The organism is Mesorhizobium sp. B2-8-1 (assembly GCF_006440955.1).
Taxonomy (GTDB): Bacteria; Pseudomonadota; Alphaproteobacteria; order Rhizobiales; family Rhizobiaceae; genus Mesorhizobium.
Window position 1 is genome coordinate 1 of the sequence record NZ_VFTX01000009.1, and the last position, 57,671, is coordinate 57,671.

At 59.7% G+C, this 57,671-nt stretch carries 53 protein-coding genes and 1 pseudogene; 32 read left to right on the forward strand and 22 right to left on the reverse strand.

Features of this window, described 5'->3' with window-relative positions; genetic code table 11:
* The 3 genes from FJ428_RS30965 to FJ428_RS21555 form a co-directional block, all read left to right on the forward strand.
* Positions 1-362, forward strand: a 362-nt coding sequence (locus tag FJ428_RS30965; protein WP_140880080.1) for an ArsR family transcriptional regulator, incomplete at its 5' end; no start/stop codon positions are given.
* Positions 363-431: 69 nt separating this feature from the next.
* The gene (locus FJ428_RS21550) at positions 432-878 is read left to right on the forward strand and encodes a hypothetical protein (protein ID WP_140880081.1); all 447 of its coding nucleotides are present in this window, start codon (positions 432-434) and stop codon (positions 876-878) included.
* Between the two features lie 44 nt (positions 879-922).
* Positions 923-1,456, forward strand: coding sequence for a cupin (locus FJ428_RS21555; RefSeq protein ID WP_140880082.1), 534 nt, complete (start codon positions 923-925; stop codon positions 1,454-1,456).
* 871 nt (positions 1,457-2,327) lie between these two features.
* Here FJ428_RS21555 and FJ428_RS21560 read toward each other — a convergent pair.
* The 6 genes from FJ428_RS21560 to ehuB form a co-directional block, all read right to left on the reverse strand.
* On the reverse strand, positions 2,328-3,494 hold the full coding sequence (locus tag FJ428_RS21560) for a pyridoxal-phosphate dependent enzyme (protein ID WP_140880083.1): 1,167 nt from the start codon (positions 3,492-3,494) through the stop codon (positions 2,328-2,330).
* Positions 3,487-4,440: a succinylglutamate desuccinylase/aspartoacylase family protein gene (locus FJ428_RS21565; RefSeq protein WP_246675788.1), complete on the reverse strand. Its 954-nt coding sequence runs from the start codon at positions 4,438-4,440 to the stop codon at positions 3,487-3,489. Before FJ428_RS21565 ends, FJ428_RS21560 begins: the two co-directional genes overlap by 8 nt.
* Before the next feature lie 88 nt (positions 4,441-4,528).
* Entirely contained in the window at positions 4,529-5,344 is an 816-nt protein-coding gene (locus tag FJ428_RS21570) for an amino acid ABC transporter ATP-binding protein (protein WP_224519004.1), read from the reverse strand.
* Positions 5,341-6,000, reverse strand: coding sequence for an ABC transporter permease subunit (locus FJ428_RS21575; RefSeq protein ID WP_140880085.1), 660 nt, complete (start codon positions 5,998-6,000; stop codon positions 5,341-5,343). Before FJ428_RS21575 ends, FJ428_RS21570 begins: the two co-directional genes overlap by 4 nt.
* On the reverse strand, positions 5,990-6,649 hold the full coding sequence (locus FJ428_RS21580) for an amino acid ABC transporter permease (protein WP_140880086.1): 660 nt from the start codon (positions 6,647-6,649) through the stop codon (positions 5,990-5,992). The genes FJ428_RS21575 and FJ428_RS21580 overlap by 11 nt, the downstream gene beginning before the upstream one ends.
* A gap of 171 nt (positions 6,650-6,820) precedes the next feature.
* On the reverse strand, positions 6,821-7,702 hold the full coding sequence (ehuB, locus tag FJ428_RS21585) for an ectoine/hydroxyectoine ABC transporter substrate-binding protein EhuB (RefSeq protein ID WP_140880087.1): 882 nt from the start codon (positions 7,700-7,702) through the stop codon (positions 6,821-6,823).
* 198 nt (positions 7,703-7,900) lie between these two features.
* Between ehuB and FJ428_RS21590 the strand changes: the two genes are divergently transcribed.
* The 3 genes from FJ428_RS21590 to FJ428_RS21600 all read left to right on the forward strand — a co-directional run bounded on the left by FJ428_RS21590 (position 7,901) and on the right by FJ428_RS21600 (position 10,791).
* Entirely contained in the window at positions 7,901-8,644 is a 744-nt protein-coding gene (locus FJ428_RS21590; RefSeq protein ID WP_140880088.1) for a GntR family transcriptional regulator, read from the forward strand.
* A gap of 73 nt (positions 8,645-8,717) precedes the next feature.
* The gene (locus FJ428_RS21595) at positions 8,718-9,881 is read left to right on the forward strand and encodes an aminopeptidase P family protein (protein ID WP_140880089.1); all 1,164 of its coding nucleotides are present in this window, start codon (positions 8,718-8,720) and stop codon (positions 9,879-9,881) included.
* Between the two features lie 208 nt (positions 9,882-10,089).
* Positions 10,090-10,791 carry a response regulator transcription factor gene (locus FJ428_RS21600; RefSeq protein WP_140880090.1) on the forward strand — a complete coding sequence of 234 codons (702 nt, stop codon included), beginning with the start codon at positions 10,090-10,092 and terminating at the stop codon, positions 10,789-10,791.
* A 208-nt stretch (positions 10,792-10,999) separates the two neighbouring features.
* On the opposite strand, the gene FJ428_RS21605 is transcribed toward FJ428_RS21600, so the two are convergent.
* Entirely contained in the window at positions 11,000-11,227 is a 228-nt protein-coding gene (locus tag FJ428_RS21605) for a hypothetical protein (protein ID WP_140880091.1), read from the reverse strand.
* A gap of 414 nt (positions 11,228-11,641) precedes the next feature.
* On the opposite strand from FJ428_RS21605, the gene FJ428_RS21610 reads away from it, so the two are divergent.
* The 3 genes from FJ428_RS21610 (at position 11,642) to FJ428_RS21620 (ending at position 16,948) form a co-directional block, all read left to right on the forward strand.
* A complete protein-coding gene (locus FJ428_RS21610; RefSeq protein ID WP_140880092.1) occupies positions 11,642-11,941 on the forward strand; it encodes a DUF1236 domain-containing protein in 300 nt (99 codons plus the stop codon).
* Between the two features lie 700 nt (positions 11,942-12,641).
* Positions 12,642-12,863 carry a hypothetical protein gene (locus tag FJ428_RS21615; protein WP_140880093.1) on the forward strand — a complete coding sequence of 74 codons (222 nt, stop codon included), beginning with the start codon at positions 12,642-12,644 and terminating at the stop codon, positions 12,861-12,863.
* Positions 12,864-14,791: 1,928 nt separating this feature from the next.
* A complete protein-coding gene (locus FJ428_RS21620) occupies positions 14,792-16,948 on the forward strand; it encodes a glycogen debranching N-terminal domain-containing protein (protein ID WP_140880094.1) in 2,157 nt (718 codons plus the stop codon).
* 94 nt (positions 16,949-17,042) lie between these two features.
* Here the strand turns inward: FJ428_RS21620 and FJ428_RS21625 are convergent, their stop codons facing one another.
* Genes FJ428_RS21625 through FJ428_RS21635 form a run of 3 tightly spaced genes read right to left on the reverse strand, consistent with a single transcriptional unit; the run spans position 17,043 to position 22,912 of the window.
* Positions 17,043-20,030 carry an FAD-binding and (Fe-S)-binding domain-containing protein gene (locus tag FJ428_RS21625; RefSeq protein WP_140880095.1) on the reverse strand — a complete coding sequence of 996 codons (2,988 nt, stop codon included), beginning with the start codon at positions 20,028-20,030 and terminating at the stop codon, positions 17,043-17,045.
* A complete protein-coding gene (locus FJ428_RS21630) occupies positions 20,027-21,145 on the reverse strand; it encodes an enolase C-terminal domain-like protein (RefSeq protein ID WP_140880096.1) in 1,119 nt (372 codons plus the stop codon). The genes FJ428_RS21625 and FJ428_RS21630 overlap by 4 nt, the downstream gene beginning before the upstream one ends.
* 9 nt (positions 21,146-21,154) lie before the next feature.
* On the reverse strand, positions 21,155-22,912 hold the full coding sequence (locus tag FJ428_RS21635; RefSeq protein WP_140825389.1) for a thiamine pyrophosphate-dependent enzyme: 1,758 nt from the start codon (positions 22,910-22,912) through the stop codon (positions 21,155-21,157).
* Between the two features lie 536 nt (positions 22,913-23,448).
* On the opposite strand from FJ428_RS21635, the gene FJ428_RS21640 reads away from it, so the two are divergent.
* Entirely contained in the window at positions 23,449-24,486 is a 1,038-nt protein-coding gene (locus tag FJ428_RS21640; protein WP_140880097.1) for an SDR family oxidoreductase, read from the forward strand.
* 339 nt (positions 24,487-24,825) lie between these two features.
* Here the strand turns inward: FJ428_RS21640 and FJ428_RS21645 are convergent, their stop codons facing one another.
* Genes FJ428_RS21645 through FJ428_RS21665 form a run of 5 tightly spaced genes read right to left on the reverse strand, consistent with a single transcriptional unit; the run spans position 24,826 to position 29,334 of the window.
* Positions 24,826-25,551 (reverse strand): ABC transporter ATP-binding protein, encoded by a 726-nt coding sequence (locus tag FJ428_RS21645; protein ID WP_181167369.1) that lies wholly within the window; start codon positions 25,549-25,551, stop codon positions 24,826-24,828.
* A gap of 2 nt (positions 25,552-25,553) precedes the next feature.
* Positions 25,554-26,285, reverse strand: coding sequence for an ABC transporter ATP-binding protein (locus FJ428_RS21650; protein WP_140880098.1), 732 nt, complete (start codon positions 26,283-26,285; stop codon positions 25,554-25,556).
* The gene (locus FJ428_RS21655) at positions 26,282-27,229 is read right to left on the reverse strand and encodes a branched-chain amino acid ABC transporter permease (RefSeq protein ID WP_140880099.1); all 948 of its coding nucleotides are present in this window, start codon (positions 27,227-27,229) and stop codon (positions 26,282-26,284) included. Before FJ428_RS21655 ends, FJ428_RS21650 begins: the two co-directional genes overlap by 4 nt.
* A complete protein-coding gene (locus tag FJ428_RS21660; RefSeq protein WP_140880100.1) occupies positions 27,226-28,089 on the reverse strand; it encodes a branched-chain amino acid ABC transporter permease in 864 nt (287 codons plus the stop codon). The genes FJ428_RS21655 and FJ428_RS21660 overlap by 4 nt, the downstream gene beginning before the upstream one ends.
* Before the next feature lie 33 nt (positions 28,090-28,122).
* The gene (locus tag FJ428_RS21665) at positions 28,123-29,334 is read right to left on the reverse strand and encodes an amino acid ABC transporter substrate-binding protein (RefSeq protein WP_181167370.1); all 1,212 of its coding nucleotides are present in this window, start codon (positions 29,332-29,334) and stop codon (positions 28,123-28,125) included.
* Between the two features lie 1,272 nt (positions 29,335-30,606).
* On the opposite strand from FJ428_RS21665, the gene repA reads away from it, so the two are divergent.
* The 7 genes from repA (at position 30,607) to FJ428_RS21705 (ending at position 36,550) form a co-directional block, all read left to right on the forward strand.
* On the forward strand, positions 30,607-31,809 hold the full coding sequence (repA, locus tag FJ428_RS21670) for a plasmid partitioning protein RepA (protein ID WP_140825382.1): 1,203 nt from the start codon (positions 30,607-30,609) through the stop codon (positions 31,807-31,809).
* A 77-nt stretch (positions 31,810-31,886) separates the two neighbouring features.
* The gene (repB, locus tag FJ428_RS21675) at positions 31,887-32,852 is read left to right on the forward strand and encodes a plasmid partitioning protein RepB (protein ID WP_140880101.1); all 966 of its coding nucleotides are present in this window, start codon (positions 31,887-31,889) and stop codon (positions 32,850-32,852) included.
* 155 nt (positions 32,853-33,007) lie between these two features.
* Positions 33,008-34,213 carry a plasmid replication protein RepC gene (repC, locus tag FJ428_RS21680; protein ID WP_140880102.1) on the forward strand — a complete coding sequence of 402 codons (1,206 nt, stop codon included), beginning with the start codon at positions 33,008-33,010 and terminating at the stop codon, positions 34,211-34,213.
* Between the two features lie 138 nt (positions 34,214-34,351).
* A complete protein-coding gene (locus tag FJ428_RS21685; RefSeq protein ID WP_140880103.1) occupies positions 34,352-34,783 on the forward strand; it encodes a DUF2384 domain-containing protein in 432 nt (143 codons plus the stop codon).
* Positions 34,780-35,262, forward strand: a complete 483-nt coding sequence (locus FJ428_RS21690) for an RES family NAD+ phosphorylase (protein ID WP_140880104.1) — start codon at positions 34,780-34,782, stop codon at positions 35,260-35,262. Before FJ428_RS21685 ends, FJ428_RS21690 begins: the two co-directional genes overlap by 4 nt.
* 383 nt (positions 35,263-35,645) lie before the next feature.
* Positions 35,646-36,035 (forward strand): antitoxin Xre/MbcA/ParS toxin-binding domain-containing protein, encoded by a 390-nt coding sequence (locus FJ428_RS21700; RefSeq protein WP_140880105.1) that lies wholly within the window; start codon positions 35,646-35,648, stop codon positions 36,033-36,035.
* Entirely contained in the window at positions 36,032-36,550 is a 519-nt protein-coding gene (locus FJ428_RS21705) for an RES family NAD+ phosphorylase (RefSeq protein ID WP_140880106.1), read from the forward strand. The genes FJ428_RS21700 and FJ428_RS21705 overlap by 4 nt, the downstream gene beginning before the upstream one ends.
* 45 nt (positions 36,551-36,595) lie before the next feature.
* On the opposite strand, the gene FJ428_RS21710 is transcribed toward FJ428_RS21705, so the two are convergent.
* Positions 36,596-37,723, reverse strand: a complete 1,128-nt coding sequence (locus tag FJ428_RS21710; RefSeq protein ID WP_140880107.1) for a site-specific integrase — start codon at positions 37,721-37,723, stop codon at positions 36,596-36,598.
* Positions 37,724-37,939: 216 nt separating this feature from the next.
* Between FJ428_RS21710 and FJ428_RS21715 the strand changes: the two genes are divergently transcribed.
* From FJ428_RS21715 to FJ428_RS21780, 13 genes are all read left to right on the forward strand, one after another.
* The gene (locus tag FJ428_RS21715) at positions 37,940-38,236 is read left to right on the forward strand and encodes a hypothetical protein (RefSeq protein WP_140880108.1); all 297 of its coding nucleotides are present in this window, start codon (positions 37,940-37,942) and stop codon (positions 38,234-38,236) included.
* Positions 38,226-38,819, forward strand: a complete 594-nt coding sequence (locus FJ428_RS21720) for a type II toxin-antitoxin system VapC family toxin (RefSeq protein WP_140880109.1) — start codon at positions 38,226-38,228, stop codon at positions 38,817-38,819. The genes FJ428_RS21715 and FJ428_RS21720 overlap by 11 nt, the downstream gene beginning before the upstream one ends.
* A gap of 247 nt (positions 38,820-39,066) precedes the next feature.
* Entirely contained in the window at positions 39,067-40,023 is a 957-nt protein-coding gene (locus FJ428_RS21725) for a DUF1403 family protein (protein ID WP_140880110.1), read from the forward strand.
* Between the two features lie 2 nt (positions 40,024-40,025).
* Complete coding sequence (locus FJ428_RS21730) at positions 40,026-40,724, forward strand: SMC-Scp complex subunit ScpB (protein WP_140880111.1); 699 nt, start codon at positions 40,026-40,028, stop codon at positions 40,722-40,724.
* Positions 40,725-40,890: 166 nt separating this feature from the next.
* Positions 40,891-41,613, forward strand: a complete 723-nt coding sequence (locus FJ428_RS21735) for a LuxR family transcriptional regulator (RefSeq protein WP_140880112.1) — start codon at positions 40,891-40,893, stop codon at positions 41,611-41,613.
* 84 nt (positions 41,614-41,697) lie between these two features.
* Positions 41,698-42,378, forward strand: a complete 681-nt coding sequence (locus FJ428_RS21740; RefSeq protein WP_224519002.1) for an acyl-homoserine-lactone synthase — start codon at positions 41,698-41,700, stop codon at positions 42,376-42,378.
* Positions 42,379-42,429: 51 nt separating this feature from the next.
* Positions 42,430-43,110, forward strand: coding sequence for a hypothetical protein (locus tag FJ428_RS21745; protein WP_140880113.1), 681 nt, complete (start codon positions 42,430-42,432; stop codon positions 43,108-43,110).
* A complete protein-coding gene (locus tag FJ428_RS21750) occupies positions 43,107-43,898 on the forward strand; it encodes a CHAP domain-containing protein (protein ID WP_140880114.1) in 792 nt (263 codons plus the stop codon). The genes FJ428_RS21745 and FJ428_RS21750 overlap by 4 nt, the downstream gene beginning before the upstream one ends.
* A gap of 2 nt (positions 43,899-43,900) precedes the next feature.
* The gene (locus FJ428_RS21755) at positions 43,901-45,634 is read left to right on the forward strand and encodes a caspase family protein (RefSeq protein WP_140880115.1); all 1,734 of its coding nucleotides are present in this window, start codon (positions 43,901-43,903) and stop codon (positions 45,632-45,634) included.
* A gap of 252 nt (positions 45,635-45,886) precedes the next feature.
* A complete protein-coding gene (locus tag FJ428_RS21760) occupies positions 45,887-46,960 on the forward strand; it encodes an alkaline phosphatase family protein (protein WP_224519001.1) in 1,074 nt (357 codons plus the stop codon).
* A gap of 556 nt (positions 46,961-47,516) precedes the next feature.
* A complete protein-coding gene (locus FJ428_RS21770; protein ID WP_140880116.1) occupies positions 47,517-48,629 on the forward strand; it encodes a GH25 family lysozyme in 1,113 nt (370 codons plus the stop codon).
* Positions 48,630-48,719: 90 nt separating this feature from the next.
* Positions 48,720-49,715, forward strand: a complete 996-nt coding sequence (locus FJ428_RS21775) for a serine protease (RefSeq protein ID WP_140880117.1) — start codon at positions 48,720-48,722, stop codon at positions 49,713-49,715.
* Between the two features lie 316 nt (positions 49,716-50,031).
* Positions 50,032-50,265 (forward strand): hypothetical protein, encoded by a 234-nt coding sequence (locus FJ428_RS21780; RefSeq protein ID WP_140880118.1) that lies wholly within the window; start codon positions 50,032-50,034, stop codon positions 50,263-50,265.
* Here the strand turns inward: FJ428_RS21780 and FJ428_RS21785 are convergent.
* A pseudogene (locus tag FJ428_RS21785) lies at positions 50,222-51,040 on the reverse strand (Tn3 family transposase); the annotation flags it as partial. The gene FJ428_RS21780 and the pseudogene FJ428_RS21785 sit on opposite strands and share 44 nt — an antisense overlap.
* Before the next feature lie 189 nt (positions 51,041-51,229).
* Between FJ428_RS21785 and phnE the strand changes: the two are divergent.
* Together phnE and FJ428_RS21795 are read left to right on the forward strand one after the other, a co-directional pair.
* Positions 51,230-51,949 carry a phosphonate ABC transporter, permease protein PhnE gene (gene phnE, locus FJ428_RS21790; protein ID WP_263486907.1) on the forward strand — a complete coding sequence of 240 codons (720 nt, stop codon included), beginning with the start codon at positions 51,230-51,232 and terminating at the stop codon, positions 51,947-51,949.
* Between the two features lie 10 nt (positions 51,950-51,959).
* A complete protein-coding gene (locus FJ428_RS21795) occupies positions 51,960-52,796 on the forward strand; it encodes an ABC transporter permease subunit (RefSeq protein WP_140880120.1) in 837 nt (278 codons plus the stop codon).
* A 1,027-nt stretch (positions 52,797-53,823) separates the two neighbouring features.
* On the opposite strand, the gene FJ428_RS21800 is transcribed toward FJ428_RS21795, so the two are convergent.
* The 5 genes from FJ428_RS21800 to FJ428_RS21825 form a co-directional block, all read right to left on the reverse strand.
* Positions 53,824-54,045, reverse strand: coding sequence for a hypothetical protein (locus FJ428_RS21800; RefSeq protein ID WP_140880121.1), 222 nt, complete (start codon positions 54,043-54,045; stop codon positions 53,824-53,826).
* A gap of 76 nt (positions 54,046-54,121) precedes the next feature.
* Complete coding sequence (locus FJ428_RS21805; RefSeq protein ID WP_140880122.1) at positions 54,122-55,099, reverse strand: DNA methyltransferase; 978 nt, start codon at positions 55,097-55,099, stop codon at positions 54,122-54,124.
* Between the two features lie 409 nt (positions 55,100-55,508).
* On the reverse strand, positions 55,509-55,733 hold the full coding sequence (locus tag FJ428_RS21815) for a hypothetical protein (RefSeq protein WP_140880123.1): 225 nt from the start codon (positions 55,731-55,733) through the stop codon (positions 55,509-55,511).
* A 217-nt stretch (positions 55,734-55,950) separates the two neighbouring features.
* On the reverse strand, positions 55,951-57,126 hold the full coding sequence (locus FJ428_RS21820; protein WP_140880124.1) for a helicase-related protein: 1,176 nt from the start codon (positions 57,124-57,126) through the stop codon (positions 55,951-55,953).
* Between the two features lie 126 nt (positions 57,127-57,252).
* Positions 57,253-57,507, reverse strand: coding sequence for a DUF1344 domain-containing protein (locus FJ428_RS21825; protein WP_140880125.1), 255 nt, complete (start codon positions 57,505-57,507; stop codon positions 57,253-57,255).
* Between the last annotated feature and the right edge of the window lie 164 nt (positions 57,508-57,671).

A 57,671-nucleotide genomic window follows, 5' to 3' on the forward strand; every position in this document is an offset into this window, starting at 1 on the left:
GCTTCGACATGTCGAAGCCGTCGATCTCGCAGCATTTACAATTGCTCGAGCATGCCGGCCTGGTGTTGAGCGAAAAGCGCGGCAAGTTCGTCTATTACCGCCAGGCGCCTAACACGCTGGCCTCGACGTTGACCGGCTTTGTGCAGGAGATCTGCCCAGTAGGCCGTCCGATCCGCCGCGAGAGCAAGGCACTGGCCAGGAAGGCAAGGGCGCAAGGCGCCGAGGATCAGCAAGTCACCAAGGTCTCGGTCGCAAAGGCTTCAGCTGCGACGACCAAGGTTGCAAAGGCCAAGGCGGCCGCCACCGCGCCGCCGAAACGCACAACGGCCAGAACCACAAAGGTCAGGGAAAGGACGGCTTGATTGTCGCTGCCGGTCAAGGGCAAGGCCGGCGCGGCTGCGAATGGGCGAGCGGTAGAAAGGAGACAAACCATGCTTATGACCAGATCGGCCATGCTGAAGAACCAATCCCGGCCGCACAACCATCGCCGTGCCGGGGCTAGGCGTTCGCTCGCGGTTCCTGTCGCACTGGCGGCGTTGTTGCCGACAGCCGTGCAAGCCAAGATGCCGAATGATTTCCTCGGCAAATGGTCGACCGATCCGGTGCGCTGCGAGCAGGAGAACGGGGAGGTCGATGTGCTGGAGGTCCTGCCGTCGGGACTGACCGTCTATGAGGTCGGCTGCGAATTCGACGAACCGAACGCGACCGGAAAAAATCTGCGCATTGCCGCCCAATGCTACAAGGGCGGCAGCCCGATGAGCGCAGGCACGATCGAACTCTCCCGGTCCGAGCCGGACAGGCTAAGCCTGTCCCTGCACGGCTTCTCCTGGTCGTCCGATGATCCGGAAACTTTCCAGCGCTGCCGCGCGGGGGAGTAAATCTGGACTCGCGCGTTTAACAGTCGCTGATCCGAAGGGGCGCAATGGTGAAAATACGCGCAAGACAAATAGAGCCACTCACCTTCCGCTTCGACGCTGACGACTTGGTGCCCAATCACCCGCGCTGGCCGATGCTTGTCTATCCCGGCGCGGTGACGCTGCCTGACGACATCGATCCGGCCAGCGTCTTCGAAGACATCTTCCGCGCGAACGGCTGGGGCGCCTGCTGGCGCAACGGCATCTTTGACCACGTCCACTACCACTCACGTATTCATGAGGTGCTGGGCATTGCGAGCGGCTCTGCTAAGGTCCGCTTCGGAGGCGACAGAGGCGAAGTGCTCAACGTGAAGGCGGGGGACGTGGCAATCTTGCCCGCCGGGACTGGCCACCAGCGGCTTTCCTCGTCCGCCGCTCTCTTGGTCGTTGGCGCCTATCCGCCCTTCGGGACCTACGATCTGTGCACGACTGCCGGCCAACTCAAAACGGCGCAGCGGATAATCCCGAAAGTAGGTCGCCCTGAAACGGACCCGGTTTATGGCGCCGGCGGTCCGCTGCTTGAGGCGTGGCAAGAAAGCTGAACTGCAAGCATCGTCCAGTTATTTGACACGGCGTTTGCCAGGCCGCTCAAGGCGACGCTGCCGACGAGCAGGAAAGTTTCTATACCTGCTCCGATTGCGGGCAGCAGGCAGTCATGCACGACCTTCGCGAGCTCATTTGGAACAAACGGCCGAAGCACAAGCCGCTTCTGCTGTTGGTCGACTGGGTGGCGCCCAGGGTCCGTCAACCAACCTGTTCGGGTGTACCAGGAAGCAGCCATCCGACTATATCTGAGCGGGCGGACTCTCCATGGCCTTGAGAGCGGCCGCGTCTCGATGCGGAACAGAGATACTCCTGGCGAGTTGTGTGACATTAGGAGTAACGAACATGAGATTCGTCGTGGTTCAGGAACCGACCACGTGGGGCGTCATTCGCACGGCTGTCATCCGTTTGACAGGGGACGGCGCCGATTGGTTCGCAGCCAGAGCCAATCAAGAAGTTTCGCGGAAAGGCAGAAACCCACTTCAAAAGATCAATACTGACCCGATGCCGTGGGTTGCGGACCGGCGTGACCTCAACCCCTATGAGGGGGTATGATATGGACCGAAGAGGCTATGGCTGCTGTTTTTGGTGGCCAGGAATGAGGATACCCAAATCCTTGGTGTATTCGATATCGCCAACAAAACAGATGCCGTGATAGATACTCGCCGGCTAGGGCAAGCCATCCATTTTGCCCGCCAATGCGTCGATGTTGGGCTACGATGTTCGTGCCGCTATGGTCGTACGCGGCGAAGGGGCGCCAAACCTGAGGACCAGAGACTGCGTGCAGCTTTGGGCCAGATATGGAGAAGTCCTGCTCTTGCAGGAAAGTACCTGCGTGCGACCCCACAGGTAGGAAGTCGTCACGAGTTCCTAGACGATTTGCGGCAATGGGGACGAGAAGGTCTGGAATTCGGAAAAGCCGCTAGACGTGCCGACAAGCACGACCGCCGCGTCCGAGGCGATTCTACCTTGGGAGGCAAGTTTTCGCAGGCCGGCCAGAGCCGCCGCGCTCGAGAGCTCGAGATAGAACCCGCAGCGCGCCAGCCGTTTCTGGTCGTCGCGCGCGGCCATATCGTCAACGGCCACTGCCGATCCCTTGCAAGAGGCGATCGCATCCAATGCTTGGTAGGTCACGGTCGAACCACCGATTGAAGTCAAGGCCGAGCTGCCTGCAAAGTTGCCGCGGTAATCCTCCCCGGCAAGCACTCTCGAAATCCGGCCGAACGGCTCAACGGCATGGATTCGGGGCCGTTCTTCAACAAGCCCGGCGGCCTGCAGGTCGCAATAGCCGCGTGCAATACCCCACAGCAGATCCGCTCTCGATGTCGGGACGAGGATATCGCTGCATGCGCTGGCGCCCAGCTCCAGAAAAACCTCGAAGGCAAGGGATCTGTAGCCATCCACTCCGAAAGGATTGCTGCCGACGGGCGGAACAGCGAAATTGGTGGCCGGGTACCACTCCCCGGCCCTGACCTGATCAGCGAGCACCTGCCAGCGCCCCTGCGCGGTTTCGCTGGCGAGCAACGTCGCCCCGTGCATCTCGATCGCGTGGCGCCAGTTCGGGCTGATGTCGGGCGTCGTCACGATCACGCAATCAAGCCCGACATGAGCCGCGTAAGCAGCAAGCGAGACACCGGCATTGCCGCTTGAGGCCGCGGCTACCGTCGACGCACCGATCTCCAGCGCACGTTGGACGACGAACCTGCTCATGCGGTCCTTGTGTGATCCAGTCGGGTTGGCGCCCTCATTCTTGAGGAAAAGCGCGCGAACGCCGATCTCTTTCGCGAGTCGCTCCAGTGGTACAAGCGGTGTGTTGCCCTCCCCCAGGGTTGGGTAGTTGCTGTAGACCTGCCAGTCATCGATGCGCTTCAGGGATTTGGGCACACCCTGATATTCGATCGCCAAACTCGACGGCATATTTTGGCTCAGACAGGTCGGGCAGCCTTCGAAATGGTCCGCGATCGGAAAGACAATCCGACAACGAATGCAGCGCAGGCCAATCACCCGAGGATTGAGGCTCGGAATTGGGCTAAGCATGCAGGGCGCCGCTGTCGATATCGGCCATGACCTTGAACAGGCAGTCACCGCGGTTCGTGAGCGATGGCACCCTGCGGCACGCCACGAGACCGGACGATTCAAAGAACAGCGTTTCAGGTTCGCGGGTCGGCAAATCCGGAAAGTGGATGCGACCGGCGATCTGGCCCGTCACAACCTCATCGCCTATGTTCGCGGCCGGCTCAAAAACGCCTCGATCGCGCGCGTAAACAAATGCGCTGTGACCGCTGACCGTCATGAGGCGCGTGGGGGAAGCGGGTTCGACGGCGACATCGCGCACTATCCCCTGGTCTTTCAACACGCGCCTTAGTCCCGCCTCGGCAAGCGACAGCCCCCACCTGGACAAGGTTGCGCCGCCGCCAAGTTCGGTGGTCAGCGCCAGCGCGCCACGTTCCTGCGCGGCCGCTGCAAGTGTTGTAAGGCCGCCGCCGCCGGTTCCATCGCTAACGAAGCTGATTGGAGCTCCAAATAGCCGCATCAGCCTCAGCAGTGATGCATGCTCGTCGGAGGTCCGTCCTGGACGCACCAGGGCGCTCGCCACATAGCTGAGCGAACGGCCGCCGGAGTGGAGATCGACGACGACATCGGCCATCGGGATCAAGACCTTGCAGACATAGTGGGCGATCATCTCGGTCGGGGTTCCGTTCGCATCGCCTGGAAACAGACGATTGAGATTGCCTTGGTCAAGTGGCGATACACGACTGCCTGCCGCGACCGCGGGAAAGTTGAGAGCCGGAAGGATGAGGAGGCGGCCGGAAACCTGGTCGACGTCGATCTCTCGAGCCAGATTGGAAAGGGCGATCTGGCCCTCGTACTCGTCGCCATGGTTTCCGGCGACCAACAACGCCGTCGGCCCGGACCCATTCTTGATGCACACCAGCGGGATCGGTATCCAGCCATAGGCCGACAGGTCGGACGAATGGGGCAATCTCAGACAGTCCGACTGCTTTCTCTCGGCCTCATAGTCGATCGGCGTCCAGATGCGTGTTTCGCCAGTCATGGTCCATCCTCAGTGTTCAACAAAGCACTTTGTCCAGGAAGAGCCGCGTCCGCTCCTGGCTCGGTGCGGCGAAAAAGTTGGCAGGCGACGCCATCTCGACGATGGTTCCCTGATCCATGAACACCACCTGGTCGGCGATCTTGCGGGCGAAGCCCATTTCATGGGTGACGCAAAGCATTGTCATGCCGTCCGCGGCGAGGTCGACCATGACATCGAGCACTTCCTTGACCATCTCCGGATCAAGCGACGATGTCGGCTCGTCGAAGAGCATGATCTTCGGATTCATGCAGAGCGCGCGCGCTATCGCTACGCGCTGCTGCTGACCACCGGAAAGCTCGCCCGGATATTTGTGCGCCTGCTCCGGTATCCTGACCCGCTCGAGATAGTGAAGCGCGATGGCGGCAGCCTCGGCCCCGGACTTGCCGAGGGCACGTCTTAAGGCAATCGTGCAGTTGGACATAACCGTCAGATGTGGAAACAGATTGAACTGCTGGAAAACCATCCCGACTTCGCGGCGAATTTTCTGCAGCTGTTTCTGGTTCCAGGTGAGATCGGCACCGCCAATACGAATGGCGCCACTGCGGAAGCTCTCCAGCCCGTTTACACATCTGATCAGGGTCGATTTTCCCGATCCTGACGGACCGCAAATCACGAACCGGGCGCCCTGCGGCACGGCAAGATCGATGTTCTTCAAAGCATGGAAGCTGCCAAACCACTTGTTGAGTGCGATGATTTCCACGGCCGGTTGACCAGGCCAGCCCGGGTTACTGTCTTGCCCTATTCCAGCCGGCCCAAGGATCGGCTGTTGCATTGCATGAACAGCGTCGTTCATCGGCTTCCCGGCCCCAGCAACTTGCGTTCGAGAAACTTGACCATCTGCGCGATCGTCAAGGCCAGAACGAGAAATACAATGCCGACCACAGTTAGCGGCTCGGCATAGCGATAGGAGTCGGAGGCAATGTCGAGCGCCCTGCCCAGCATCTCCGGCACGGCGATGACGGCCAGGTAAGGGGTCGCTTTCAGGATCGAGACAAAGTGGTTCCCGACAGGCGCCGCGACGTTGCGGAGCATCTGGGGAGCCAGGATGAAGAACACGGTATCGATCCGGTTCAATCCCACTGCCTTGGCGGCTTCGGCTTGGCCATTAGGAATGGCGTCGATGCCAGCCTTGAATACCTCCGCCAGATATCCGCTGAAATAGATGCTCAGGCCCAATATGCCGACCACGATCGCCGGCAGCGTGAAACCCCAATGAGGAAGGACGAAATAAAGGAAATAGAGCCAGGCCAGCACGGGTGTCGAGCGGATGAAGTCGATTGCGAAACGCATCAGATAGCCGGACACGGATCCTGCTCGCCGAGTGATCTCAAAGCTGAAGCCGAGGATCGAGGCGCCAGCGCAACTCAGCAGCGCAACGCCGATGGTGGTCCCGATGACGCTAAGGATCGTCGGAACGGTCGAGGCGGCAAAGGGAAGATCAAAGTTCACTTGTCAGGCCCCTCCCCGCGCCAATACGCTGCTCCACCCATCGGCCAAACACCGTGACGGGATAACAGATCACGAAATAGGCAAGCAGAAGCGACGTATAGACGCCGACAGGGTTGTATTGGAGTTCGGCGATTTCCTTTGCCCGGAACGTCATGTCGGTTAGAGTTACAAGAGAGACCAAAGCGGTGCCTTTGATCAACTGGATGAACTGGTTGATAAAGGTCGGCGCCATCCTGGTCAGTGCTTGCGGTAGTTCGACCAGGGCAAGCGTATGCCGACGCGGCAGCCCGAGCGCGGAAGCGGCTTCGATCTGACCCCGATCAAGCGACTGGAGACCGGCCCGGACGGCCTGGCTTCCATATCCCCCGGCGTTCAACCCCAGCACCATAGCGCTCACGGCGATCGCTGGCAGTTGGACGCCGACCACCGGCAAGACGTAGTAGAAGACAAAGAGCAGGATGATCACCGCGGAGCTGCGCCAGAACTCTATGACGGCAGTGACGGCAAAGCGGGCGACGCCCCTGGTCAGATATTGCGCTACGCCAAATATCAAGGCGAAGGGCACTGCAAACAGCACCCCCAACGCGGTAACCACGGCCGTTATGCGAAACCCTTGGAAAATACCGGCGAAAATCTCGATAATGGTCACGCTTGAACGTCCCTGGATCCTTAACGCCTCGATGAAGCTGGGCGTTCGCTCGTCGTATGTTGAGGCTTCACGGGCCAAGATGCGGTGGGGCTAGGCCCTGGGAATGCAGGCTGTCCAACAACGCTTCATGTCGCCTGACGCCACGATCTTCTCCCGCCGTCTTGGAGTCGGTCAGCCCTGCCCCTTGCAGACCTGATCGCTGGTCAGATCCGGCGCCTTCTCCTGATCGGTAAATCCGTTCTTGGTCATGATGCGCTCGACCGTGCCATCGAGCTTGAGCGCCTTGAGCCGGGAATTGTACAGGTCCCGGAGGTCACCATCCTCCTTGCGAAACGCAATCGCCGAATAGCCGAACCGCTCCTTTCCACCTTCCTGCACCCCCAGGAAGGGCAAGGCGCGTTCGATCCCATGGATGTTCTCGTCGGCGAGAATGCGGGCCACTGTCGGCGCCGAAAATGCCGCAACGTCGATCCGGCCGGTGAGCAGCGCGGAAACGTTTGATTGGATATCGGGGAAAAGCAGCATGCGTTCCTCCACCAGACCTGCGGCTGCCGCATTCTTCGCAGTCGTGCTGCCGCGCCCCACACCAAACTTCATCTCGGGGTTCGCCGCGATTTGGGCGTAGCTGTGAATCTTCTTCGGATTGCCCTTGGCGACCAGGGCAGCATCCGCAAGCTTGAGATCGGGGTCGCTGAAGGCGACGAGCGCGCAACGCTCCGGCGTGATGTAGAGACCGGCGGCGATCGCATCAAAACGCCGCGCTGTCAGTGCGGGGATCAACGCGCCGAATTCGGTGACGACGATTTCCACCTTACCCACCCCAAGACCCTCAAAGGCGGCCTTGATCAGATCGGGATGAAAGCCGGCAGGGTCGCCATTCTTGTCGCGAAATCCCCAAGGAGCGCCATTGGAGATGCCAATGACGATCTTGCCCTCACGCAAGACCCTTTCGCGCGTCGTCTCGGCTCTCGAAGCGCCAGCCGTTCCAAAGAGAAAAGCGCAGGCTACCGCTGCGGCAGTGATCGTGCTGAAGAGCCGGTACTTGCTTGCCATGCGGCTTACTCCCTGAGCATCTAATGTTCTTCAAGGTAGACCAGGTATAACAGGTATGTCAAATTTTTATGAAGACGACATTTGAGTTTTGTAAAATCCTGCTGCGCGAAGGATCCAGCGATGCGATCATATGAGGGGGATGGACATCGCCGACCACATGCGGTAGGTATCCCTAGTATACCAAGGTCGGGGGCTGAAATGAACGGACAGGCCGGGACGGTCCTTCACGAGAACGTGCGCCATGAAATCATGCGCCGGGTACGTGCTGGAGAATATGCGGTCGGCGAATCGCTGCCTTCAACAGCGGCTTTGGCAGAGGAGTTCGCGGTAAGCCCAATCACCATCAAACGGGCATTGCGCGATCTCCAGCCTGCCGGGATATTGCGTTCAGTGCCTGGGCTGGGCACCTTCGTGAGGGAGCAACGAAGGTTCGTGCGGGACCTCGATTTCTCGCTTACCTCTCATGACGACGCTTTGCGGCTTGGCTTGACGCCCACGATTCGCCTCCTTTCGCTGACGCAAGAAAAGATACAGGATCCGGCCTTTGATGCGCTTGAGCCGCCTGATGGGCTCATGTTGTGTGTTCGCAAGGTGATTTCCACCGACGGCACGCCGATTATGTATGACACCTCATACCTGCCCCGTTCCTTGAGCGACGAGGTGATTGATGAGTTCGGGGAAAAGTTCATCAGCGATGCGTTGCGCGCTCACGGAACACAATTCACCAAAACCAAGTTGCTGATCGATGCCGCACCGGCTTCCGAGCAAGCCCAACAGACGTTTACGATCAAGAACGGATATCCAACGCTTCGTCGCCTCTATCGGTTGAGCACGACCGATCAGTCCCTCTCGGTTTTCGGCGTAACGGAATCGCCCTTCGACCGCCTGGCCTGCGTGGTGGAACTGGATGCGAGGGGCAAAGGCTCGAAGTCGAAAAGATAGGGGCGACGTAACAGCTCGGCGAGCCGAGCTGCGCAAGCGACGATAGTCAGAGACAGTCCAGGAGCAGGCGACCATGCTTCCAGCACCACCATCACCCGATGTGTCCCTTGACGAGCTGGCCATGCGGCTCGCCGCCGTCCGCAGCGAAATGGCCCAAGACGCGGTCGACTTCCTGGTTCTCACCAATCAGAAAAACATCGAGTATTTCACCGACTACCGAACATTGTCGTGGGGCTATCATTCGCGGCCGCTGTTCGTGGTGATCGACCACCGAGACATACTCGTCATAGCCAACCGGATTGAGTCCAGAAACCTTGAATCGAGGCCGAGGGCTTTTTCGATCGTCTACTATGCTGGCTATCTTGCGGAAGGCGCGCGCGCCATCCTCCAGGAGATTTCCGCTCGCCATCCGGCTGCTACGACAAAGGCCGCGATCGACTATGGCCAGGACATGCTTGGTCGCGGTTCTCTGGAGATCGTGGATGGCTTGAGAGCGCGCGGCGGCCTGCTGGAGAGCGCCACGGACCTTTTGTGGCGAACCCGCGTCATCAAATCGCCGTTCGAGGCTGGCCTCAAGCGCATCTCCTTCGAGATCGTCAATGCTGCCTTCGATGATGCCGTTTCGCAGGCAAGTCTAGGCATCACCGAAGTCGAGCTTTGTCGGCAGATCCAGTCACGTATCATCATGAATGGAGCGGAATGCGCCGATCCGATTGCAATGACCTTCTGCAGGGGTGAGTTCAATTACAGCCGCCCACCCCAGATGCAGCCCCTTGCGGTCGGCCAGTACGCCTGGACCGATTTCCGGTCCACTTATGGTGGCTATCCCGCTGATAGAAATCGCATAGCCCGCGGCGGTCCACCCGAACGATGGGAGATCGATGCATACGAACGAACGCGCGGGCTCACGGTCGCGCTCGCAAAGGGTGTCAGGGCGGGGATGACGTCCGGAGACGTTTTTGCGGCCTTTGAGCAGCTTTGGCGCGATGCAGGCTTGCCCCCCGCTTATGGTCTGGTTTCCCGGATCGGCCACGGCGGAGGGCTCGACGTCACCGAGCCGCCATCCATTTCTAAAGATAGTCCCGAAATCATAAGGCCGGGCATGATCCTTCACCTTGAGCCCAAGCTGGAAATCGATGGCGCTGTCTTTCAGTTCGAGGAAGTCATCTATGTTCGCGAGAAGGAAATCGAATTCTTAAGTGAACTTTCCCCCGAACGGATGCCGGTCATCAATTGAAGATTTAATGGGCGCAGGTCGTGCTCGTTCGAAAAGGCTAAAAGGTGCCTGAGGGCCGACTGGTGACCCGTATCGCAGGTCCTGCGCGGCACGAAGCCAATCGACTGAAAACCGGAGATATTTCGGAAATCCGGCAGTTGCCTGGCAGTTGGGGTGTGCCAAGAGACGGGCATTGCGCCACGCCGCCTGAGAGAACTGAACCGCGACTATGAAGCCACTCATCGTGATATGCACGCATGACGCGGAGTTTTATCTCGTGCTCAGCCACATTCTTGACGTGGACGGCTTCACCAGTGCGCTGACCAGCAACGTGGATGAAATGTTCGGATTGGCCGCGGAAACAACGGTGCGGGCCTGCGTACTCGATTGCCGGCCAGACAATCGGATGGCTGACAATTGTACACGCCTCAGGCAGGACGCCCGGACAAGCGCCCTCCTCGTCGTCGCGCTGATTGCAGCTGGTGCCGAGAACCAGCATCTGGCGCTATTGAAGTCCGGAATCAACGAAAGCTTCATGAGGCCATTGGCGCCGTCCAAGCTGCTTGACTATCTGCATTCCAAACTCGGAACCAGCCCAGAATCTAGCGTGCGGACCCCGCCAATCATGTCGCTGAAATATGGCGACGTCGAAATGCAGGTCGACAGCCATCACGTGCGTTGCAGCGGCAGAGAAATTCTGCTGGGGCCGATCGAGTTCAGACTGCTGCGTCACATGCTCGAGAACCCGGAAAAAGTGCTCAGCCGCGACGAATTGATTGCGGTGGCCTGGCCGGGCAATGTCTATGTCGGTCCGCGCACTGTGGATGTTCATATCAGCCGGCTGCGCAAGTCGCTCAAGAATTCCTCACATGGCGATATCATTCGCACCGTACGGCTTGGTGGATACGCCCTGGAATATCACCCGTTTTGATCGGTGCCGTTCACCGGCAGAGGTAAAAGATCACTTCTCGCTAGAACAGGACTGTGCAGAGCGGGTCCACGCTTGGCGCCCATATCGCCCCGTGCTTCGCCGGCAATGCCAAAGCATGAAAGCCACGGATGTGATCCGGCCATTGCATGGAGATCGCAGCCGGTCGCGCGAGATGGCGTGCCCCTGTGGCGGGGGCGTAATTGGTCATTCATATTCCGTGGCTCAATACAAGGTAAATGGCGGGCACCAACATCAACCAGCCCCCCATTCCCAGAATCACCAAAATAGCCACGCGTTCGGGCCGCCTTACGAGGGCGGCAATGTTTTCGTCGTTGGTCAAAGAAACAGCGTCCAATAGCCCAGGCGCATGATCATCGTTGTCATTTGCCGGTCGGTTTGCGTTATCACTCTCATTCGTTGTCTGGATCGATGTCATTCTCTTTTGCTTACCAAACATACTGAAAATAGAGGACCCGCCAGCCAGCGAGGCGGCTTGCGGGTCCTATCAGCACAGAAAGGGACGTAGCTGTGCCGATCCACGACATGTCAGCCAAGGAATATTCCGATCACCAGAAAAGTGACGGCTGTCGCGAAAATTGGCGCGAGCAACCAACGCGCTTGGCCAATGCTTTTATCCATCTGCCTTCTCCGAATCTGGAGAAGCAACTGCCCGAGCCCTAAGTCGTTCCGCCTAGTCTCAAGAGGTAAGACCATTGCGTTTTGTGATCGGCCTTTGGTCCGGTCAGGGTTCAGACTGAAGCCCGCTAGAGGAACGTTCGGCCTGCCGACGTGTTCAGCTGGCTGGCGCGCAGAAAGTTTGTGCTGTCGCCGGAACAATAGGAGAAAAACCATGAGGATACACCTTACCAGCACCGCTGCGGCGCTCTTGCTTTTGGCCGGCATCGGCGCAGTTGCGGCACAGGATGTTGTCATCACACCGGAACAGGACACCGTCGTGCGCGAATACGTGAAGAAGCAACCGCTGGCTTCCGTGAACCTTCTCGGACTTGAGCTGAATGTCGGCACGGCTCTGCCGGACACGGTCGAGCTCCATGAAGTTCCCAATGTCAAATACCGATATGTGGTGGTCGACAACCGCACGGTTTTGGTGGACCCGAGCACCCGCAAGATCGTCAAGGTCTACGACTGAAACCTCGAAGGAAACTTATAACCCGCCGCCACATTGGCGGCGGGTTGTGCATGTTAAAGCGCCATTCACCGCACAAACGAAAATGATGACCCGTGAGAGGTCGCAAGCCCTCATGACGCCTCTGGTTGATCGCCAGGCGAGAGTAAGGTCAGCGCGTATCACCGAGGCCGATGTAGCAAGCTTCCAAAGGTGGCGGCATCATGGATGACGGTCGCGGCCAAATTGCTGGCGACGACCTGATCGCAGCATCCTTGTCGAACCGGACGCCTTGAATGGGGTAAGCGCTAGGGGTCGGCCTTGTCGCCGGCTCCGGAAAGTACGCGCTGGGTGGCCGGCGCCGCAGAGCTGGGTCGGGCTATTTCTGCAAGTCGTCGTCTGACGTGCGAAGCCATCGTTTTGGCACCGAGACCAAGGCCCAAAGTTGCTGCGCCGATTCGCCTAATCAGTTAAAAAAGCCCGCCACTGCGGAAACAGTGACGGGCTTCATGGGAGCAGGCCAGCGGAGGACGATGCTGGCCAAGGGTAGCAACGCTCCCCCAAACCATCAGTTGCATCCAAGCGAAAAAACCCGCTCATCTTTCGAATAGCCGCTTTCGTGCACGAGCACCTCGGCACGTGAATCCTGTTCACAGGAAACAGCCATGACGGTTCCTTTCGATGTCGGATTTGGGTAGAGATTGGCTCGGGGAGATCGGAGCCGATGGCAAGTTTCAAAGTCGAGGCGATGAACGGCACGAAGGTGATCAGCACGACTTCAGTGGAAGCCCACAGCCATGTTCACGCCGTTGTGAAGGCAGTCCAGCGACCCCTGAAGCCGGGGCGAACATCCGGCAAACCGTGGGTCCGCGTCACCGATCTTGGCACGCGCAAGATCAGCGAGTTCGAATTCGCAAGTTACCGGACCCTCAAGTCACCAGAATAATTTCCAGCTCTAGAGGCCGAGCACTGGATCCAGAAAGCCGCGGGACACGGCTAACGCGCTGGGCGGCGTTTCAGGAGGCATCGATTGACAGTATCTGGTGGAGGAGTTGAACGGCAACGCCATATTCAGGCGCACCCAGATCGAGGCGCCAAGCGCCATTCAGGCGGCATCCTCATGGACGGGTCGGCAAAGGGAATGACGACCACTGCCTGCTTGCAAAGAAGTCATTGGACCGAGACAACGCTCTGGTGCGCGACGACCCAACCATGACCTAGCGCAGCCGCCGTCTTATCTCGATGGGTGTGCCGTTGCTAAGGCCTGGACGCCAGTCTCTCTCACTCTTCGTGAATTCCGCCAATCTCTGGCAAAGCGCGTTACGGCCAAAGCGGTTCGCATGGCCATCAAGCCCCATTCGCCGATTGTACGCCTAAACTAAGCTGAGATACGCAGCCGTCCCGATGGAATGTGCAATAAGGCTACGCCGGCGATGCAACCAAATAGTGCCACGATGCGGCCGCTGCAAGCTTCCTATGGCGCATAATGATCCTCTTACCTTGCGACATCGTCGAATGAGCGCTACGTCAGGATTGCGGCGTTTACCGGGATAGCGCGATGGAAACTCAACTGGAAATGTGGAGCGGTTGGCTCCTGAAGACATGGCAGGAATGGGCACCATCCATTGGGATTGTCGTCGCAATCTTGGTCTGTTTGGTCTGGACGGTTTACCTTCCGATCGTCGGATTGCGCCACCTCATGGGGTACTGAAGCGCGAAGGGGGGCCGCTTAAATTGGGCTAGACTTGCGCCACATCTCCAGCGCGGATGGTCCGTTATCGCGGAACATCGAATTACAAGGTTTTTCTGGTATCATACCTCTTGGCGGACCCCAATCCGCCTGGCCGGCGTCCTGCCAAGTCGGGTCTACCCCACCCGCCCCCAAAAAAAGACGCCGGCCACCTTGTCTTGCAAGGTGCCAGGTACCTCGTTATTCAGCTAGCCCTATGTCGAGCCTCTGTACTGAGTAGCCTCAATCCATAATGCGAGTGCGATAGCTGGCGACCGCCCCTTAACTTCCAAATCGCGGCCTTGATAGCCGCCAGCCGCGATCCATACCGTCTTTGAACGCTGATAGATTTTAATGCCCCGTGCGCTCGCCCAAGCGCACAGGTATGCAAAGTCTCGCTTCATGATTTTCCCCACACTCAGCAATCGGAATGCACATAACTGCGAGGGCGGAGGTATGTTCCACGAGCTAAAAAACCCGCCACCTTTCGGCAGCGGGCGAGTCTAGGAGTTGGTTGCGGACAATAGGTGTTGGCGGGTATGTCATAGTCTGCGCAAAGCCATTTATGCTTTCCATGTTTGCCTGTTTATCAAATTGCGCCAAGGCTCTATTGCGCTACGCGCCCGGCAATTGCATGCAGACAATGGTTTCGACTATCCAGCTTGGATCAACCAGCGATGCCAACGAGCGGCGGAGCACTCCCGTTGCGCTCCATCCACTCGTTCCGGTCGGCGCCGCCTCACTCGTTTTCGATCGTCTATGCCACACTGGCTCGCCAGTCCATTTCCTGCGGCACAGTCTTGGCGGCGTGGTTCTGGATTGCCATGTTCCTCGCGCCAGCAAGTGTCTGCGCGGTGCGAGCCAACTCCAAGTCAGCTGGTTGGCGCGCGAGCGTGACCTCAGCATGGTCATCATCCGCGATGTCTGCTTTCACGCCGGTGGCGAGGTTGGCTGCAACTATTGAGATGGCGCGTATAGCCCGCGGCCGCCATGGCGCCGGCGAAGCAGCATGGTGTCCCGCTGGCGGGCGAGTTCCGTCTGCTGCTTCAAGTTTTTTTGATGAACACTGGTGAGGTGAAGCCGCTCTCAAATCGTTCATGGCAGGTCTTGTCGGTTGAGCCCGGCAGTTAGTGACGGTTGGATCAATGACGCTAAAGATTACCATTGGACCGCCTCGGTTAGCAATCAACCAGGGGCGCAGCTTTCTTGTGACTGAACCGGACGGCGAGATCGCTTGGCCCACGAACAACGGGTTATATGCGTCTGACACACGGCTGATATCCAGCTGGCAGATCTTTGCCAATGGGCAACCATGGGACCTCCTCAATTCCGGAAATATCGCCTACTTCGCAGCCAAGGTCTATCTCGTGAACCAGGCGTTCGAGACTGAAACAGGCCATGTGCCGGCGGGCAGCCTGGGGCTGGTGATCGGCCGAGCGTTGGATGAGGGGCTCCATGAGGATCTTGATCTGGTAAACCACGGGCAAAAGGCTGTGCGGTTCAATTTGGAAGTTGCTATGCGCAGCGACTTTGCCGACCTGTTCGAAGTCAAGGGCGGCCCGATCATCCGCCGCGGACGGATCACCACGGATTGGTCGTCCAAACCGGCACGCCTTCGCACGTCCTACGTCAATCAGGATTTCAAGCGAGAGGTCACGGTTAAAATCCGCCGGACGACCAAGAAGCCCGTCTATGCCAACGGCCGGATCAGTTTCGACATTAAGCTCGAACCGGGCGCGGTATGGCATGCTTGCCTTCTCTATGACTTTGGCAATGGTGATACGGTCTATCGGGCACCGCGCGTCTGCATTGACCAAGCCCTTGGCTCTAAAGCGGCGAAACGTCTCGCAGGATGGCGGGGCAGTGCCCTGAACTTCAGCTGTTCCAATGACGAATTTTACCGCTTCTATCATCAGGCGGTCGAAGACATGGCCGCGCTGCGGCTGCCGATCGAAGGGACGGACGAGCTAGAATATGTCCCGGCTGCCGGACTGCCTTGGTTCATCGGCCTGTTCGGTCGTGACAGCCTGATAGTCTCCCTTCAGAATGCGCTGGTCTACCCAGATTTTTCGCGCGGTGCCCTGGACGTTTTGGGACGCTTTCAAGCAACCGAGCGCGACGACTACCGCGATGCGGAACCAGGAAAGATAATGCATGAGCTTCGCACCGGCGAACTCGCCCATTTCAATCTAATCCCCCATACGCCGTATTACGGCACAGCCGATGCAACGCCTCTTTACCTCATCGTGCTTCACAACACTTGGCGATGCACCGGTGACGCCAGCCTGCTCGACCGACACATCGCCACGGCCGAGAAGTGCCTGGATTGGATTGACCGTTATGGGGACCGTGACGGTGACGGCTTCCAGGAATATGAAACCCGCTCGGCTTCAGGATATGAAAATCAGAGTTGGAAAGACGCCGGCGATGCCTTGGTTTATACAGATGGCACGCTGGTAAAGGGACCCAAGGCGCTTTGCGAATTGCAAGGCTATGTCTACGATGCTTGGCAGCGCATGGCTGAAATCTTCGATGCCAAAGGCGACGGCGGACGTGCCGAGCAGCTTCGTGTCAAAGCCAAGAGCTTGTTCGACCGGTTCAACCAGGTCTTCTGGGATGAGGCGTCCGGCTTCTACGCGTTTGCGCTCGATGGCGATAAAAAACCGGTGCTGAGCGTGGCCTCCAACCCTGGTCACTGTCTTTGGTCGGGAATAGTTCCACCCGAACGAGCCGCTAGGGTGGTACGGCGGCTGATGATGCAGGACATGTGGAGCGGTTGGGGTATCCGGACGCTTTCGGCCGATCACCCTGCCTACAATCCACATTCCTATCAATGCGGCTCCGTGTGGCCGCATGACAACGGACTGATCGCACTCGGTTTCCGACGCTATGGCTTCTCGGCGGAAGCTTGTCGCCTCTGTCGCGACGTGAGCAGCGCCGCAATGTACTTCATGCAACATCGAATGCCAGAGCTGTTCGCCGGGTTGCCGCGAACGCCCACAACGTTCCCGGTCCAGTATAAGGGAGCGAATGTTCCGCAGGCCTGGGCGGCGGGGTCGTGCTTTTCACTGTTGCAGGCGATCATCGGCTTCCAGCCCGACGCTCCAAATGGCAAGCTGTACATCGATCCCACGCTGCCGGACTGGATGCCTGAATTCACCTTGAAAGACCTGCGGCTCGGCAAAAAGCGGCTCGAACTCCATTTCTGGCGTTGCGGCGCCGAGAGCTGTTGGGAGGTTCGAAATGGCGATCCTTCCCTGGTGGAGGCGCGCAGTTGCGCGACCGGGCCCGCTTTGCGCTAGGTTGCCGGTTGCGGTGCGCCGCTCGGTGTTCTGGTTAGCTGTGTATCGACATAGCTGGGCGGTGAACCAACGGACGCGCCAAATGCTTGAACGGCTAGCGTACGGTCCGCTTGCCCGCGCCGTTGGCAAGCACTTCCGCGACGTGCAGGGTTTTTCGGCCGGTCCCCTGCTCGATCTGCTCGCGGCAGCTGAAGCCGTTTGCGAGGATCATGACGTCGGCAGGTGCGGCTCGCACGGTTGGCAAGAGCACGCGTTCTGCGGCTGCCATCGAGACTTCGTATTTACCTGCCTCGAAGCCGAACGATCCGGCCATTCCGCAACACCCTGACTTCATCACCTCGTGAGCGAGGCCGATCTTCTTGAGAACGCGTATTTCGGCGTCTGGCTTGATGATTGCGTGATGATGGCAGTGGATCTGTACCAGAGCCTGGCCATCTACCCGGAGATCCTTCAGGGTTTCGAGGTTCCGATCCAGGAACTCAGTCAGCAAAAATGTCTGGGCGCCGAGCCGTCTGGCGCGGTCGTCGGCAGGAAACAGTCCCAAAAGTTCGTCTCGGAACGCGCTGACGCATGCCGGCTCCAGGCCGATGAGCGGCGTTCCGGAAGCGATTTCCCGCTCCAGGCTCGTCATCACCTCCAGCCAGAGTGCCTTCGCCTGGTCCAGCATGCCCCAATCGTAAAGGGGCCGGCCACAGCACAGATGCCGGTGTGGGATTACGACGTCGAAGCCGAGCGACTCCAGAAGCTCGGTTGCCGCGATCGCGGTCGCCGGACGGAAGTAGTTGTTGAAAGTGTCGGGCCACAGCATCACACGCGGGCCTTTGCCCCTCACTCTCGTGCGACGGCGAAACCATTCGCTGAAGCTATGTCGAGCATATGCGGGGATTGAGCGCTCCGGCGCTATGCCGCCCACCCATTTCGCGGCCGTCGAGATGCCGGGCGCATGAGTAAGCGCGTTGGCGAGCCATGGCGCATACTGCGCGAGTTTCGACCAACGCTCGATCAGGCCCATCGAATAGGCGGCGCGGGGTCTAAGGCGGCCCCTGTAGTGGTGCGCCCTGAACTCAGCCTTGTAGGTCGCCATGTCGGTGTTGACCGGGCAGTCGCTTTTGCAGCCCTTGCAGCCAAGGCAGAGATCGAGCGCCTGCTCGACCGCGCGGCTCTTCCAGCCATCTGTGATCGGCCCCTCCCGCATCATCTCGAACAGCAGGCGGGCACGCCCACGGGTCGAATATTGTTCCTCCCGTGTGGCCATGTAGCTCGGGCACATGACGCTCTTGTCGCTGTCGGTCCTGCGGCAGGACCCGACACCGACGCAGCGGCGCGTCGCTGAAAGAAAGCTGCCGCCGTCCTCGGGATAGGCGAAATAGGCATCGACTTCCTCGGGTTGGAATTCCGGTCCCGAACGCAGGTTTGAGGTGATCGGGTAGGGATCGACGACCTTGCCGGGATTCATCATGCCCGCGGGATCCCAAATCGCCTTGAACTCGCGGAAGGCCTGAATCATTTCGGGGCCGTACATCTTCTCCAGCAATTCGGCCCTGGCCTGGCCGTCGCCGTGTTCGCCCGAGAGCGTGCCGCCGTAGCGAACCACAAGATCGGCGGCATCACGCATGAAGGCGTTGAAGTTGACGAGGCCTTTTTCGGTTCTTAGATCGAAGTCGATGCGGCAATGGATCAGCCCGTCGCCGAAATGGCCGTAGACCGATGCCTCGTAGCCATGACGATGAAACAGGGCCTTGAGGTCGCGCAGATATCGGCCCAGGTTGTCGCGGTGGACGGCGCTGTCCTCCCATCCCGGCCCTCCCTCAGGCCAGTCCGGCACGTGCGCTGTGACCCCCAGCGCTGCCTCGCGCAGTTCCCAAATCTTGGCCTGCCGCCGTTTGTCGGCCACGAGTTCGACTGGATTTCCCTTCCGCTCGAAGGCATCGAGCAGTCTGCGCGCCGCGGCCTCGGCCTCATCGCGGGTATCAGCGCCGAACTCAGCAATCAGCCAGCCCTTGCCTTCCGGCACCAACTCGGCATCCTCACGATGGACACCTTTGCGCACCACGAATTCGACGAGCATGTCGTCCATGCCTTCGCACGCGATTGGATTGAACGGCAGCACTTGGGGGACCGCATCGGCAGCCTCGAACACGTCCTTGAAACCAATGACGGCGAGCACGCGCTCGGGCGGACTGGCGATCAGCTCGAGCGTTGCTTCGAGAATGGTGACGCAAGTCGATTCGGTCCCGACCAGCGCGCGCGCCACATTGAAACCGTTTTCAGCAAACAGCTGATCGAGATTTTCGTAACCCGATACGCGGCGCGGGATCTTAGGATAGCGCTCTCGGATGAGGCCCTCATAGCGATGGCGAAAGTCGTCCAATTGAAGATAGATCTCGCCCGCCCGGCCGCCCGCCGCAAGAATACGCCTGAACTCGGCGTCGTCGGTGCGGCCGACCTTCAATCTCATTCCGTCATATGTCAGGATTTCAAGCGCCTCGACATTATCCGAGGTGCGCCCCGACATGATCGAATGCACACCGCAGGAATTGTTGCCAAGCATGCCGCCGAGCGTGTTGTGGTCATGTGTGGCGGGATCCGGCCCGAAGGTCAGATGGTGTTGCTCGGCGGCGCTTCTGAGCGTGTCGAGCACGCAGCCTGGCTCTACGCGCGCCAGCCGCCGCTCCGGATCGAGCGCAACGATGCGGTTCAAATACTTTGAAAAATCGATGAGCACCGCGACGTTGCAGCCTTGTCCCGCAAGGCTCGTTCCACCGCCGCGCATGACCATCGGCGCTCCGGACTTGCGGCAAATCGCCATGGCCGCCACGACGTCGTCCACCGAACGGGGAATGACGACGCCAATGGGCACCTGCCGGTAGTTCGATGCGTCCGTCGCATAGAGCGCGCAGCTGCCATCATCGAACCGGACCTCGCCCTCGATGCCGCTACGCAGTGCTGCTGCAAGCTCTTTGGTCGATCCGCCGGTCGGCACGAAAGCGCTTCTGATCCGTCCGTTGCCGCCGCGTTCAATGCGCCGCACAGGGCGCCGGATGCCCGCCCGCGCATGGTCTACTTCGATGACATGGCTCATGGGCTCTCTCCCGCCGGTCGGAGCAAGAAGCGTTCCGCATCAGCGGACTTGAAGACAAGACCGTGCCCCGGCCGGGTCAGATCCGCCCGGATGACGCCGCCGGACGGGACGGGAGCACCATCGAACAGCATATGTTCGATGCGGACATGGTCGTGGAACCATTCGAGATGGCGCAAACGCGGGACGGCGCAGGCGGCATGTAGGTGAAGTGCGGGCGCACAGTGGCATGATAAGGGCAACGCGTAGGCGTCGCAGAGAGCGGCCGCGCGCATGAAGCCGGTGAAGCCACAGCAGCGCGTGACATCCGCCTGAAGCACATCGACGGCGCCGGCCTCGATCATACGGCGGAAATAAAAGGGCTCGTAGCCATATTCGCCGGCGGCGATGTCTATTCCCGGCGGTGCGCGGTCGCGCAGCAGACGCAGTCCCTCCAGATCGTCGCTCGAGACAGGCTCCTCGAACCAGCTGATCCCGAACGTCGGAAATCGCTCGGCGAACCATAAGGCCTGTTTGCGCGAAAAGGCGCCGTTGGCGTCTACGAAGAGCTCAGCGTCACCGATCGCCTGCCTCGCGACACGGATTCGACTAAGATCGTCCGCCGGATGCGTGCCGATCTTCATCTTGACGAAACGGCAGCCGTCCTGCTCCACCCAGGCCGCGAGCTGGTCGCGCACACGCTCGTCGGAGTAGGAGGTGAAACCACCACTGCCATAGATGGGCACCTCCAGGCGCTCGCATCCGAACAGGCTCGCAAGCGGCAGATCGAGAATGCGAGCTTTCAAATCCCAAAGTGCGGTATCAACTGCCGAGATCGCGGTGGCGCATAGCCCCCGCCAGCCGATATTGCGCACTGCGCGGACCATTTCGGCCCAGTGCTTTGGAATAGAGAAAGCATCTTTGCCGACAACGAGGGGGGCCAGCACGTCGATCACGATCGCCGGCACGGATGCCGCAGAATAGGTGTAGCCCAGGCCGCTTTGTCCGGCGGCGCTTGCGGTCACAACGACCACCGTGGTGCTGTCCCAGGAAATCGTCCCGTCTGCCTCTGGCGCGTCTGTCGGGATGCAGAAGGCCTGCGCCGTGACTTGGTTGACAATTGGACCGCTCGCTACCACGGGCTCGCCTCAAACGATTTCGCGAACCACATTGGAGGCGATTGTCAGCGCGATCTTGCCCCGCGCCGGCGTTCCGCGTGCCAGCGACTCGGCCAGGTGACCGACCTGCTTCAATGTCGCCTTTGGCGGCATTGGCGGCTCGTGCGGATCGACCACCGCCTCCACCAGCGTCGGGCCGGCATTCGACAAAGCTGTCTCCAACACCTCGCCGCATCGGGCAGGATCATCGACGCTGAATGCCTGGAGGCCGAAGCCGCGAGCAACGGCCGCAAAATCGATTGGCTGTAGCTCGCAGGCATATTCCGGGTTGCCCAGGAACACCATCTGTTCCCATTTGATCTGTCCCAGCACATTGTTCTTGATGACCACGATCTTTACGTTCAGATTGTACTTCACGCACGTTGCCAATTCGCCGATCAGCATGGTGAGCCCGCCATCCCCGACAAAGGCGATGATTTGCCGGTCGGGGTATGCGATCGCGGCCGCAATTGCATAGGGCAGGCCGCAGGCCATTGTTGCGAGGTTGCCCGAGCAGGAAAACATCATGTCGCCGCGCATCGCTAGGTGGCGGGCAATCCAGGTGGTGATCGTGCCAGAGTCCGTCGCCACGATCGCATCATCATGGACAAGCTTGTTCAACTCGTGCGCCACCACTTCCGGTTTCATGGGCTTGTCGTCACGCGTGCCGCGCTCCAGCATGACATCGTTCCAGTCCTTCACGCCTGCCTGGGCTTCTTCCAGAAACGAGCGGTCCTCGCGGAATTTCAGCAGCGGCAGTAGCGCTTTGAGCGTTGTCTTGACATCGCCGACCAGTCCGGCCTCAACCGGGTAGCGCAGACCCACGCGCTTGGGATCGATCTCGATCTGAACCGCCTTGGCCTTCCCCGGTTCGGGATAAAATTCGATATAAGGGAAGCTCGACCCGCAAATCAGGAGCCGGTCGCAACTCTCCAGCGCTTCTTGTGAAGGCTTGGTGCCGAGCAGACCGATGCCGCCGGTACAAAAGGGGCTGTCGTCGGGAATGACGCCCTTTCCGAGCAAAGGCTTGATGACCGGGGCACCGAGCAATTTGGCCGCATCGAGAATCTCGGAGCGTGCGCCAAGCGCGCCACGGCCGGCCAAGATTGCAGGTCTCTTTCCGGAATTCAGGATATCGGCGGCGCGCGCAAGTTGGTCTTCGCTCGCCATCTGAGCCGAGTGCGCCATCAAGTCCGAGACATGTTCAGGAACGTTGCGTTCTGAGCGACGTGCCGATTTTAGCGGTTGCGATTGCATGTCGGCCGGGATCGTCACATGTGCCACGCCCCGATATGCAAGTGCAGTGCGGCAGGCCAGTTCAACAACATTTTCGACATGAGCGGGACCCATCACGCGGGTGTTATAGACGCACACATCCATGAACAGCTTGTCGAGCTCGACATCCTGTTGGGTGAAAGTATGCAAAAGGTCGTGGAACTGCAGGCCGGTGATGGCAAGCACGGGCTGTCCGTCGAGCTTGGCGTCATAGAGGCCGTTGAGAAGGTGGATCCCGCCCGGTCCGGAAGTCGCAAGGCAAACACCCAGCCGTCCTGTCCACTTGGCGTAGGCGCAGGCAGCGAAAGCTGCGGCTTCTTCGTGGCGGACCTGGATGAAGCGCACCTTGTCCTGATGCGTCCTCAGCGCTTCAACGATGCCGTTGATGCCGTCACCGGGCAGGCCGAAAACTGTGTCCACGCCCCAGGCGATAAGGGTTTCGACCAGTACGTCGGCTGCGGTGAGAGAAGCCATGAGATTACCTCGCGAGACACGACACCCGATTCAACTGTGAATGACATTCCAACGACCGTGTCCCGCGTGTGTTCCAGCCAGATTTGGCGGTGTCCCGGGTGCTGCGCGTCGGGAGCTCTTGAGTGAATGTCTCGCGGGTAGTCAATTAAGAGGCAACCTCACCAGATCGTCGGCCCTAGCTCCGGGGATCCATTAAAAAGAAACCGTCGTCGTAGAGAAGAATAAGCCTCTCACTGGTCAGATTCTATTCGAGGCACTAGAGAAATCGACTTAAAAGCACTGCGACAAGAGACGCTGTGTTGCGCTGACAGTGAATGAGATCATGGTCTAGATTGGAGAACTGCGACCTCTACAAAGGGCATTTGCAACAAGCGTCGTCCGCGACACACGGAGTCGTGATCGGCGCCTGGTCGTGGGTACTCGGCCCTGATAGTGCGCGGGTTTCTGTTGCCAATGGCGGTGGATGCGAGTGGCAGGGAACTACCGAAAGGTCCAGCCGTTGATCGCGGACCCTGATAGCCTTTGGCTGGACCCCAATGTCCCTGCAAGATGGCGATGCGAGAAAAACTGTGGTCGTGACGGGAGCGTCGGCTGGCGTTGGCCGCGCCACGGCGGTCGCCTTTGCGCGCCGTGGCTACGATGTCGGGCTGATCGCGCGCGGCCGGGACGGCCTGGATGGCGCGCGCCGGGAGGTTGAGGCAACCGGCCAACGCGCCTTGGTCCTGCCGCTCGACATTGCCGATGCGACCGCCGTGTTCAGCGCAGCTGAAAGGATCGCAAGCGAGTGGGGCCACATCGACGTATGGGTTAACGACGCGATGGCGACCGTCTTCGCGCCTTTCGCCGAAATCGAGCCCGAGGAGTTTCGTCGCGTCACCGAAGTAACGTATCTCGGTCAAGTCTTCGGGACCATGGCCGCGTTGAAGCACATGCGCCAGCGAGGTACCGGGACGATCGTGCAGATCGGGTCCGCGTTGAGCTACCGAGCCATTCCGTTGCAGTCTGCCTATTGCGGCGCAAAGTTCGCTATCCGAGGATTTACCGACGCGCTTCGAAGCGAACTCCTGCACGAAAACAGCCGCATCAAGATAACCATGGTGCAGTTGCCGGCGGTCAATACGCCTCAATTCGACTGGGCGCGCAGCCGTTTGCCGAAGCGTTTGCAACCGCTCCCGCCAATCTATCAGCCGGAAGCCGTTGCCGATGAGATCGTGCAAGCTGCACTAAAACCTCCGCGCGAGCTATGGATTGGTCTTTCGGCCCTGAAAGCCATTGTTGGAACCATCTTGCTACCGCGGGTCGGGGACCGGATTCTAGCAAGGCAGGGCTACGCTGGGCAGATGACTGCGCAGCCGGCGCGAACCGCCCGCCCGGACAATTTGTTCGAACCAGTAGCGGGCGATCATGGCACCAGAGGGCGCTTCGGCAGGCAAGCCAGGAACAGGGTGTTGACGATCGATCCAGTCCGGCTAAGGGCGGGGATCGCGGTCACGTTGCTGGGCATTGTCGTCGGCGCCGCGATTTCCGGCCGTTTCCCACTTAAGCTCCAACGAACCCGCTTGCGTCGCGACTGAATTGAAAGGCCCGTTGCAAACACGCTCGCAGTTCTCTCCACCTTCGATCGTGCGCCCCGCCCTCCCCCGCCTGCCTAGGCAAGGTGCCCGTTTACGCGCCCTTCCGCTCGTCATCGGGTCGAAATGCGGTCATACAAAGCACTGTCGATGCATCCCCGATCTTGTCCGCATACAAAGCTTGGAGGCCATCTCGAGGCGCTTTGCATTGCCTCTGACACCGCGTCGCGCGTTTCTATTGGCGCCTGGGCGCGGGAGGTGTGGCACCGATCGGGGCCATGCGCGCCTGCTGGGCTTGTGCCTACCAGCGACTGGCCCCCGCGGAATTGGAAGCGGGCGCACTCAGAGGCCGAGATAGGCACGGCGGACCTCGGGATCATCGACCAGATCCTTGGCGGCTCCCTGGTGGACAATCCGGCCGCCTTCCATGACGTAGCCGCGGTCGGCCGCCGAAAGCGCCAGATGCACGTCTTGTTCGACCAGGAGGATCGTCACTCCTTCTTCACGGATGGTCGCCAGCACGCCCATCAACTGCTCGACCACCACCGGAGCGAGCCCCAGGCTCATCTCATCGATCATCAAAAGGGTCGGCGCGGCCATCAGCCCTCGCGCCAGCGCGCACATTTGCTGCTCGCCACCCGACATCGAACCGGCAAGCTGCCGCTTGCGCTCCCCAAGCCGGGCAAACAATCCGTAAATGCGATCGAGGTCTCGCGCGATGGCCGCCTTGTCGTGGCGCTGATAGGCACCCATAAGCAGATTGTCCTCGACGGACATGCGGTCGAACAGCTGCCGGCCTTCTGGAACTTGCACCAACCCCGACCCGAACGCCTGGTCTGACGTCATCGGCACGAGGTCGTGACCGGCGAACTCGATCGCACCGGTGCAGCCGATCACACGCGATAGCGCGCGAAGCAGCGTCGTCTTGCCGGCGCCGTTGCCGCCGACAAGCGCTACGATCTCTGCCTTGTGCACTTCAAGAGAGAGGTCGTGCAGAACCGGCATGGCGCCATACCCCGCGCCAAGACCCGAAACCTTGAGCAAGGCGCCAGGCGTTCCCGCTCGCATGTTCATGCACGCCTCCTGCCAAGATAGGCCTCGATCACCATTGCGTCGGAAAGCACGGTGTCTGGCGCACCATCGGCGACCTTCACACCGTGATGCAGAACGAGCAGTCGATCTGACAGGCTTTTGATCGCCTTGATGACGTGCTCGATAACAATGATCGCTATGCCCTCGCGGCGCACCTTGCGGATGACGTCGATCACTTCGTCAATTTCGACATGGTTCAGGCCCGCCATGACCTCGTCGCACAACAGCAATTTGGGTTCCATGGCGAGTGCCTTGGCAAGTTCCAACCGCTTTCTGGCCGGTCCGCCAAGCTCGTCCGCGCGCTGGTCAATAAAGCGCCCAAGCCCGACGAAATCGAGATGAGCACGCGCCTTTTCGCGCGCGCGCACGAGATCGGCTTCGCCGCCGCGTCCAAACAAGGCGCCGACGGCGACATTGTCCAGAACCGACAGGCCAGGGAAAGGGCGCATGATCTGGAAGGTACGACCGATGCCGAGACGCGCGCGCCGAAATGCCGGCAGTTTGGTGATGGATTTTTCCTGAAAGACGATGTCGCCGGAAGTCGGCGCCAGCGTGCCGCTGATCAAGCTGACCAGCGTCGTCTTGCCGGCGCCGTTGGGGCCAATGACACCAAGAATTTCGCTTTCATCAAGAACGAAGGAAACATCGTTGACGGCGACCAGACCGGCAAAGCGGCGGGTAACATGCTTAACGTCCAGGACCGAGCTCATATGCGGTGCGCCCGGATATTCTCGACGAAATAATGCCATCCCGACTTGCGGAAGCGGCGTGCTATATCGGCCAGGCCCCGCGGCATCAGCACCACGGCGGCAACTACCACGACGCCGAAGAATAGGCCGGCCACGCTGGTTGCCTCACTCGACAGGAATTCAGAGACGGCCGAAAGCGTCAAAGCCCCGACGACGGGCCCCAGCACTGTGCCTGGACCGCCGAACACGGCCATGATGATCATCTTGACGTTCAGGCTGATATCGAACGCACTTTCCGGGTCGAGGAAGGTGATCCAATAGGCGTGGATGCCGCCTGCGAGCGCGCTGAAGACGCCGCAGAGGGCGAAAGCGAGCACCTTGTAGAGCGTTGTATTGACGCCCATCACCGCGGCCGCCTCCTCGTTTTCACGGATGGCGATCAGCCCGAAACCGAAACGGCTGCGCGTCAGCCACAAAACGCTTAGCGTCGCCAGCACCAGCAGTCCCAGCGCAAGTTCATAGAAAAGCGGATCATTGTTAAGCGGCGGCAGCACGAGGCCGATATTCTGGCCGGCCAATTCGACGTTGGAGACAATGGCAATCATGACCTGCGCCAGGGCCAGGGTGGCAATCGCGAAATAATGCCCCTTGAGTCGCAACACCGGCAGGCCAAGTAGAAAGGCGAATGCGACTGCCATCGCCACGCCGAAAACCAGCCCGGCCACGAAAGGAAGTTCCCACTGGACCATCGCAATGGCGACACCATAGCTGCCAAGGCCATAGAACACGGAATTGCCGAACGAGGCATAGCCGGCATACCCGCCGATGATGTTCCAGCCTTGGGCGAGAACGGCCAGCAGAAGGGCATTGATGCCGAACTGGACGAGCACGTCCGAGCCGAACCAAGGCAGCGCGGCGAGCACGGCTACTCCCGCCACCGCCGCGATGATGCGCGACCGTATCATGCGGTCCTACCTAGCAGCCCGCTCGGCCGCACGACCAACACCGCGACCAGGACGCCGAAGCTCGCCACGTCGGCAAAGGTCGCGCCGACGTAAAGCACGGCTAGCGATTCGATGATGCCAAGGAAGAGACCCCCGACGAGCACGCCGAATGGATTGTCCAGCCCCCCGATGATGGCGATGGCGAAACATTTGGCGGTCAGCGTCGCGCCAATGTAGGGATTTATCTGCGACACCGTGCCGTAGAGGCCACCCGCAGCACCAGCCAGTCCGATTCCGATACCGAACGTGACCGCATAGAGATGACGCGGCTCGACACCATAGAGCCGCGCCGCCATCAAATTCTGCGCAGTCGCCCGGATGGCGCGGCCAAGCCTGGTTCGCAAGAGGAAAACCCACATTGCTAGTGTCAGGAGGATAGCGACACCGAACGCCATTAGCCTTGCCTGCGGCAGTACAATGGGACCGATCGCGATGCTGTTGCCGGCGTAGGGAGGGTTGATGGTGCGGAAGTCGGCTGAAAAGGCCAATTGTGCCAGATAGGTCAGAACCACCTCCAACCCGAAGGTGATCAGCAAGGTGTTGAACATCGGCGCCCGTACCACGAGGTTGAGCAGTCCGCGTTGCACGACATAGCCGAAGGCAAACATGATCAAGGCAGTAAGAGGGAGTCCGAGAAACGGGTCGATCCCGAAATATGTGTAGAGGTGCCATGATAGGTAGGCGCCCAGCATGATGAACGCGCCATGCGCCAGGTTGACGATGTTGAGCACGCCCCAGACGAGGGCGAGCCCAAGCGCCATGACGGCGTACAGCCCGCCCAGCAAGCTGCCATTGATTAAGATTTGCGCAAGCAGATCCACGCCGCTGCCCTCGCCTTTCAAACCCTTTGGCGATCAGCGTTTGTCCCAGGCCGGCATCGGGTATTTCGGCTTGGTGATGAATCCGCTTGCGCCGTAGATTGCCGCGACCGCTCCGCCCTGGACCTGGATTACGGTTTGCGGCAGGTCGATCTGGCCGTTATCGGCGAACGCGATCTTGCCGTAGAGGCTGTCCAGGTTGAGCTTGGCGATCGCGTCTCGAACCTTGGCCGGATCGGTGCCGCCCGCATCCTCGATCGCCTGGGCTAATGCTTCGACGTCGGCTGCCCCGGAGGCGGCGTGGTAGTCGGGATCATAATTATATTTCGCCTTGTATTCCTTGGCGAAACTGGCCGCATCGCCGAACCATTTGTCCTTGAGCTCGGCCGACGGCAGCCACGCGGTCATTCCAAATGCATATTCAGCGTCGGCACCGAGCGCCTTGCGGAAATCCTCGCTCGGCACACCAACAGTGAAGGAATAGAGTTTTGGCGCCACGGCAAGGCTTTTTGCCTGACGAACGAAATTGAGAATTTCGGTCTCGTGACCGGCGACCAGCACCGCCTCTGCGCCGTTGCTCTTGATCTGCGAGAGCAGCGAGTTGAAGTCGCTGGCGTTAGAACTGTACTTCTCGTCCATGACGACGGTGAGGCCCGAATCTTTCAACAACGATCGTGTGCCCTTGGCAACAGAAACGTCGAACGCATCGTCGGCATAGAGAAGTGCTATGGATTTCGGCGCTGGATCAAGCTCTTTCAACATCTTCACCGTTGAGCCGAAATAGTTGCTCGCCGGTGCCAAGGTCCCGAAGATGTATTTGAACTTACGCGAGAAAATCTGATCGGACGCACCGCCGCCCTGAACCATCGGTATCCGGTACTTCTCCGAAACAGCCGAATCGGCCAGGGCGAAATTCGATGCGAACGGTCCAAGCAGCAGGGCGACCTTGTCTTGCGAGACCAGCTGCGTGTACTGCCGTACGCTCAGATTCACATCCGACTGGTTGTCGTATATCTTCAGCGCCAACTTGCGCTTTTCACCGCCCACATTCACGCCGCCCGCCGCATTGATCTTGTCGATCGCGAATTGGTAGGCATCCTTGTAGTAGCGGCCGGTATTCGCCGAGGGGCCGGTCAACTGTATGGAGGCGCCCAGCACGATATCGTCCGCTGATGCCACGGCCGACGACAGCGCGAAAGCCGTCCCAGCCAGCAGCATGCCAGCCATGTAGAGAGTTCCATTGAACATCTTATAAGCTCCTCCCATCGTGTTCTGCCTTGGGCAAGCCGCCGTACGACGCGCTTCAAGCCACTGGCAAAGATCGTTGGCCAAAGCCTGAACCTGGCGCTTAATCGGTTCACGGCAAGTGCGTCGGCGCGCTATTCGCATTCGAACTTGAACTGTGCGACATGATAATGCGACCTTTTGGGGCCGCTACTGACCAGCGAGGCCTCCTCGCCGGCCCTGCATAGCGGCCGGTGAACAGGCGTCCTCGAGAAGGCCACGAGCTCGCCCTACGTCTGTCGGCGCCAAGCCCGGCAAGCGCCGCGCGGTTCTTCAGTTTTTTGGACATACAGCGCTTTCTGAAGACGTCGCGGTCATTCGCGCTGATGCTATGTGAGCGAGCCGCCCTCCGGCAAGAGCGACTCGATGAACGGTGGCAATTTGCCTTGGATCGTCTGGCGAATGAGCGGCGGGTTGTCTGGTTGGTGAGCAGGCTTTCACAGCCACTCGAAACCGTCGTGGGTCAGCTGTCCAAGCGAGGTCGCGTGCCAGGCACGAGAAACTCCAATGCGGACTTGTTGCAGGCGATATTGTCGGCGTCGGCCCGCGCCAGAAGATAGCGTTCTGCCCCCTGCCCTTCCCGATACCAGCGTTTTCGCGGGCGAGCGCCCAAACCGTCCGCGGCTGCTTGCGGCGATCCAAACTCAATGATGTATACGCACGGCCAGTTGTGCCTGCATCTGCCCGGGTATAGCACTTCCATGCCCGCCGCATGCCGGAACGCTTCGCAAGGGCAGCCGCCCTGCCCCACGAGCATCGCTGCAATGTGAGCTGCCCAATGATCTAAAGGGGGTCGATTTCCGACGGAAGCGTTTTACGACACGTCAAACTGGTTTCCCGGATCGATCGCAATTGGGTCGCGGGCGCGTCTGTGACAGGAAGTGGAAAGCAGCGCTTGGCGGATGACCCATTAGCGCTGGGCGAGTTGGAACCGCCCTACCGGCACCGGTCCGCTTTTGCCATCGTTGCCAGTTGACCTGCGCGATCTTTACCGCCGTAAAAGTTGGTCTTTGTGGCAGAGAAAACATGCAGTTAGCCGCTTACCGGCAGAGTTCTCGGGTCCAACGACAAGCAGCCACTATGCCGATGACCTCGGCATTCCGTAGTAAGGAGGCCTGCCGGTGACGTTAACCTTCTGTTAACCTAAAACTTCTTGCCGGGCTGTCCGAATCGGAGCTTAATGGCGCTTGTTGAATAGTTTCTTCGCAAAAAGCGCCAATTCAGGTTTCGACAAGAATGAACATCGCCATGCGGTTACCACGCTTCGAGTTCGATGACAAAATTCTCGAGCAGGGTGCTGAGATATCGCGACGCCTCAATCAGCTGCGCATGGAGAAATTTCCACCCAACGCGACCAAGACGCTGCGTTCATTTTCGATGGCAGAAGTCGCCCACTATCTCGGTGTATCGCAAAACAATCTGAAGCGGCTACACCTTGAGCGCAAGGGTCCTTTGCCGGAACAGATGCCGTCCGGGCGCCGCTCCTACACGGCCGCGCAGATACTCGAACTTCGCCATTTTCTGGACCAGCATGGCAGGACCGAGGTCAAGAAGTATGTCCCACACCGCAAACCCGGCGACAAGCTCCAGGTCGTTGCGGTCGTCAATTTCAAAGGTGGCAGCGGCAAGACAACGACTGCCGCCCACCTTGCCCAGCACTTGGCTCTGACAGGTCACCGGGTCCTTGCGATCGATCTCGACCCGCAGGCCTCGCTGTCCGCTCTGCATGGATTTCAACCGGAACTCGACCGCAACCTCTCGCTCTATGAGGCGATCCGTTACGATGACGAGCGCCGGCCGATCTCCGATGTGATCGTGCCGACGAATTTTCCTGGCCTGGATATCATTCCGGCCAATCTCGAGCTGCAAGAGTACGAGTATGACACGCCGCTCGCCATGCAGGACAAATCCTCCGCTGCCGGCCGGCAGTTCTTCGTCAGGATTGCAAACGCCTTGTCCGAGGTGGACGACCGCTATGACGTGGTCGTCGTCGATTGTCCTCCGCAACTTGGCTATCTCACTCTAACGGCCATGTCGGCGGCGACGTCCGTTCTGATCACCGTTCATCCCCAAATGCTCGACCTGATGTCGATGAGCCAGTTCCTTTTGATGCTCGGCGGCATCTTGAAGACCATCAAAGCCGCTGGCGCGGCGATCGAGCTCGATTGGTTCCGCTATCTGATCACGCGGTACGAACCGACAGACATTCCGCAAGCCCAGATGGTCGGCTTCATGCAGTCCATGCTTGCTGGCCAGATCCTCGAAAATCCAATGCTCAAATCGACAGCAATTTCGGATGCCGGGCTGACAAAACAGACGCTCTACGAAGTGGAGAAGTCGTCTTTTACCCGCTCTACGTATGACCGGGCCCTTGAATCGCTGGACGCGGTGAATGCGGAGATCACGACACTTATTCACCGCGCTTGGGGACGGACATGACGACCCGGTTTACGGCAGTAAATAGTGGCAATTTTTACCGTGGAATCAGACCATTAGCCGCGAATCGGAGCGATTGAATGGCACGTAAGGACGTTTTCGGAAGTGTCATGGGTCCCGGAGCGGCAGTCGCCGATGCCCAGGACGTCTCAAGCTACGCCGTTCGTGGCGCATCACGGTCGATCATACAGTCGTTCCAGGAGCTCTCGAAGGGCTCAGTCGTCGATCTCGATCCGGATTTGGTCGACACCTCATTCGTCTCGGACCGCATCGACGATGACGATGAAGCGTTTCAGGAGTTGCTGGCGGCAATTCGGGAACGAGGGCAGGATTCTCCTGTGCTGGTCAGGCCCCACCCTGAGATTTCGGGACGCTTTCAAACGGTCTTTGGCCACAGGCGCGTCAGGGTTGCCCGGCAGTTGGAAAGGCCTGTGCGCGCCGTCGTCAAGAAGATGGACGATAAGGACCATGTCATCGCCCAAGGCCAGGAGAACGCCGCCAGAGCTGATCTGTCCTTCATCGAACGGACGCTTTTTGCGGACCGCATCCTCAAGCGGGGCCATTCGCCCGATACGGTGAAATCAGCCCTTGCGCTCGACGATACGACCTTCTCGAAGATGCGATCCGTGACCAGCACCATTCCAGAACAGGTCATTTTGGCGGTAGGGGCTGCCAAAGGCGTTGGCCGAGACCGCTGGTGGCAGCTTGCGAAGCTTATGGAGCATCCTGGTGCCGCGGCGAAGGCCATGGAGTATGTGAGCCTCGCCGATTTCGCGCAGCAAGGCAGTGAGGCCCGTTTTGCTCGTCTATTCGATCTTGTGAGCGCCTTGGAAAAGCGCCCACGCGCAGCAGCGAAGCCCAAGGAGCGGGCGTGGATGCCCCAGGACAAATCCGTTCAAGCCAAGATCACCGACACGGGAAAAGCGTTCACGCTTGCTTTTAAGTCCAAGGAAGCATCGCCCTTCGGCGCATTCATTGCCGGCAAACTCGATGAGCTTTTCGAGGCATTTCGGGAGTCGGAAATGGCGAAGAAAACAGGAGACTAAGACCGCAAAAGAAAAAGGCCCCCGAACGTCACCGTCGCGGAAGCCCTTCTCACGTCTGTAGCAAGCTGAGAATCGCATTTCCCCGAATCACTGTCAAGAGTCGTGGCGTCGTTTCGGCGAGCAGATTTCTTTTGCCTGATTGAAAGGTGAGGGAAATGGAGAGTGGGTACGCGACGACGCCCTTTGGGCGGCGGCCGATGACGCTTGCGCTGGTGCAGGCGAATGCGGCATCACGGGAGATCCCGCAAGGATCTGCTGTCGAAAAATGGCAAGTCTACCGCTGGCTTTGTGAAGGTAAGTCCATCATCGGCGTGGGCGACCGCGCCCTCGCGGTGCTGAACGGGCTGTTGTCCTTCTACCCGGATGACCAGGTCAGTGAAGAAAACGGCTTGATGGTTTTCCCGTCGAACGCGCAGTTGTCGCTGCGCGCACACGGCATGGCCGAGTCCACCCTTCGGAGGAATCTGGCCGAGCTGGTGAGTTGCGGGCTGATTGTCCGCCGCGACAGTCCGAACGGCAAAAGGTTTGCTCGCAAGGGGCATGGCGGGAATATTGCGGAGGCATTTGGGTTCTCGCTGGCGCCGCTGCTGACACGGGCAGCGGAATTCCAGCGAGCGGCGGAGCAGGTCCGGTCCGACGCCCTGGCGCTCAAGTTGATGCGCGAACGGATCACGCTCCATCGACGCGATATTCAAAAGCTTATTGAGGCCGCGATCGAGGAGGGCGCCGCGGGCGATTGGGGGGCGGTCTGGAGACGGTTTAGGGCTATCGTGGAGGCAATACCGCGCAGGGCCGGCCTGTCCGATCTGGAGAGCATCGTTGTAGATCTCGCCGAGCTCCACGATGAAGTGGATAGGATGTTGGAAAGCTTTATGAATTCCACGAATCCTAGCGCCAATGAATCCCATAATGAGCGGCAGCAATCTGATTCAAACACAGACTCTACTTTTGTATTTGAACCGGCTTTCGAAAAAAGCAGGGCGGCGGCCGAGCCAGCATCTCCTCCGGCTGGGAAGCCGAAAGGCTACCCGATTGGACTGGTGCTGCGGGCTTGTCCCGAAATTGCGGACTATGCCGTCAACGGGATCGGAAACTGGCGCGATTTGATGATGACCGCCGCCCAGGTGCGGGGATACCTTGGCGTTTCGCCCTCAGCTTATGAGGAGGCCTGCCATGTGATGGGCCAAGAAGTCGCCGCTATCGTGATTGCGTGCATCCTGCAAAGGGCGCAGCACATCAATTCAGCCGGCGGGTACCTGCGTGTGCTGACCGACAAGGCAAGGGCAGGGCAGTTCTCGGTCGGACCGATGCTCATGGCAGCTCTGAAGGCCAATGGGGTAACAGCAAGAATGACCGGATGATGAGGAACACCACAGTGCTACTCGGGTGCTCGACGAAGCGACCGCTTCGGCACATGGATGTGTCGCCGGCTTCGGCAAGCTCTTGCCGGTAGCCTCATGTGAGGCTATATCTTGCTTCACGTGGTGTGGAAATCAACGATGCTGGCATTTGGAAATGTGGCCGATGTGCTCGGACTGCCGTCGAAGGAGCCGGCGGAGCGGTCGCCTTTTGGATTGATCTCGAAGATTGAGGATGGCCTTCCTTTCGGTGCGCTCGATCGTGTAGCGCGCCTGTTGGCCCCGGGCGACACGCAGTTCAAATATCGCCTGATTGCCAAGGCGACCTACGAGCGGCGAAAAACGGCTTTGCGTCTGTCTTCGGACGAAGGCACCCGGCTGGCCCGCGTGGCGCGGGTCTGGGGCTTGGCGCTCGATGTCTGGCACAGCGAAGACGACGCCCGGGATTTCCTGTTCCGACCACATCCAATGCTCGAGGACAAGAGCCCGATAGATGTCGTCATCCGAAATGAGATCGGGGCTGAATTGGTTCTCGATCTCCTGGGAAGCCTCAAGTACGGCAGCGCTGCGTGAGTGCGCAGACCCTCGATCGCACGCTGTCAGGCTTTCGCATCGGAGATCCGCGTGGCGCCCATCCGATCTTTGATGCAACGGGCTCTACGATCGCTCCCGGTCGGTGGAATACGGCTGGGAGCCCGATTATCTACACCAGTGAGCACTATTCGACCGCGCTGCTCGAAAAGCTGGTACACGGTAGCGGCCGCCTGCCGCCCAACCAGCACTCCATAGAGATCATGATACCTCGTGGCGTGAGCTACGAGGTATTCTCGCCGCCATCGTTGCCCGGCTGGGACAGCCTGCCGGCGACGGTGAGCAAAGACTTTGGCGAGAAATGGTGCTTTGAGCGGCGAAGTGTCATCCTTCTGGTGCCGAGTGTCGTCGCGCGACCAGACAACAATATCCTGATCAATCCAGCTCATCCCGATTTTTCATCGATCCGGGCCAGCCTGCACCAGCCGGTTTACTGGGATCGGCGGCTGTTTGGCGCCTGACCAAGGCAGGGGAGGCGACACGAGCAGGGCATCAGCGAGATGACGAAGGGAGGGGAGGCGTGTTTGTTACGGATGCTGGCGAGCACGGTGGCGATATGCCGGCCCTGACGGTCGAGCGGCTGACCGCGTTGCGTATAGTTCTAGGTCAGCGACGGCAGGCGGCTCGACGGTCGACAGCGACTTTGTTGTCCATTGCCGATCCCGAGGCCTGGGCGGTGATGTAGACACCGACGATTTGCGGTCTGGCGGTATAGTCGCGCACACGGTCGGCCCAATCCGCGTGCGTGCTCGGGGCGGTGGCAGCAGCCCGGGCTTGAAAGATGCCGAGAACTGCCATATTTTTGCACAAGAAATATGGCTCTGCATATGGTAGGATCAGCCCTATGGGCCAGGTACTCAAGACACTCGAGCAGAATGGACCTCTCATCTTGTCGTATATGGACCGGAACGGGAAGATTGCGATCCAGCAGGTCGCGGACGGTTTTGGCATGTCCAAGGGCCAGTTGGCCCAGACCGCTGGTCTTTCGCGCGAGACCCTTTATCGGTCAGAGCGCAGCGCTGCGGTAAAGACACAGGGGCGTCTGCGGGAAATGCTTGAGATTATCAGTCGCGTGACGGATTGGGCGGGCGGCAAGGAGCAGGCGATGGCTTGGTATCGAGCTCAGTCGCTTCCAGCATTTGGCGGACGCACTGCTGAAGCGCTGGTGAAGGACGGCAAGGCCGCTGCGGTGCGTGATTATCTCGATCACATGGCCGTTGGTGGTTTCGCTTGAGGTTCGTTGGAACCTGCTACCGCGCACACGATCCACGTTGGGCATTCAAGCCGACTTCCGGCGAAGGGGCGGCGATCAGAGGTGCGCGTTTCAATCCCAAAGGCGTGCCGGCGCTCTATTTGGCACTGACCATCATGACAGCGATCAAAGAAGCCAACCAGGGGTTCGCGCACCGGATCGATCCGTGCGTGCTGTGTTCCTATGAGATCGACTGCGATGACATCGTGGATCTGACAACGGACGAGGCACGGGAAGAATTCTCTGTCACGCTCGAGGACATGGCCTGCCCCTGGGCGACGGTGCTTAGCGACGGAGAGCGCCCGGCGTCCTGGTCCGTCTACGACAGGCTGCGGCCTCGGAGTATTGTCGGCATTGTCGTCCCAAGTTTCGCGCCGAGCGCCGAGATGGAGGACCGCAACCTGGTCCTTTGGGACTGGGGTCCGGGTCTGCCGCACAAGATAGCCGTATTCGACCCAAGCGGCCGGTTGCCGAAGGACCAGCTATCCTGGCGATAACGCACTTCTCCGCATCCGAAGGGCAGGGGAGGGGCGTGCCCGGGCCTATAGCCCGCTCGCCTTGGTGAGATTCACACGGAAGCGGTCACGCCGGCGCTGATAGCGGCGAGTCATTTCAGCCGAGGCATGGCCGAGCTGCTTTTGAACGTAGCGCTCATCAACCTCGGCCGAGGAGGCGAGGCCAGCGCGCAGCGAATGGCCGGCAAAGAGCTTTGCTCGTTCGCCTTCCGACAGGTCGCCACGTACGCCGGCCGCCAGCGCAGTGCGCTTGACTAGGCGGGCGACCTCCTGGTCGTTGAGCCGATCGGCGCCGACCGCCTTGCCCTGGCCCGTGACGCGCCGGAAGAGGGGACCGTGTGCGATACGGGCGAGCTTCAGCCACGTCTGCAGCGCGACAAGGGGGCAGGTGGCATCGGACGAGCCGCGCCCGACTTCGACCTCCCGCCAGCCGGTCTTGCCGCGAAGGGAAACGAGCATGCCCTTGTCGAGGATCTCGATCCAGCCGCGGCCGTCCTCGGTCTGGTCGCGGCCGACGTCCAAAGCCACGATCTCGGAGCGCCGCAGGCCGCCGGCGAAACCCAAGAGCAGCATGGCGCGGTCGCGCAAGCCGCGCAGCGTGCCGCGGTCGAGCGTCTCCAGCATGGCAACAAGATCGTCGCGCAGCACGGCCTCCTTCTGACGGGGCGGGGCGGCGTGCGTGTTGCGGATGCCGGCGAGCACGGCGGCGATATGACGGTCCTTCCGGTCAAGCGATTGGCCGCGCTGCGTGTAGTTCCAGGTCAGGGATGACAGGCGGCGCTCGATTGTCGCCACCGCCTTTTTGTCCCTTCCAGTGCCCGAAGCCTGCGCGGTGATATAGAGGCCGACGGTCTGCGGGTCCGGCCGCGATGGATCAAAAGACTGGCGCCGGCACCAGGCGCAAAAATGCTTCCAGTCGGCTGCGTAGGCGCGACGGGTGTTCGCCGAACTTGCTGCCTCGACATAATCGCGCGCGCGGTCGGTGAGCTTTTCGCGATGCGTAGGCGACGATGGCTGTCGCGGGTCAATGACCGGCGGGGAAGGGGAGGAGCCTTCATCCGGCCGCCCCATCTCCATGACGACGTCGACAATGTCCGGCAGGTCGTCGGCGTCGAATGCGTCGGTGGACACCATCAGATTACGGGCATTGCCCATCAAGTCTCGTCCATTTTTAATGTCGCAGCACTGCGATTCTTGGGACGCCAAGGTGCGGCCAAAGCGCGGAATTGTCCATTGCCGCGGCTTAACGGAATAGCTGCCAGATTTGCGTCGGGTCGGGTTCCTATCCGGTGATGGCCTCTCGGAGGGTGGTTCGCCTTGCTCTCATGTTCAACATTATTTATATTCCGTTCAACAACTGGAGAATCAAGGATGACCACACATGCCTCAGCGGCAGCCGCAACCGAGGAGCGTATCGCCCGCGCCCGAAACCGTCTGGTGCTTGAGCAGGCGAGGGCGGTCGGCCTGCTTGGCGCGGCCAAGAACACGCGCCTTTCCGGCAGGGTGCCGTCGGAATTGATCGAGGCGGCAAAGAAGCGCGCCCATGTGACCTCCGACACCGAACTGCTTGAGCTCGCCTTGTCGCGACTGGCCCTCGAGGATGATTTCGGCACCCGGCTCGTCGGCCGCAAGGGCCGCATCCCCGCGGATATCGATCTTGGCATTTGATCTAGGCGGCGCACTGCGTTCCCTGAAACCACAGCGGCGTACCGAAGGGCTGGAACGGCGACCAGATTCAGCACTGTCCTGGGCAGGTGACCAGCCGCCAGTCGGCGGCGTCTTGCTCCTCGACACCAGCGTCTATCTGGATGTCCTGCAGGGACGCACGCCCGAAGCGGTCGATAACCTTCTGACCTATCGGCTCTCTCACCACTCGGTCGTCTGCCTTGCCGAGCTCAGCCATGTGTTCGGCCGGCTCGATCCGGCGCACCCGACGACAAAGTCGGTCCTGAAAGCCGTTGCGGATACGATCGAGGATATTCCGGCGCACCGGCTGCATGCACCCGACGCCAACGCTTGGGGACGCGCCGGCATGCTGGCCGGCCTGTTGTTCCGGCTGAGCCATCTGCCGAAAGGGGAGGGGCATGAGCGCCGTTTCCTCAACGATGCGCTGATCTTTCACCAGGCCGGTATGCTTGGGGCGACGGTCCTGACCGGCAATGTTGGCGATTTCGATTACCTCAGCCAGCTTGTTCCGTCGGTGCGGGTGATCTTCTACCGGGCAGCGCCAGGTTTGCGCCCGCAGGCGTAAAAGCGTCAGTGGGATGCGCCAGCGCTATCGTTAGCCGTTCCAGGAAAGAGCGTCGCGCTGTGTGATGGTCCGGAGGGTCGCTGGGCGTGAATTTTGGGCTTCTGCTCGACGAAAACGGCCATTTATCCTTCTGGCCCACTAACGAACGATAATGCAACATTATCATTCGTTTTATCTCACAGACAGGCTGTGCGTTTTGGCACAAAAATCATGGCAAAAAGCGCACGGACGCTTTAGCCTCGAAATCATGATTCGCCTCGATCCCGCGACCGCCAGCCCCTCCGCGCCGCCCGCCGTTCCGGCCTGGGCGCTCGCGGCCGATGGTGCCATGCATGACGGAGACGCCGCTTTCCGGGCCGGCGCCGCCCTGGCTTCGCTCGACAGCCTCGCCCGCGCGCAGCCTGCCTGGATCGGGGCCTGGCGCCTGCGGTTGGCGCTCAAATGCGCCGCCGCCAGCATGCGGCTTGCCGGCCGCGCCGAGGACGAAGCCGCCTTGCGCGACGCCTGGCAGCTTTGCCCAACCGGCGCCGATCCCGGTCCCGCCGGCGCCATTTTTGGTGCCTGGCGCCAGCTGGCGATGCAGCCGCCCGTCGCGACCCCCGACCGGCTCGAAAAGATCGTCGACCAGCTCGGGCTCGCTTGGGACAGCGCCGCGCTCGTTGACCTGTGCACGCAGATCGAAGACGTGGCGGGGTCGCGGCGGCCGGCGCCGTTCGCCGCCGCGGCGATCGCCGCTCACGTCATCGCCATGCGTCCCGATGCGGAGCTTTTGGCCTGGTGGCTCGCCGACCTGGTGCTGGCGCAAAGCCTGCGTTGGCCGCGACCGCTGCCGCTCCTGATGGCGCAAGCCTTTGGCCTGTCCTTCCGCGCCGGGGCCGGCGGCGGCAAGCGCATCCGACCCGCGGACAGAGATTTTGAGCGCTCGGTCTGCGTGGCGTTTGTTCCAGCGGCGGCGGAGGCCTGCCGGCTGGCTGACGAGTTGTCGCGCCGCGCCGCAAAACTCCTGGCGGTGGCGCCGAAATTACGCGCCAAGGGGGCGGGCGACGTGATTTTTCTGCTGCTCAACGAAGACGCTGTCTCCGGCTCGCTGACGACGAAGAATCTGTCGCGTTTTGCGGCGCGACGCCTGTTCGAGCGGCTGCAACAGCTGGATGCCGTGCGCGAGCTTTCCGGCCGCACCACTTTTCGGCTATTTGGGTTGTAGCAATGAGCGAAGCGTTCGCCCGCCGCAAGCCAAACGAACAGCCTGTGCTGCTCGACACGGAACTGGACTACCTGCCGCCGGAACTGCGCTGGCGCGAGTGGATGGGCCGCGTCGAAGCGGTGATCTTTGCCGCAAATGAACCGGTGACACGTAGTGTCCTCGCGCGGGTGGTGGGAAAAAACTGCAATATCGAGCTGATCATCGACGACATTCGCGCCGAACTCGCCGGCCGCCCTTACGAGCTGGTCGCGGTCGCCGGCGGCTGGCAGCACCGGACCAAGAAAATTTTTGGCGACGCCATCCGCGCCGCCTTCGGCACGGCAGCGGGCGAGGGGGCAAAAGAGCTGTCGCAATCCGAAGCGCTTGTCTTGATGTGCATCGCCTATTTCCAGCCGATCACGCGTGGCGAGCTGTCGAGCTTTTTCGGCAAGGAGGTGTCGCGCGATCTGATCGGCGTGCTGCGCGCGCAGGAGCTGATCGCCTCGGGGCCGCGCAGCCCGCAGCCGGGCGCGCCATACACCTATGTGACGACGAAAACCTTCCTGTCCCAGTTCGGGCTCGACACGCTGCGCCAGCTGCCGGATTTCGAGGCGCTCGAGGACGCCGGGCTGCTGTCGAAGGAAAAGCTGCTCACGGGTAACATCTTACCAGGGTTTCCAGACATCGATGATGATGGTGCCAGCGCCGCGCTCGACGAATAGATGATCCCATCACTGCAGGACAATCTATGCGACCCCTCCGCTCAGATACCCGACGCGATCGTCAGTGTCTTCTAGCAGATGGCGCGACCGAAGACCACGGGCTTCTGCGTATGCGAGTTGCCTAAAATATGGTATACATGGATCGTGCGGGAGAGGGGGCTCTGGCATGATAGATTCAGATGTATTCGACTTTGTCGAGCGGTGCCGGAAACACGCGACAGCAGGCGCGCTTCTGAGCGACCTACTCGAGACCGTAAAGAATTTTGGATTCGAACATCTTATCCTGAGCGGTGTGCCTTTGGGCGGGCAGAAGCTCGCACCAATGGTCGAATTGAACGGCTGGCCGATAGGCTGGTTCGAACGCTATGTGGAAGCCGAGCACGCCGCCGTTGATGGCGTTTGCATCTATTCAGCAAAGACGTTGAAGCCGTTCCTTTGGTCTGAAATTCCGGCCAAATGGTCCGAGACGGAAGGTTCGCGGCGCGTGGCGGGCGAGGCGACGGAGTTTGGCATCTGGAGTGGTTTTGCCGTGCCGATGCTGGACGTTCATCATTGGCAGTCCGTGCTATCGTTTGCCTCCTCGGCAAAGTCCTACAGGCCGTCGCCGCGTCAGCAGGTGCAACTGGTGACGATGGCGGTGTATGCCGGCATGACCATCCAGGCCCTCTCCCATGAGGACGAAGGAGGCGAGACCCTGCTGACCGATAGGGAAAAAGAGGTGCTGCTGTGGGCAGCCGCCGGCAAGACCTCGTCGGAAACTTCGCAGATCCTCGGCCTCACCGAGCGGACCGTCAAATGGCACGCAACCCGGGCTCGGGAGGCCTTTGGTGTAGCGACCACGACCCAGGCGGTCGTGGAGGCGGTGCGCAGACGCCTGATTCATCCTTAAATGCGTCAACTGTCCGATCGGACAGGTGACGTACATTAGAGGGGCTGCAACTATTCCCCCAAAGAACGATTGGGGAATCGCGCTATGATTACGGCCCATGTCGTCAATGCGCATAACAAGCATCTCTACGAAAACGAATTCGACGAGTTTCTGCGTCGGCGGCACGATTTCTTTGTGCATCAAAAACGCTGGCGCCCTCCGAGCCCGAACGGTCGCGAGCTAGATCGGTTCGATACGGACGCGGCGACATATCTGCTTGGTGTGGAAGACGGCCGCGTCGTGACCTCGGCTCGATTGATCCCAACGACCGAGCCGCACATGGTCTCGGAGGTCTTTCCACACATGTGCGAGAAATCGGGCGTTCCGAGACGCCCCGATTGGGCCGAATGGACCCGCACCTTCGTGGTTCCCGACAAACGCTCGACCGGGTTGCGGGGCACGCTGACGCAGCTGTGCTGCGCAGTGATGGAATACGCGCTCGACGAAGGCCTGAGCGCGGTGGGGGGCGTCCAGGAGACGTACTTCATGCCCCACCATGGTGCGCTGAAATGGCACGCCGAGCCGATGGGAATGGCCAGGGAAGAAAACGGGGAATGGTACATTGTCGCCTACATCGAGGTGAACGAGGCCGCGTTGGCGAGTGTGCGGAAGATACTCGGGATTGAGCATTCGTTGTTAGTTCGACGCGGGACTCAGACGCATTTTCTCGAGAATGCAAAACCCGAAGCGACCGGTCACGCTCTTCACTGTTGGTGGCAAGCGTAAGCGTAGGCAACAGACGATCACCTGCTAGCCGGGCGTCAAGGGGTTATTGAGATGAGGAAGATCACTGCACTACTTCAGTGCCTCTTGGTGCTGGCATCTTGCACGACCGCATCCAAACAAGAGTCGGCGACAAATCTTAATGATACGATCAGCTCTCTTGGCTATGACTCATTAGCACTTCCCTCCACTGCCTATGGGCCAGGTTCACTGGTTACTTCAGTGAAAGGCAATGGCCTGATGCCACCACTGAAGCTAACCTACCTCTGCAGGCCGGACTTTGCCCACACCCCGCCCGCAATTGTCGACCAGGCGGCCTCATCCGAGGCTTCGGGTGCGCTCAAGGGCTCGTTCCAGCTGGATGCCACGACGCTGGCCCAGCTGGGGCTCGGTGCCAAGCTAAGTTACATTCGGTCAGTCATCGTCAAACTGAGCAACGTCACAGTTGAGCAACTGGCGTTTGACGACCTGGCGTCAGTCAGGTCGCAGTTGGGCCCGGTGTGTCAGAATCTTGTCGAGACGTTTTCGAGCAGGTCGCTTGCCTACCAGACCAAGCAGGCCATCAGAGCCGACGTGACCTACTCCGTCCAGCTCAACAAGGGCGCCTCGGCGAATGTCAAAGGTTTGGTCCTACATGCGCTAACGGCCGCCTTCGGGGGCTCAATAGAGAGCGATTCCGATCTAACCGCAACGGGGAAAGGTCTCTTCTACGGCCTTGTGCTGACCAAGGTATGATCCTTTCAAGCATCGATCAACAAACAGCAATAAGGGAGGTCGCAATGCAATTCAACCGGAGAAGTTTTGTACTTGGCGCTTCTGCTATGATGGCCACTTCACGGGCCTTCGGGCAGTCAGGGAGTGGATCGCCCCGAAGCATCTACGATGAGATCAACAAATGGACGACCGATCCTCAGAATTCGGCGTATTTCGATCCTCCCAACGAACCCGAGATGAAGGGCTCGCTGGTCCTGGCGCCGAGCAACCAGGCTGTCATCGCCGCGGCAAAGCTGCTGGCAAGTGTACCCACCAATCTGCCGCCGATCGGGATCGTAAAGTACATGATCAAGAACTTCCCGGATCCGAACAAAATGGAATGGCCGAAGGACACGCCCGGCCACCGCAAGCCAGCGAACCCTGTCATCATCGCTTTTTTTGCGGCGACCGCTACCAAGCCGACGCAAGGCGACCAGACCGCATGGTGTGCAGCACTGGTCTGCTGGGCGCTCCAGCATGCCGGGTTGCCGCAGCCGCACAACGCAGCCTCGGCGAAATTCCGGTCATGGGATGGGACGACTAAGACAGACGACCCGCAAAAGGGGGACCTAATCGTTTTCAAGAGCGTGTCCGATCCGGCGCATGGCCATGTCACGTTCTTTGACGGATTTGTCGATAGCAAAAAGACCGCCGTGTGGTGCGTTGGTGGCAATCAGAGCGATGCCATAAACCGGAAGAGCTTTTCCCTGCATAGTAAGTCGCTGGAGCTTGATGGCTTCAGGACGGCCACGGGCTATAGGATGGCCTAGCCATGCGCATTCTCATTGCATGGCCCGCGCTGGCGCTGCTATTGGCGGCTGGGCCGGGCCATGCCGGCGGGAAAGATGCTTTCTACACGACGGATATCCCGGACAGCTTTACCGAACTCACCGCCAAAAACCAGGCGCAGGCCCCTGTGTCGCTCTACAGCGAAAGCTTCGCGCTGCTTATCGGTGAGGTGAACTATCGCCAACTCAAGGGTCACACGAATTGGCCGACACTCGAAAATGTCCCGGCCGAGATCGGAAAGCTGACGAAGGTCCTGGAGCAGCACCATTTCAAGGTTGAAGTTCATTTCGACGTGACTAGCGCTGACATCGACACTGTCGTCGACGACTTCATGCGCCGCCGCGCAACCGTTCCCGAGTCCCGTATCCTCGTCTATGTCTCCGGCCATGGCGTGGCGGACCCGAACCTCGGCACACCTTCCGGCTACATACTGCCAGTCGATGCCCCCCCCAAGGACACGGAGCCGCCCGAGCTCCTGTATGCGTCAGCGCTGCAGTTGAATTTATTTCAGGGTTGGGCCCGGGCGCCGCATCCGCGCCATATGCTAGTCGTTCTCGATGCCTGCTTTTCGGGCTCGGTGCTGGGGCTGAGGGATGATCTGTCGGCTCAACTCGTGAACGAGGACGAGGCGCCATCTAAGCCGCCGTTGCCGGTGCCAGTCACGCCAACCAAGGAGAGCGCCGTCGGCGCGGAGTCGTCCGACTGGGTTTTCTATCCCAACGGGCCCCGACGTTTCGGGCGGCAGTTCCTCGCCTCCGGCCATAGCGACGAGGTGACCCCCTCCAGGAGCATCTTGACCAGCCTACTCATCGGGATCCTCGATGGTGCAATCGTGGACGATCAGGTCAATCGCGATCATTGGACCACGGCTACGGAACTCGGCCCTTGGATAGCCCAGAATGCCGAAAAATATTCGGTTAAGCCGATGCCTGCCCATCCCATCTTCGGCTCTCTGCTGGATGACAAATTTGCTGAGGGCGATTTCACATTCGCCCGTGTGGAGCGCGCAGACCTACCGCTCATCGTGCCCGACGATGAGTCCAAGGCCTGGGCCAAGGTGATAGCAACGCCTTTCCCGCATTTTGGCATGTCGATCGAGCGAGACTATGCAAATCTCCTCGCCAATGTGCAGTTCGCTAAAAGTGACGCTGACCGCGCCAGCGACAGAGTCGCGCAGTTGCGGCTTCAACCTTTCTCGACCTCTCAGAAAATCCAATTAGATCTAGCTGTCCGCGACGCCGACCTTGCCAGAGCCAATGCGGACAAGCTCAGGCACAATGCCGACAGTATCAAGAACGTTTTGACCGAGGCCTCGGCCAAAGAAGATGCGCTGGCCGCTTTGGCTGCCAAAGCCAACACTCCGGCGGATGTCAAGTTGACGGATAAAGAGCAGACCGAGCTGCAGGCCATTATCGATTCGATGTCAGCCGCCGATTCGCAGATACGTCACACAGCCAGAACCGGCCTCTCTGAGTTCTTGGCAAAATATCCGAACGATAAGAGGGGCAATCTACTGACCAGTTTACTGTCCAGGCTAGCGACCAAGAGCTACAGGTTTCAGCTTGGGATGGCAGTCGCAGTCGCGACGCAGAAGGAGCCTATCAGCACACGTGATGTCCCCTATGGCAAAGCCAATCTCTTGGCGGCGTTGAACGTCGCAACAGATCCGACGCTGCAGGATTGGTTGAAAAGAGCGATTGCAAAGTTCCAGTCGTGATCGGTTGTCGTCCTGTTCGCACGATTGTGCGCGGCAATCGACATCCGGAGCGTTGTCGGCACGCAGAGCGACAGTTCGAAGGAAGCCGCAAACTTCTGCGTGCCTCCTCTGGTGGTCGAGCTGTCGCTTCCGCCATCGCTGAAATTTATACCGTGTCGATCCAGATGGCCGTACGAATAGCCTACGATCCCGAGGATGTGGAGATCGGCCCCAGCGGGTCAGTCTTGCCGGCGTTGGCTCGAGGGCGACGATGTGGCTTCGCGCGAAAGTTCGTCGAGCATTGTATCGTCGCCTCTCGACATATGGGTATTTCGGACGCCAAGAGAGGGCGAGCAGGACAGACGGCTGACGGATTGTGCGAACATCGTGCGGCGTAAACAGGCCTCTGATTTGTGTCGGAAAGCGGAAAAATCCGGGACACTTGGTGAATTTGCCCTGTCGCCAATGCATATTAGCCGGTATATTCGCGTGAGTGACTTAGTAAAAAAGGGCGAGCTGTGGAGAATTGTCGTGCACAAACGACGATGCGCTTTCCTGAGACATTTCTCCGTCCTGGTTTTCATGGCCGTCTTCATCGCGTTTAGAGCGAACAGCGTTGCATTCGCCAGCGGGCCTCCGAAATACGCCCACATCGTAGTTGTGATTATGGAGAATCATTCCTTTCAACAGATTTTTCAATCGCCGGCTGCTCCCTATTTGCAGAGGCTGGCAAGGAATGGTGCAGTGTTCGACGACTCGCATGCTGTAGGTCATCCCAGCCAGCCTAACTATCTAGCGCTGTTCAGTGGCTCAACGCATGGGGTACGCGACGACGGTTTCCACGACGTCGAGGGGCCTAACCTTGCTGCACGCCTCCGCGCTGCCGGCAAGACATTCGTCGGGTATGTCGAGGTTGGGTCCCCGCGGAAGCACAATCCGTGGGAGTCGTTCGCCGCCGCCGAGTGGGCAGAGAAATCACTGGCTGCCTTCCCGCGCCATTATGCAAGTCTGCCGGCGGTAAGCTTCGTGATCCCCAACCTTCGCAATGACATGCATGACGGTACAATTCGGCAGGCCGATACTTGGCTGAAGGCTCATCTAGGCACTTATGCGAACTGGTCGAGCACGCATAACAGCCTACTGATCTTAACTTTTGACGAAGACGACTACGGTATTGAGAACCGGATTTTCACGGTTCTCTACGGCGCACGTATTAAGCCCGGCCGTTATGCCGAAAGAATCGATCATTACACTATTCTTCGGACCATCGAAGACATTGAAGGCACCGTGCCTCTGGGCGCCACTGTCGTGAGAAAAGCTATCACGAGTGCATGGAGCAGGGAATAAAATCCCTCTGCGGCTTCGCTTACGAGGGCAGCTTAGATTCTCGGTCCCCACCGAACGGAAATGGCATCTGACGAAAGCCCGTGGAGCCTTTGGCATACGACCACGCAGGCTGTCGTGGAAGCAGTTCGTTAGCGCCTGATCCATCCATGGTCGAGTCAACTGTCCGATCGGACAGGTGACGTGTTTTAGCGAGGCTGCAACTATCATTCAAGGAAAGATACGGATCGCGCCATCATGACTGCCCATGTCGTCAATGCGCTGGGCAAGTGCCTCTACGAGAACGAATTCGACGAGTTCTTACCGCCGCCACGACCTCTTCGTGCAACAGAAAGGTTGGTGCCCTTCGAGCCCGGATAATCGAACGTGACCAGTTCGACACAGACGGCGCAACCTGGCATCAGTTCTGGTTTTTTCATCCGCCCTGAGCAGCTCCTGCCGAAACCAGGGCAAGTGGGCACCGGCGGAAAGCGCATCTGCTTGCCTGGTGCTGACGCCTTCGCGAAAAGGGAAAGCGACCCTGCGTCTACCGGTCATTCCTGGCGCACGGTGGTATGCCTTGGACACCGCGCATTGGCTCAGCAGGTTTCTGTCGCATCCTTGCGGCATCCTGCGGGCACGACGAAAAGCGAAACAGTGGTTGAAAACTCTGGAGGAGGCCGTAATGCGTGCCTGTTGCTACCCTTTACGAAGGTCCAATTTCGCCATCGCCGCGCTTGCCTTGCTTCTGAGCGTGTTTCCGATCTCGGCCAACGCTCAGGATCAGAAGACGGCGCTGACGGACGATCCGTCCCGCGGCGATCTGTTCAGGTTGATGGGCGAGACGCTGGAGAGCAAGGTTCCCGCGTCCGATTTTTCCCAATTCGCCTTCCGGGCCAACTTCCGGTTCCCGCACGACGCGCTCTGGCGAAACCCCGTCACGGACGAAGATCCCCGCACGAACCAGACGTTCGGCATCGACATTTCGCACCACACCACAGACGACTGCCATTGCAGGATCGACTGGCTGCGCATCGCGGATCAGAAGGTTTCTTTCGTCTACCTTAAGGCGAGCCAAGGCGTGAGCTCTTATGACAGGTCGTTTAAGCCTAACGTCGATGGGCTCCGTGCTCTTCCGCCCGACAAGAAGATCGCGATCGGCGCGTTCCATTTTCTCTCCGCAGACGGCTCCGCGGGCGACCAAGCGGCGAATTTCCTCGGGGTCGTGGGTGCTCAGCTCGGGGCAGACGATCTCATCCCGTCCCTCGATCTCGAATGGGACGTGAGGATGGCCAACGGAAAGGTCGTCCTGGACCCCGATGGAAGACCGAAGGACTATTGGAAGAGAACGGACGGCAAGGTCATTCTCGAACGGGTCCGCGGATGGCTGCAGGCCGTGAAGGACAAGACGGGTAAAACGCCGATCGTCTACACCAATCAAACCTGGTGGAGCGAACGCATGAACGGGGTCGGCACGATAGAGGAGGCCCTGCCGGCGTACCCGGTCTGGATCAGCGATCTTTCAAGCAAGGGGCTCAAGATCGAGGACCCTTACGTCTACAAGGGCAAATACCATCTCTGGCAGTTCTCGTTCACCGCGGCCGCTGACAACGGCGGCCTTCCTCCGGGCAAGAAAGTCGACGCGGATGTCTTCCAGGGCGATGCCGCGGCATTCCTTGCCGCGATGAAGTAAGGGGGCGAGATTTTGTTGGCCGTGCGAAGGAATGATCGGCTTTGCTTATTCGTCGCGGTCTTTTCGGCGGGCCTTTTCCTCCTGCCAGGGATGTCGTCAGCGGATGACGACCCCGGCCCGGCGATCTACGCGACCGAAGCGCCGGGCGTGATTCGCATCCGTGCTGTAGGGGTCAAGTCCGACGGAACCATGGACGGCGAGGACGGCACGGGATTTGTCATCAGCTCGAATGGATACCTACTTACCGCGAACCACGTGATCCCGCAGGACGCAGCCTACACCCAATTGATCATCGGCGGGAATCTTGGTCCGGAGACGGCCAATGGCAAGCCCTACGCGCTTCGGCTGGTGAAGCGAAACGATCGGAGCGACACCGCCCTGCTCAAGTTCGAAATCCCGCCTCCGGACTTGACGGTCCTGCCGATGCGACGAACGCCGCCAAGCGCGGGGGAGAGCGTCTTCGTCCTTGGATATCCCTTGGCGCTGCCTTCGACCCATCTCCTGGACGGACGGATAGAGGCGATCGAGCAGGACGTGCTTACCACCAACGCGCTCGTGGACAAGGGCAACAGCGGAGGTCCGGTCGTCGATCGGCGCGGCTGCGTCATCGGTGTCGTGTTCGGCGGCATATCCATGAACGAAGACGAGCATGTCAACGGGCTGAAGTTCGCCGTTCCGATCATCTCGCTTTTAGACTTCATTCCAGCCGAGGCAGTCGAGCCATCACAGCCACCGCAGAAGGAGCAGCAACCTGATGTCCTGCATGTGACGGACTCACTGCAGCGCACGCAGGAGGACCACGACCTGCTGAAGGATACGGTCAAGTCCTACCACGATGTCGTCCCGGCGCGGCCCGGTTTCGTGATAGAGGCGGTCGAGAGTGTCGGGCATGTGAGCTACAATCCTCCCGGCCTTCAGTTCCCGTCTGCGGTCGTGGCTCCGGATAAGAAATCGATGAGCTTCGATTACACCCTCGTCAGCGGACCGATCTACGATCAGTGGCGAGGCTGGATCGACATGTCGGTAAGCACCAAGCAACGCCATATCGGAAGCGCGGGGTCGTCGGTGGGAGCCGCCTGCGACTGAACGGAAAACCGGACGGCGCTTCCATAGCGAATAGAGCATCGGGTACCTCGACAATGCCAGCTTGCGGGCCAGTCCGCGACCGAGTTCCGGGCAGATCTGTCGGCGTTCTCCAAGCGAGGCATCTACAAGCGCATCGACAATTGGCCTTTTGCAAGGTGCTCATCGGCGCGGCCTGAGCGAGGCGCGACGGCGCGCCGAGAGCGTCCCCTTTGCAGGTCCGAAGGCTTTGGGCGATTTGGTGTAGCAGCGCTTGAAATGCTCCTGCGTTATTTGGATGTTCCTTCCATAAAACGGCCCATTAGGGCAGGAGGCGCAGATGAAATTCAAGGATTTCTGGGGCTTGAACGTGGGCGAGAATGCCGCGATCGCCGTGTCCTTCGCAGCGCGCAAAGAGGGCGCGACCATGGGCGAGATCAGTAGCCACACAGGCCAAAACCTATACAATGTATTCAAGCGCTTTAAGGAATTCGGCCATCATGTCGCTAAGGTCGAACGGATGATGAACATCATGCGACACGCTTTAGCCCCACCGGGAGGCGCAGTGTCCTAAAGCCTTCCGGGAGATGCTGCTCGCTGTCCCAGGTGTAGATGCCGGTCAGGTTAATGTGCTCCCAGCTGAGTGGCGAGATGTGCTTCAGCAGCATCTCGGGAATGTTTCTGCCCGCCATTTTCAAGTGTGTGACAGCCGGATCAAGATAGACCGTGTTCCAATGCACGATCGCGCTGACAACGAGATTGAGGCCAGATGCGCGGAAGGCCTGACTTTCGAACGACCGATCGCGGATTTCGCCTCGCTCATAGAAAAATACCGCGCGTTTGAGCTTGTGCGCGGCCTCACCTTTGTTGAGCCCGGCTTGGCAGCGCCGGCGCAATGCCGGGCTCGAGTACCATTCGATCATGAAGAGACCGCTCAATACGACCCAGTTCCCGCAGCGCCCTGGCGAGTTGACCTTCTTTTGGCGATGCCGAGAGCTTCTTCAGGATGGTCGACGGCACGACGGATCGCGTCGTGATCGACGCCGCGAGATGCAGAAGATCGTCCCAGTGGTCGAGAATGAGAGTGGTGTTGATCGGTGCCCCGATGTGGTTCGACAGCGACGGGTATGCATCGCCTTTCTCGAACGTGTGGAACTTCCGATCTTGAGGTTGCGCAGCCGAGGCGCAAAGCGCTTGCCGATCGGGGCGAACAACCCGAACACGTGATCGCTCGCGCCGCCGGTGTCGGGGAAGTGCTCCTGTATTTCGAGGATTGTGTCCTGATCGAATAGTCCGTCGAGCACATAGGCAGCCTCGCTTACCTGCAAGCGCATCATCGGCATGCAGGACGGCTGCAAGAAGTTCGACGGTTCGTCGAAGGACATGCGCAAGCAGGATCTCGACGAGATCTACGCCATGGAAGAGCTGTGATGAGCATCGCCGCCGCCCCGATTGCCGAGCATGGCTTCGACGCCTAGCTGGCCCACAAGCGCAGCCGCCGAATCAAGAACTGGCTGCTGCTCGGCGGCACCCTGGCGCTGCTCGCCTGGTGTTTCTGGGACACTATCATGTTCGACACCGACTGGGCACGCATGGGCGGCGCGCTCGGCATAGGCGGCACGCTGATGCGATTCCTCCAGATCGACTGGTCGCTGGTGCCCAAGCTGGTAGTGCCGGCGCTGGAAACGCTGATGATGGCGACACTGGGCACCATTCTCGGCTGCGTCTTTTCGCTTCCGGCCGCCTGGTTCGGCGCACTCAACGTGACGCCCAACAAATACATCTTCTTTCCCGTCGGCCGCTTCCTGATGGTGCTTTCCCGCTCCATCCACGAGATCATCTGGGCGCTGCTGTTCGTCGGCGCCGTCGGCCTCGGCGCCTTGCCGGGCATCCTTGCGGTGGCGATGCGCTCCATCGGCTTCATCTCCAAGATCACCGCCGAAGCGATCGAGAACATCGATCCCAAGCCAGTCGAGGCGATTCGTGCCGTCGGCGGCAACCAGTTCCAGGTCATGTACTACGGCATCGTGCCGCAGATACTGCCGGTCATCATCGGCACCATCATCTTCGAATGGGACATCAATATCCGCCGCTCGGCCATCATGGGCCTAGTCGGCGCTGGGGGGCTCGGCCTCGTGCTGTTTCGCCAGATGGCGATGTTCAACTATGGCGGCGTGACGCTGGTGGTGCTGGCTGTGCTGGTTCTTATCGCCATCGGCGAAGTCATTTCCTATTATGCCCGCAAGGCGGTCATCTAAGGAGCCATCCATGTCCGTCGCACTCGATGCCCTAGCCACCCCGAAGCGTCGATGGTCACGCTATCGGCATCCGGAATCGACCATCCGTTTCTCCGTCATCCTGGCCGTGCTTGTCTTCCTCGGCTACTCGGTCAACTTCCTCAACATCCATCTAGATCGCATTCTCGGCGCCTTCCCAAGGCTGGCGGAAATCCTGGCGACGCGCTATTTCCCGCCGGATCTGGACTATTTGACCGACGGCGAGTTCGTCCAATGGGTCGTTCGCACACTTGAAATGTCGCTGCTCGGCGGTTTCTTCGGCGTCGTGTGCTCCGTTCCGCTGGCTTGGCTGGCGGTGCGCAACATCACCGTCAGCAGGCGCATCGCCTATCCGCTCGGCCGCTTCGCCATTATCGGCAGCCGCTCCATCCACGAGACGATCTGGACCATTTTGTTCGTCACCATTCTCGGTTTCGGCATGCTGGCCGGCACGCTGGCGCTCACCGTGTTCTGCATCGGCTTCGCCGGAAAGCTGTTCTCGGACGAGCTGGAAGCGATCGATATGGGGCCGGTGGAGTCGCTGCGTTCGGTCGGCGCCCAGCCGTTGCAGGTGTTCCAGTATGCCGTGCTGCCGCAGGTGCGCGTCGCTTTCACCGGTATCGCCATCTACACCTGGGACGTCGCCTTCCGCGCCGCGACCGTGGTCGGCTTCTTCGGCGGCGACGGCATGGCCTGGTACTTGAAGCGCACGACGCAGCAGCTCGAGAACACCCGCGTAGCCGCGATCCTGCTGGTCATCATCCGCCTGGTCCTGCTGGCGGAGATCGGCTCCGGCTGGCTGCGCAAGAAGATCGGCAAGATGCGTTGATAATGAGATTTCAACAGAAGCGGCTGTTAGAAACCTGCCAGTACGATCGCCGCATACCGGCTCTCGATGTGCGCTCCGCGACCAGCCGATCGAGCCGGTCCTCGTTCGACACCGGGATAATTGCCGGTTTCGTGCATGTGCCAGATAAGAGATGAAAAGACGAATGACCCAGTCTTACAAGCTGTATAAGCCACTCTTAATTATTGTGCTTATTGGAGCTAGTAATCATGACCGATATGCCGCGCATTTCGCGCGTGGAGGCCGAGATTCTTGGCCTGCTGCGCTCGAAGGAGATGTACGGGCTGGAGCTTGTGAAGGAGTCTTAAATTTTGAAGCAGGGAACCGTCTACGTCACTTTGGAGCGCATGGCCGACAAGGGCTTTGTCAGATCTCGCGAAGCCGAGCGAGCGCCGCATGAGAGAGCGGCCTGCCTCGGCGTATCTACAGCATCACAGCATTGGGGCAGCGCGCGCTGGCGGCGTCGCAGGCCGCCGCCGCAGCCTTCGCGTCGTGGGGCATGGTGCCGCAATGAGTTCTTTTTTTAGATGATCCGCAATTTTATTCGGCGCCTTCTGGGCCTCCGGTAAGACCTCGTCACCGACCACATTCGTCCGAACCTCCATCCCGACGTGAAAGCCTCAAACATGCCGGTTTGGTTGAATCCCTTGCGTAGGTTTCCCGTCGTCGCCACACCGCCGGCCGGAAAGGCGTTGGAGTTCTTCCAGTTTGTGATGCCCGGAAGGGATTCGAACGAGTCCTGGCAGCACGCGCGGTTTTACGTGACGCTCGCCTCCACGCCGATCCTCTGGTTCGTCACCTAGATAGGCAAGAAGGCCTTTGAGTTGTGGCGGTACAGCGGCTGAAACGCAGAAAAGACCCCACTGGCCGAAGCCGATGGAGAGTATGTGCGACTTCGGGTGATGTCGCACGAGGAGCCGGTCCACGAGCCGCTTGAAATGGACTAGCCAACAACTCCGACCGATGGCACTGATTATCCAGACAACGGGAGGGGAAATTCATGAGCCGTCTACTGGTAAGCATTCTCGGATTGATTAATGGCGTCGTCGCCATAGTCCTCATACTGACTGGCGTTGCGATGGGCACGACAGTCTTGCCCAACAATCCCAATGCCATAGCCATCGGCGCTATAGTCGGCGTCGGCGTCGCTGCGATATTCTGTGGCGGCCTGGCGGCGCTGCTGCTGATTGAGAAGCATCTGCGCATCATGGCCGACGATCTGCGCGAGCATCAGCGCGTTGAGGCCTGGAGGGTCAAGCAGGCTAAAATTGCGGCCAAGGTCGAAGCAAAAGCTGCGAAGGCGGAAGCTATCCCAGCTTTTCAGCTTCGTTGGACAGCCATTTCACATCTTCGTCAATGCGGTCGTTGTTGTCATAGAGCGCACCTTTGGTCCCAGGTTGAAATGCCCAGATATCTTGGTATGGGACTCCCTTTGTCGGGTACTGCTTGTATTTCGGCCTTCCTGTCTTCGAGAGAACTATGAGGTCGACCGACAATAGATAATCGAGTTGTTTTTGAACCTCCGCGTCTCGGAGGTCGGTCGGCATCATTTCCTTTAGGCTATCTGGTATAGCCCAGTGCCGCCCTCTGGGAGTGGGGTCGTAGCCGCGCCACGGTTTGCCGCTATTGCCCTTTCGAACCTCCGGCCCCATAATTTCGTTCAGGCGATATTTTCCTCGCTCATCCGCAAATCGAAATTCGCCGTCGATGTATTCTTTGCTGTGGGGCGTGACCCCAGGAGTAAATGTGACATCTTTAGACTTGCCATAAAACAATATTACGTCATGGATTGGCCCGTATTGCCTGCTAAGCTTATTGTGTGAGCCGCCGCGTCGCCAAATGACCTCGCTGCGGAAATTTCGGGGATCGAATATCGCATCGAGCACTATCTTGAGATAATGGCTCGCAGTCGGATCGCAGTGGAGGTAGAGCGACCCGGTTGGCCTTAAGACGCGGCGCATTTCAATCAAGCGCACGGCCATCATTGCCAGGTACGCCATCATGTCACTGCCGGCGAATACCTTTTGAAAGGCATCTAGCAAAGCACCGGCTTCAAAATGGCGCGCCGCTGTCTCGTCCAACGCCCTTTGCGCATCTATGCCCCAAGTCCATGTATCTTCGAACGCATGAGATTGAGCTTTGGAGGCCCCCCCATGTTTCGTGCCATAGAGGACGTTGTAATTCGCATTCGAATTGAACGGCGGGTCGAGGTAGATCAAATCGACCGACTCTGCTGGCATCGCCCGCAGCACGTCTAGATTATTGCCGAAGTGAAGCTCATTCATAGCTTTTATCCCCGGCAACAGAGTTGCAGGTTGCGGTTAACTATTTGAGAATTAACGGCTTATTAACGGTTTCGACGTGTTCGCTCACCGCTCGGTAGCGACTACCGGCCATTTACACCATCGAGAAAGTGTAGGAGGATAATCCTAGGTAGGGCGATTTGCTAACGGAGGTCGCTATGGCTAGATCGAAACCGTCAAAGCAGTTATCGCAGGTAGAAATCGAGCGCTTCCTCGTGGCAGCGGAAGCGCTGCACGAGCGTTGTCCGTCCGCTGCTATCGCCTAGCTGCGAACACTTCCGAGCGCTGCAAAACACCCACGAGGAGCTGCTAAAGTCGGTGAAGGATATCACCGGCAAGGATGCTCCGTTCATCCGGCGGAACGGGACGGGCCCGGTGAACTAACGGCACTTCATACGCGCCGCCGAATCTTCAGCTGACCGGGCATGTGGATGGCGGGAAGCAATTTCACACCTGAAGCAACGCGCTCTTCATCGCCCATCTGTCCCTCTTCCAGGACCGAGCGGATACCGAGCAGATTTTCCCGCGCGCCATGCCTGGTCGAAGCGCCGCCGGCATCAAAGCGCTGGTGAACAACTTCTTCGGCGGAATGCTGGTGTTTGACCTCGCCTTGCAATGGACCCTCGAGCCGGGACCGTTCGCTACGATTTCAAATGGCTCACCGGCAGGTCCGACATTGCCGAGCTAATTGCCGATGCGAAGCGTGAATTCGCGCAGTCTATGGGCTCGATCCCGACACTTGCATTCCGATCGACATACCCCTCACTCCTGCGGGACCCTAACGATCCCGGTGTGTGCGACTGGGTAAACGCATCTTGTGGAGCATTCCCGTATCAGTCTGGCGGGCTGTCGGTGTCATTGCCGTTCCGCTTGCGAGGACGAAGATCGAGCGCGAGGGCACTCAGTTCGCGGATTTTGGCGTCGCTTCCTCGTGCCAGGTGATTGATCAGATCCTCTTGATTGGGCTGGCCAAGCGCGAGGCGGTAGAGCAGTCGCTGGCGCTGGAGATGATCGAAGCGCGCAAGGTCCCGGCTCTTCGCAAGCGCCAGGACATGGCGACTAATATCCGCGTCCTGGAAGGTCCACCAAGGCGCCAGACCGGGCCCGTCGCGGTACCTGGCTTCCGCGATCATGGCCGCCGCAACCCAAGGGGACTTGCCAGAAGCCGCACCAGCCAGGGCATCCGTTCGTACCGTCGCGCCGAGCGGCCGGCGCACAAGCAGACCTCCATAACGCGAAATTCGTCCTTCCCGCTGCTCCAGGTCAACGGGGTTTGAAGGCAGGTCCCAATGGACGATCCTGCGGCACCAGCTGTGGAAGTCCAGCCCCTCCTGACCGATCGACGTGGTGGCCAGGACATGCGGCCAGAATGGTGTATTGAATGCACGCCGTAGCCCTTCGGACCGTAGTGGCGGATCCTCTCCTTCCTCGATCAGGGCACGCTCGGCCGCCTCGTTGTCGCTACTTTCCGTGCCGCTGAAAGGAACGGCAGCATGGCAACGGAGCCGGATTGGCGGCGCCGAGGAGGGGAGCGCCTTGAACGTGAACCAGCCGAGCGAGGCGTGCAGCGCCGATCCAAGCTCTTCGAGGAGCTGTGACGGGCCGATCTGTCCCGACGCAATCCAGAAGTGCTCGTCGAGAACGCTCTCCAGGCCGCCTTGGCACACGGCAGCCTGAAGCACCTCGGATATTTTTCCGTCGCCAAGGCGACCCCAGAACACCTTGTTGTCCAGATATGGTCGCAGCCGATGCCAGCAGAACCATACCAGCTGATACAGATGGTTATCGCTTATGGCGCCGGGAAAATGCCTGAAAAGGGCTCGCCCTACCGCAATCGCCGGGCCACCGATCGCCATCTCGACAAGCCGACCGAACTCGGTCTTGCTGATCCATTTGACGTCTTCGACGTTGGCACGCTCTTCCACAGTGCGTCCGAGAACGGCTTCGTCGCCCGCCGTCGCATACCAGGCGGCTTGCGATGCCTCATACTCGCCCGATCTTGCCTCCAACGCTGCGAGCAGCTCCCAAAGCGGCCGTGCGCGCTTTGCGTCCTTCTTCGGCTTTTTGCGGATCGCGACGCCGAGCGTGGAGGGGACCGGGCCGGCAGAGCCAGCCCGATCCTTTATTTTGCTGGTTTACTTGGCCTGATGAATACTGGAAACCGCCAGCTTGCCGGCCTTGGTCGAGTAGGTAACGATGACCTTTTCACCGACCCTGAGCGTCTCGGCCTCGATCCCTTCCGGCAAGATGAACGTCTTTCCGTCGGACAGCGTGATCGAGTCGCCACTCTTGTCGACACTTGCGATCGTGCCGGTGGCTGCCTTGGCGAAGGCACCGGTTGAGGATGCGAGGGCCAGTACCATTGCGGTTGCGATGACTGATTTTTTCATTTTGGTTTTCCCGTTTGGTTTCGTTGCGATGCCGAAAGGACTGTTGGCGCCAGAGCGGCAACGGTGACGATCCGGAGCGGTAGGGTTTGCCGGATCATTTCTCTCAGCGAGAGAAGATGGGATCGACCCTAGGCCGGAGAGTTTTCGGCTAGATGGCCGGAACT

What these genes read in the sequence shown, in the direction of transcription:
- FJ428_RS21550 (WP_140880081.1), top strand. Translation starts at nt 432, where the DNA reads ATGCTTATGACCAGATCGGCCATGCTGAAGAACCAATCCCGGCCGCAC.
- FJ428_RS21555 (WP_140880082.1), top strand. Translation starts at nt 923, where the DNA reads ATGGTGAAAATACGCGCAAGACAAATAGAGCCACTCACCTTCCGCTTC.
- FJ428_RS21560 (WP_140880083.1), bottom strand. Translation starts at nt 3,494, where the DNA reads ATGCTTAGCCCAATTCCGAGCCTCAATCCTCGGGTGATTGGCCTGCGC.
- FJ428_RS21570 (WP_224519004.1), bottom strand. Translation starts at nt 5,344, where the DNA reads ATGAACGACGCTGTTCATGCAATGCAACAGCCGATCCTTGGGCCGGCT.
- ehuB (WP_140880087.1), bottom strand. Translation starts at nt 7,702, where the DNA reads ATGGCAAGCAAGTACCGGCTCTTCAGCACGATCACTGCCGCAGCGGTA.
- FJ428_RS21590 (WP_140880088.1), top strand. Translation starts at nt 7,901, where the DNA reads ATGAACGGACAGGCCGGGACGGTCCTTCACGAGAACGTGCGCCATGAA.
- FJ428_RS21595 (WP_140880089.1), top strand. Translation starts at nt 8,718, where the DNA reads ATGCTTCCAGCACCACCATCACCCGATGTGTCCCTTGACGAGCTGGCC.
- FJ428_RS21600 (WP_140880090.1), top strand. Translation starts at nt 10,090, where the DNA reads ATGAAGCCACTCATCGTGATATGCACGCATGACGCGGAGTTTTATCTC.
- FJ428_RS21605 (WP_140880091.1), bottom strand. Translation starts at nt 11,227, where the DNA reads ATGACATCGATCCAGACAACGAATGAGAGTGATAACGCAAACCGACCG.
- FJ428_RS21610 (WP_140880092.1), top strand. Translation starts at nt 11,642, where the DNA reads ATGAGGATACACCTTACCAGCACCGCTGCGGCGCTCTTGCTTTTGGCC.
- FJ428_RS21615 (WP_140880093.1), top strand. Translation starts at nt 12,642, where the DNA reads ATGGCAAGTTTCAAAGTCGAGGCGATGAACGGCACGAAGGTGATCAGC.
- FJ428_RS21620 (WP_140880094.1), top strand. Translation starts at nt 14,792, where the DNA reads ATGACGCTAAAGATTACCATTGGACCGCCTCGGTTAGCAATCAACCAG.
- FJ428_RS21625 (WP_140880095.1), bottom strand. Translation starts at nt 20,030, where the DNA reads ATGAGCCATGTCATCGAAGTAGACCATGCGCGGGCGGGCATCCGGCGC.
- FJ428_RS21635 (WP_140825389.1), bottom strand. Translation starts at nt 22,912, where the DNA reads ATGGCTTCTCTCACCGCAGCCGACGTACTGGTCGAAACCCTTATCGCC.
- FJ428_RS21640 (WP_140880097.1), top strand. Translation starts at nt 23,449, where the DNA reads ATGTCCCTGCAAGATGGCGATGCGAGAAAAACTGTGGTCGTGACGGGA.
- FJ428_RS21645 (WP_181167369.1), bottom strand. Translation starts at nt 25,551, where the DNA reads ATGCGAGCGGGAACGCCTGGCGCCTTGCTCAAGGTTTCGGGTCTTGGC.
- FJ428_RS21650 (WP_140880098.1), bottom strand. Translation starts at nt 26,285, where the DNA reads ATGAGCTCGGTCCTGGACGTTAAGCATGTTACCCGCCGCTTTGCCGGT.
- FJ428_RS21655 (WP_140880099.1), bottom strand. Translation starts at nt 27,229, where the DNA reads ATGATACGGTCGCGCATCATCGCGGCGGTGGCGGGAGTAGCCGTGCTC.
- FJ428_RS21665 (WP_181167370.1), bottom strand. Translation starts at nt 29,334, where the DNA reads ATGTTCAATGGAACTCTCTACATGGCTGGCATGCTGCTGGCTGGGACG.
- repA (WP_140825382.1), top strand. Translation starts at nt 30,607, where the DNA reads ATGAACATCGCCATGCGGTTACCACGCTTCGAGTTCGATGACAAAATT.
- repB (WP_140880101.1), top strand. Translation starts at nt 31,887, where the DNA reads ATGGCACGTAAGGACGTTTTCGGAAGTGTCATGGGTCCCGGAGCGGCA.
- repC (WP_140880102.1), top strand. Translation starts at nt 33,008, where the DNA reads ATGGAGAGTGGGTACGCGACGACGCCCTTTGGGCGGCGGCCGATGACG.
- FJ428_RS21685 (WP_140880103.1), top strand. Translation starts at nt 34,352, where the DNA reads ATGCTGGCATTTGGAAATGTGGCCGATGTGCTCGGACTGCCGTCGAAG.
- FJ428_RS21700 (WP_140880105.1), top strand. Translation starts at nt 35,646, where the DNA reads ATGGGCCAGGTACTCAAGACACTCGAGCAGAATGGACCTCTCATCTTG.
- FJ428_RS21710 (WP_140880107.1), bottom strand. Translation starts at nt 37,723, where the DNA reads ATGGGCAATGCCCGTAATCTGATGGTGTCCACCGACGCATTCGACGCC.
- FJ428_RS21715 (WP_140880108.1), top strand. Translation starts at nt 37,940, where the DNA reads ATGACCACACATGCCTCAGCGGCAGCCGCAACCGAGGAGCGTATCGCC.
- FJ428_RS21725 (WP_140880110.1), top strand. Translation starts at nt 39,067, where the DNA reads ATGATTCGCCTCGATCCCGCGACCGCCAGCCCCTCCGCGCCGCCCGCC.
- FJ428_RS21730 (WP_140880111.1), top strand. Translation starts at nt 40,026, where the DNA reads ATGAGCGAAGCGTTCGCCCGCCGCAAGCCAAACGAACAGCCTGTGCTG.
- FJ428_RS21735 (WP_140880112.1), top strand. Translation starts at nt 40,891, where the DNA reads ATGATAGATTCAGATGTATTCGACTTTGTCGAGCGGTGCCGGAAACAC.
- FJ428_RS21740 (WP_224519002.1), top strand. Translation starts at nt 41,698, where the DNA reads ATGATTACGGCCCATGTCGTCAATGCGCATAACAAGCATCTCTACGAA.
- FJ428_RS21745 (WP_140880113.1), top strand. Translation starts at nt 42,430, where the DNA reads ATGAGGAAGATCACTGCACTACTTCAGTGCCTCTTGGTGCTGGCATCT.
- FJ428_RS21750 (WP_140880114.1), top strand. Translation starts at nt 43,107, where the DNA reads ATGATCCTTTCAAGCATCGATCAACAAACAGCAATAAGGGAGGTCGCA.
- FJ428_RS21755 (WP_140880115.1), top strand. Translation starts at nt 43,901, where the DNA reads ATGCGCATTCTCATTGCATGGCCCGCGCTGGCGCTGCTATTGGCGGCT.
- FJ428_RS21775 (WP_140880117.1), top strand. Translation starts at nt 48,720, where the DNA reads ATGTCGTCAGCGGATGACGACCCCGGCCCGGCGATCTACGCGACCGAA.
- FJ428_RS21780 (WP_140880118.1), top strand. Translation starts at nt 50,032, where the DNA reads ATGAAATTCAAGGATTTCTGGGGCTTGAACGTGGGCGAGAATGCCGCG.
- FJ428_RS21795 (WP_140880120.1), top strand. Translation starts at nt 51,960, where the DNA reads ATGTCCGTCGCACTCGATGCCCTAGCCACCCCGAAGCGTCGATGGTCA.
- FJ428_RS21800 (WP_140880121.1), bottom strand. Translation starts at nt 54,045, where the DNA reads ATGCTCGCGCAGATCGTCGGCCATGATGCGCAGATGCTTCTCAATCAG.
- FJ428_RS21805 (WP_140880122.1), bottom strand. Translation starts at nt 55,099, where the DNA reads ATGAATGAGCTTCACTTCGGCAATAATCTAGACGTGCTGCGGGCGATG.
- FJ428_RS21825 (WP_140880125.1), bottom strand. Translation starts at nt 57,507, where the DNA reads ATGAAAAAATCAGTCATCGCAACCGCAATGGTACTGGCCCTCGCATCC.